The sequence below is a fragment of the Pseudomonas sp. D4002 genome (genome assembly GCF_013385665.1).
Taxonomy (GTDB): Bacteria; Pseudomonadota; Gammaproteobacteria; order Pseudomonadales; family Pseudomonadaceae; genus Aquipseudomonas.
Genome location: NZ_JACAPN010000042.1, coordinates 1 through 57,671 on the forward strand (window position 1 = coordinate 1; position 57,671 = coordinate 57,671).

The following is a 57,671-nucleotide window of genomic DNA, read 5'->3' on the forward strand; positions in this document are numbered from 1 at the left end:
GTAAACCGGCAGGACGCCGATTTAGCCGCGCCGGGCCATGGATGGCCCGTCGCGGCGGCCCGCGGAACCGGGCCGGAGTGCGGGCATGCCGAGCCTAGGCGAGGCACCGAGTGGTGGGGCAAAGCGTTTTTTGGTTACTTTTTTAGGCGTTTGTAAAAAAGTGACCCGCTGTAAGAGCGGAACCATAAGCAGCCGTTACCTAAATAACGGATATACACCCCCCCCAAAAAAATCGCAGTTAAACCTTTCCCCCACCCCAAAGGTCTCTGAATTACCCCCCCAGAGCCCCAAGCATGGTCAAATCCCCCAACTTCGCCAAAGACTGGTTCACCGCCAAGGGCTGGAAACCGTTCGCCTTCCAAAAAGACGTATGGCACGCAGTCAAGGAAGGCCAGTCGGGACTGCTCCACGCCAGCACCGGCGCCGGGAAAACCTACGCCCTGTGGTTCGCCGCCCTCAACCGCTTCGCCATCACCGAAACCACGCCCCGCAAACGCAAAGCCCCCGCGGAACCGCTCGCCGTCCTGTGGATCACCCCAATGCGCGCCCTGGCCGCCGACACCGCCCGCGCCCTTGAGGCCCCGCTCGAGTCACTGAAAATCCCCTGGACCGTCGGCCTGCGCACCGGCGACACCAGCAGCAGCGAACGCGCCCGCCAAACCCGCCGTCTGCCCACCACCTTGATCACCACCCCGGAAAGCCTCACGCTGATGCTCGCCCGCGCCGACAGCCAGCCCAGCCTGTCGCACCTGCGCATGGTGGTAGTGGACGAATGGCACGAACTGATCGGCAACAAACGCGGCGTGCAATTGCAACTGGCCCTCGCCCGCCTGCGGCAATGGCACCCCGAGCTGATTGTGTGGGGCATTTCTGCAACCCTGGGTAATCAGGCCCACGCGTTGGAGGTGTTGATCCCACAAGGCGGCGGGATCAACGTCCATGGCCAAACCACCAAACAGTTGCGAGTGGACACCCTGTTGCCACCGGTTATCGAGCGCTTTCCGTGGGCCGGCCATATCGGCCTGAAAATGCTCCCGCAAGTGGTGGCCGAAGTCGATGCCAGCAGCAGTTGCCTGGTGTTTACCAACACACGGGCACAATCGGAAATCTGGTACCAGGCCCTGCTCGACGCGCGCCCCGACTGGGCCGGAGTGATTGCCCTGCACCACGGCTCGCTGTCCCGGGAAACCCGGGACTGGGTGGAGCGAGCCCTGAAGGAGGGGCAACTGAAGGCCGTGGTGTGTACGTCGAGCCTGGACCTGGGGGTAGATTTCCTGCCGGTGGAACGGGTACTGCAGATTGGCTCCGCCAAGGGCGTAGCCCGGCTGATGCAGCGCGCAGGGCGCTCCGGCCACGCACCGGGCCGGCCGTCGCGGGTCACGCTGGTGCCAACCCACAGCCTGGAAATGGTGGAAGCCGCTGCCGCGCAGGACGCCATCGCTGAACGGCGCATAGAAGCGCGCCAGTCGCCTCACAAACCGTTGGATGTGCTGGTGCAGCATCTGGTGAGCATGGCGCTGGGCGGCGGCTTTGTGCCGGATGAGCTGCTGGCGGAGGTGCGCACCGCGTGGGCCTATCGTGACCTGAGCGCAGCAGATTGGGCCTGGGCCCTGGGTTTCGTGCGCCATGGTGGCCTGTCACTGACGGCCTACCCGGATTACCGCCGCGTCGAGCCGGACGAACACGGCATCTGGCGCGTCCCCGACGCACGCCTGGCGCGGCGCCATCGCATGAGCGTGGGTACGATCGTCAGCGACGCCAGCATCCAGCTGAAATTCTGGAGCAAAGGCGGCGGTGGCAAGACCCTGGGCAGTGTCGAGGAAGGCTTTATTGCACGACTGAAGCCAGGGGATGGTTTCCTGTTCGCCGGCCGCTTGCTGGAGTTGGTACGGGTGGAAAACATGACTGCTTATGTGAAGCGCAGCACCGCGAAAAAGGCTGCCGTGCCACGCTGGAACGGCGGGCGCATGCCTCTTTCCAACGAGCTGGCCCAGGCGGTGGTCGAGCGCTTTGATGCGGCTGCCCACGATCACTATCTCGGCCCGGAGATGCAAGCGGTGCAACCCTTGCTGGAAACCCAACTGCGCTGGTCCGGACTGCCGACCCGCGATCACTTGCTGGCCGAGGCCCTCAAGTCACGGGAAGGCTGGCATCTGTTCCTGTATCCGTTTGCCGGGCGCCAGGTGCATCTGGGGCTGGCGAGCCTGCTGGCCTGGCGCGTCAGCCGGCGGCAGGCGGTGACGTTCTCGATTGCGGTCAATGACTATGGGCTGGAACTGCTGAGTGCCACCGAAGTGGATTGGCCTGAGTTATTGGGCGGCGAACTGCTGAGCGCGGATCATCTGCTGGATGACGTGGTAGCCAGCCTGAATGCCGGTGAGCTGGCCCTGCGACGTTTTCGCGAGATCGCGCGGATCGCCGGGCTGGTGTTCGCAGGCTATCCGGGCGCGCCGAAAAGTACGCGTCAGGTCCAGGCTTCCAGCGGTTTGTTCTTTGAGGTATTCAAGCAATATGACCCGCAGAACCTGCTGCTGACCCAGGCCGGGGAAGAAGTCCTGCGGGATGAGCTGGATATTCATCGCCTGGAAGAGACCTTGCGCCACCTGTCTGGGTTGAAGCTGGACCTGCATCGCATCAAACGGCCTACGCCGTTGGCCTTTCCGCTGCTGGTGGAACGTTTTCGGGAAAGCCTGAGCTCGGAAAAACTCTCGGAGCGGATTGCGCGGATGGTCAAGGATCTGGAAAAAGTCGCCGATAACGGGAAGCCCTGATGCCCGCTCATTACCCGATACATCTGGCGGAAGAAGCGCTGTGGTTGCTGGCGGACAAGGCAGTGTACTGGCCTGCGAGAAAGTGCCTGCTGATCGCCGACGCGCATTTTGGCAAGGCGTCGGCCTATCGCAGCCTGGGCCAGCCAGTGCCACAGGGCACGACGACGGCCAACCTGCAGCGCCTGGACCGGTTGTTGGCGGCTTTCCCCGGCGCGCAGGTGATCTTTCTCGGCGACTTTCTCCACGGGCCCGGCTCTCACGCCAGCGGCACCCTGAACGCCCTGAGAGCCTGGCGTGAGCGTCATGCAGGCGTGGCGCTCACGCTGATTCGCGGCAACCACGACAAACGCGCTGGCGACCCGCCTGGCGATCTGAATATTGAGGTGGTGACCGAACCCTTGCTGATGGGCCCGTTTGCCTTGCAGCACGAGCCCGACGCCCATGCCAGCCACCATGTGCTGGCCGGGCACGTGCATCCGGTGTATCGCCTGCGGGGCAAGGGCCGGCAAAGCTTGCGCCTGCCGTGCTTCCTGATCGGCAACCAAGTCAGCCTGCTACCGGCGTTCGGCGCTTTTACCGGGGGTCATTCAGTGACGCAGGAAGAAGGCAGCCGGATCTTCGTGATCGGAGACCAGGAAGTATGGCCAGTGCGTTGAGCAACTGACCATTGGCGACACGTGCAGGAAATCAGGCCACAGGGGCGGGAGGCGGTTCGTCAGGGAGAGTGGGTTCGCCAGGCTCTTCAGGCTGGTTGGGCCAGGGATCATCGGGACCTGGCTGGCCGGGAATGCCGCCTGCGGCGGGATCGGCCATCAAGGACCAGGCCATCACACCAATCTGGTTGGGTTCAAGCCGGGCGAGTTCGGCGCTGATTCGCGGATCGAGCTTCATAGGGGACTCCTCAAGCGTGGCCCGGCGCGTTGTGCACGCGTCGGGGCAGTACACCCAATAGAGTGCATGCCCGCTGACAAATTCCCTTAGCCTGTAAGACGATTCGATCAAGTGCGTGGGAGAGTGACGCCGCGCTGGCCCTGATACTTGCCGCCACGGTCCTTATAGGACACTTCGCACTCTTCGTCGGATTCGAAGAACAGCATCTGCGCCACGCCTTCGTTGGCGTAGATTTTTGCCGGCAAGGTGGTGGTGTTGGAGAACTCCAGGGTGACGTGCCCTTCCCATTCCGGCTCCAGCGGCGTCACGTTGACGATGATGCCGCAGCGCGCGTAGGTGCTTTTGCCCAGGCAGATAGTCAGGACATTACGCGGGATACGGAAGAATTCGACGGTGCGCGCCAGGGCAAAGGAGTTTGGCGGGATGATGCAGACGTCGCTCTTGACGTCGACGAAGCTTTTTTCGTCGAAGTTTTTCGGATCGACGGTTGCCGAGTTGATGTTGGTGAACACCTTGAACTCATCGGCGCAGCGTACGTCGTAGCCGTAGCTGGAAACCCCGAACGAGATCAGCCGCTCAGCGCCTTCGCCACGCATCTGGCGCTCCACGAAGGGCTCGATCATGCCGTGCTCTTGCGCCATGCGGCGAATCCACTTGTCCGATTTGATGCTCATGGCGGGTGTCCTGAATAGCGAGGTGAAAAAATTCTGTTGGGCATCTTACCGGGGCTGGCCCCGTGGTTCAAAGGGGCGGCTGTTTTTCTTGGCGCCGCGCAGCCCCTGCTGGGCGGGGCGCACCTTCAATCGTGGGGTGTTGGTGCGGTATCAGGGTGCCGCCAGTCACGAAAATAGAGAAACCTTCGGAAATACCATTGGCACGTTCCGGAAAAAGGGTTAAGGTGGCGCCACTGTGCTGCTTGTGTCACTGAGAATCTCTACACGATATGTTGAATTTCGATCCAACCATCTCCAAGAATTTTTCCTGCTCTTTGCACTCAGTCTCGGCCAGGGCTTTTCCTGAGTCGCAGTTAACTTTGTCCAAGGAGATACACCATGTCTAATCGCCAAACTGGTACCGTTAAGTGGTTCAACGATGAAAAAGGCTTCGGCTTCATCACTCCACAATCCGGTGACGACCTGTTCGTTCACTTCAAAGCTATCCAATCCGACGGCTTCAAAAGCCTGAAAGAAGGCCAACAGGTTTCTTTCATCGCTACCCGCGGTCAGAAAGGCATGCAAGCTGAAGAAGTTCAAGTTATCTAACTTGTACTGATTTAGTCGAAAAGCCCCGCCCTCAAAAGCGGGGCTTTTTTGTGCCCGCTCGTTCCTACGCTCTGCGTGGGAATGCCTCTTGTGACGCTCTGCGTCACGCCTTGGGACGCGGAGCGTCCTGGGCTGCGTTCCCACGCAGAGCGTGGGAACGAGCAAAGCGGGGCTTTTTTTGCGCTCGGGATTTGCCAATCACACGATGTAATTCCATGCACAAAAAAATGTGGGAGCGGGCTTGCTCGCGAAAGCGGTGAATCAGTCGCCAGATAGGCTGACTGAAACACCGTATTCGCGAGCAAGCCCGCTCCCACATTTCATCCTGCGTCGCTTATTGAAACAACGACTCACTCGACAAGCCATTCTTCTCGAGGATCTCGCGCAAGCGCTTGAGGCCCTCGACCTGGATCTGCCGCACCCGCTCACGGGTCAAGCCAATCTCCAGGCCAACATCTTCCAGGGTGCTGCTTTCGTGGCCGCGCAGCCCGAAGCGGCGAATCACCACCTCACGCTGTTTGTCCGTCAGCTCCGAAAGCCACTGGTCGATGCTTTGCGACAGATCGTCGTCCTGCAGCAACTCACATGGGTCCGTAGGACGATCATCGGTCAGGGTGTCCAGCAGGGTTTTATCCGAATCCGGACCCAGCGAGACATCGACAGAAGACACCCGCTCATTGAGACCGAGCATGCGCTTGACCTCTCCCACCGGTTTTTCCAGCAGGTTGGCGATTTCTTCAGGCGAAGGTTCATGATCGAGTTTCTGTGTCAGCTCACGCGCCGCCCGCAGGTAGACGTTGAGCTCCTTGACCACATGGATCGGCAACCGGATCGTACGGGTCTGATTCATGATCGCCCGTTCGATGGTCTGACGAATCCACCAGGTGGCGTAGGTCGAAAAGCGGAAGCCCCGCTCAGGGTCGAACTTTTCCACCGCCCGGATCAGGCCGAGATTGCCCTCTTCGATCAAGTCCAACAGGGACAGCCCACGATTGACGTAGCGCCGGGCGATTTTCACCACCAGTCGCAGGTTGCTTTCAATCATGCGCTTGCGCCCAGCCGGATCGCCCTTTTGCGACAAGCGCGCAAAATGGACTTCTTCTTCGGGAGTGAGCAGAGGGGAAAAGCCGATTTCATTGAGGTACAACTGAGTCGCGTCGAGCGCCCGTGTGTAATCAATGTACTTGTGTTGCTTTAACGCGGTGGAGTTCTTGGATTTGGTGCGAACTGAAGGTACAGCAGGTCCCTCATTCGACATCGATTCCGTATCGATGACAGTCTCCATAAGGAGAACCTCATCGTCGATGTCAAACTCCGGCGCTTCTTTACTGAGAGCCATTGTTATAGTCCTTTGGTGAGTTCGACCTCAAGCTCAAGCGACGCCTTTATCCTTGGCAACGCTGGAGCCTGTTCCTACTACGTGAGGAACAGGCTGTGCAACACATCAACGACGGGGAAGGAATTGCAGCGGATCAACAGGCTTCCCTTGGCGGCGAATCTCAAAGTGCAGTTTCACCCGGTCTGTACCAGTTGACCCCATTTCGGCAATTGTCTGTCCGACTTTGACCTGCTGCCCCTCCCGAACCAACAGCCTGCGGTTGTGACCGTAGGCACTGACGTAGGTATCGCTGTGTTTGATGATGACCAGCTCGCCGTAGCCCCGTAAACCACTCCCGGCGTACACCACTGTCCCATCAGACGCAGCTAAAACAGGCTGTCCCAAATCCCCGGCGATATCAATGCCTTTATTCAAACTACCGTTTGAAGAGAATTTTCCAATAAGGATGCCATTTGAGGGCCATCCCCAGCCGGTCGGTGCGGGCCCCGCCGGCGGCATCGGCGCGGGTGCCGGCTTGCTCGCAACGCTAGGCGCGGCGGTGCCTGCAGGCCGGGTGATGATGGTGGTCTTGCTCGAAGACGACGGCGAAGAAGCCGTGTTTGTGACTACCGCGGTCGGTGTTGAACCGGTTCGTCCATCGAAACGAATGGTCTGACCTGGATGTATCGTGTATGGCACAGGGATGTTGTTACGGGCGGCGAGCGCCTTGTAATCCCAGCCATAACGAAAGGCGATCGAGAACATCGTATCGCCCTTGCGCACGACGTATTGGCCTGTGGTAACGGTAGGTTTCTGCGGTACCGCGTTATTGCGGTCGACCACCCGCGCACCACCGGATGGCGTGCTTGAACAAGCCGCCAGCAAGGAACTCAAGACAAGGCCAATCACCAGTCGCTGAAAGCTTGTTTGACTCATACGCTGTGCAATGACCGTGAGACTCACCCGCCGCTCCCTTTGTGGTGGCTGACTATGAACGCCTGTATCAGGCTTGAAATATGACGCAAGTATAACTGGCCGTTGGGTTTTTACTGGAAACACGACTCTAAAGAAAATTTCATCATGTTTAACTCCGACGGCTGATGATGTGGACTCAACAGACCCCGCTGTAAGACACATACCCGGCAATAGAATTCAGTACGCAGGAATAATTGATCAGGCCAGCGGACCGTTGAGCAGCGGGACAAAACGCACGGCGCCGAGCACATGCCGGGAAAAGCCCTCTTCCTCGCGAATGATCAACATTAATTGTTGCACTTCGCCGGAGCCCACCGGAATCACCAGGCGCCCGCCGGGAGCCAGTTGATCGAGCAAGGCCTGGGGCACGTCGGTCGCCACCGCGGTGACGATAATGCCGTTGTATGGCGCCAGTGCCGGCCAGCCTTCCCAGCCATCGCCCCAACGGAATACCACGTTGCGCAGGTTCAACTCCACCAGGCGTTCCTTGGCCCGGTCTTGCAACACCTTGATGCGCTCCACGGAAAACACCCGCTCCACCAGCTGCGACAACACGGCCGTTTGGTAGCCGGAGCCGGTGCCGATTTCCAGCACCTTGTCCAGCGGGCCCGCCGCCAGCAGCAACTCACTCATCCGCGCCACCATATAGGGCTGGGAGATGGTCTGGTTGTGGCCGATGGGCAAGGCTGTGTCTTCATAGGCGCGGTGCGCCAGGGCTTCATCGACAAACAGATGCCGCGGGGTACGCCGGATGACTTCCAGCACCTGGGCATTGGACAGCCCTTCTTCATACAGGCGCTGGATCAATCGCTCGCGGGTGCGCTGGGAGGTCATCCCGATGCCCCGGCGCAGCAGGTCGTCTTGTTCACGAGCCATCAGCGCAGCCCCTCCAGCCAGCCATCGAGGCTACTGAAGGCATCACTGAAGGTGCGATCGAGTTGCAACGGGGTAATCGAGACATAACCTTGCATCACCGCATGAAAGTCCGTGCCCTCGCCACCGTCCTCGGCATCGCCGGCAGCGGCAATCCAGTACCCTTCCCTGCCACGCGGGTCGACCACCTTCAGCGGCGCTGCCGCACGGGCACGGTGGCCGAGGCGGGTCAGCTGGATACCGCGAATGTGGTCCAGGGGCAGATTGGGAATATTGACGTTGAGCACCGTGCGCGGCGGCAGGACCAGGGTGTCATGGGCCTCCACCAGCTTGCGGGCGAAATACGCCGCAGTCGCCAGGTTGTCCAATTGACGGGACGCAAACGAAAAAGCGAACGAGGTCCGACCGAGGAAGCGCCCTTCAAGGGCTGCCGCCACCGTACCGGAATACAGCACGTCGTCACCCAGGTTGGCGCCCAGGTTGATCCCGGAAACCACCAGGTCCGGCTCGCGGTCCAGCAGGCTGTTGATCGCCAGGTGCACGCAGTCGGTCGGCGTGCCATTCACGCTGATAAAGCCGTTGGGCAACGTCTGTGTATGCAACGGACGGTCGAGCGTCAGCGAGCTGCTGGCGCCGCTTTTGTCCTGGTCCGGGGCAACCACCACGCACTCGGCGTAATCCGCCAGCGCAGCATGAAGCGCGGCAAGGCCGGGTGCAGTGACCCCGTCGTCGTTAGATATCAGAATACGCATGGGCTGTCCGTCTGCCCCACCGGCACCAGATCTACAAGCTCGCGCACCAAGACAGTGGCGAAGCATCCAGCCGGCAGGACGAATTCCAATTGCAGAATGTCAGGTTCGGGATAATGCCACGTCAACCCGCCAATGGGCAGTCGAAGAATGCGACGTTCCTGGCTCATGCCGGCATTCACCAGCCAATCCCGCAGTTCGGCTTCACCGTCGGCAATCGCCTGTTCCAGCGCAAAGGTTGCCCCCGCCGCCGGCGAATCACCTTCGCCCCACTGCGGGCCGGTGGGATGCAGGTCGAGGATTGCCAGGCGCGGGTCGCTGCATTCAGCCTCCCCCGCCGGGAAAAAGCTGCGGCTGTCGGTAAACGCCAGCAAGTCACCGACCTGGGCGCGCTGCCAGGAACCGTCGGCCACCCGCGCCGCCAGCACTTTATTGAACAGGAAGCTGCGGGCCGTCGAGAGCAGGCGCGAACGCACATTGCGCTGCTCCGGCAAGGCCTTGCGCGCCGCCCAGTCACGGGCATCGACGACGTTGCCGCCGTTATGGCCGAAACGCTGGGCGCCGAAATAGTTGGGAATGCCTTGCCGGGCGATCAGTTGCAGGCGGGCGTCGATGGCCGCCGCATCCCCGGCAAACTGGGTCAGGCGCAAGGTAAAGCCGTTGGCCGAATGCGCGCCGCGCTGCAGCTTGCGCTTGTGACGGCCGGTCTTGAGGATCTTCAGGGTGTCGTTTTCAGCCGCGCTCAGGTCCGGGTCCGCCTTGCCCGGCAACTGCACGCTGAACCACTGGCGTGTCAGCGCCTGGCGGTCCTTGAGCCCGGCGTAGCTGACGGTACGCAACGGCACGCCCGCCGCCTTGGCAATCCGCCGCGCCGCCTCTTCGGTATTCAGGCCGCGCTTTTCCACCCACAACCACAGGTGTTCACCCTCGCCGGTCAGCGGGATATCCAGCACTTCATCCACCTGGAAGTCTTCAGCGGTGGCCTTCAGAACAGCGCTGCCCAAGGCCTCGCCATAGGCACGCGGGCCCAGCAGTTGCAGATCATTCATGCGCGCAGCAACAAGGCAACGGAGTGCACGGCAATGCCCTCTTCGCGACCGGTAAACCCGAGCTTTTCGGTGGTGGTGGCTTTTACGTTCACTTGATCCAACTCAACTTGAAGATCCGCGGCAATCAGCGCGCGCATCGTTTCGATATGCGGGGCCATCTTGGGCGCCTGGGCGACGATGGTGTTGTCGACGTTGCCGACCTTCCAGCCCTTGGCATGGATCAAGCCGACCACGTGACGCAACAGCACACGACTGTCCGCGCCCTTGAAGGTCGGGTCGGTGTCCGGAAAGTGCTTGCCGATGTCGCCCAACGCGGCTGCGCCGAGCAAGGCATCGCTCAAGGCATGCAGCACCACGTCGCCGTCGGAATGAGCCAGCAACCCGTGGTGGTGCGCGATCCGCACGCCGCCCAGGGTGATGAAATCGCCTTCGGCGAAACGGTGCACATCATAGCCGTGGCCAATACGCATAAAAAAACGCCCCGATTTAATTCAGGGCGTGATTCTACCTACTTTTGCCTCACATTAACCGAGCAAAGCGCGCGCGTGATGGCGTAAATGGTCTTCGATGAAGCTGGCGATAAAGAAGTAGCTGTGGTCATAGCCCGGTTGCAGGCGCAGCTCCAGCGGATGGTTCGCCGCCCTGGCCGCCTGTTGCAACGCTTCAGGCTTGAGCTGCACCGCGAGGAAATCGTCGCGGTCGCCCTGGTCCACCAGCAATGGCAGCTTTTCCGAGGCTTCGCTGATCAACACGCAGGCATCCCATTCGCGCCATTTCGAGCGCTCTTCGCCGAGGTAGCGGGAGAATGCCTTCTGGCCCCACGGGCAATCCATCGGGTTGTTGATCGGCGAGAACGCCGACACCGACTGATAACGCCCCGGGTTGCGCAAGGCACACACCAGCGCGCCGTGGCCGCCCATGGAGTGGCCGCTGATCCCGCGTTTGGCCGACGCCGGGAAATGCGCCTCGACCAATTCCGGCAGTTCCTGCACCACGTAGTCATGCATCCGATAGTGCTGGGCCCAGGGCTCCTGGGTGGCGTTCAGGTAGAAACCGGCGCCCAGGCCAAAGTCCCAGGCGTTGTCCGGATCACCCGGCACACCGGGGCCGCGCGGGCTGGTGTCCGGCGCAACAATGATCAACCCCAGCTCGGCTGCCATGCGTTGCGCGCCGGCCTTCTGCATGAAGTTCTCATCGGTGCAGGTCAGCCCCGACAGCCAGTACAGCACCGGCAATTTGCCGCCCTGCTCCGCTTGCGGCGGCAGGTACACGGCGAAGGTCATGTCGCAACCCAGCACGTCGGAATGATGCTTGTAGCGTTTATGCCAGCCGCCGAAGCTTTTCTGGCACGACAGGTTTTCCAGACTCATGGCCAACCTCAGAAGTGAATGACGGTGCGGATGCTCTTGCCTTCATGCATCAGGTCAAACGCCTTGTTGATATCTTCCAGGCCCATGGTGTGGGTGATGAACGTATCCAGCGGGATTTCACCGGCCTGGGCCATTTCCACATAGCTTGGCAACTCGCTGCGACCGCGCACGCCGCCGAACGCCGAACCGCGCCAGACGCGGCCGGTGACCAGTTGGAACGGACGGGTAGCAATTTCCTGGCCGGCGCCGGCCACGCCGATGATCACCGACTCGCCCCAACCTTTGTGGCAGCACTCAAGGGCCGCACGCATCAGCTGGACATTGCCGATGCACTCGAAGGAAAAGTCGACGCCGCCGTCGGTCAAATCGACGATCACGTCCTGGATCGGGCGGTCGTAGTCTTTCGGGTTGATGCAGTCGGTGGCACCCAGCTGCCTGGCTATTTCAAACTTGGCCGGGTTGATGTCGATGGCAATGATGCGGCCGGCCTTGGCTTTCACCGCGCCGATCACCGCCGACAGGCCGATGCCGCCCAGGCCGAAGATGGCCACGGTGTCGCCCGGCTTGACCTTGGCGGTGTTGATCACTGCACCGATACCGGTGGTGACGCCACAGCCCAGCAGGCAGACTTTTTCCAGCGGCGCTTCTTTGGGAATCTTGGCCACGGAGATTTCCGGCAGCACGGTGTATTCGGAGAAGGTCGAAGTGCCCATGTAGTGGAAAATCGGCTGGCCCTTGTAGGAAAAGCGCGAAGTACCGTCGGGCATCAGGCCTTTGCCCTGGGTGGCGCGAATCGCCTGGCAGAGGTTGGTCTTGCCCGACAGGCAGAATTTGCACTTGCCGCATTCCGGGGTGTACAGCGGGATCACGTGGTCGCCCACCGCCACCGAGGTCACGCCTTCGCCGATGGCTTCAACCACGGCGCCGCCTTCGTGGCCGAGGATCGACGGGAAAATGCCTTCCGGGTCCGCGCCCGACAGGGTGTAGGCATCGGTATGGCACACACCGGACGCCACCACCCGCAACAGCACCTCGCCCGCCTTGGGCATGGCCACATCCACTTCAACGATCTCGAGGGGTTTCTTGGCTTCGAAGGCTACGGCCGCGCGGGACTTGATCATCCGGTTTCTCCATCGGGTTAAAAACGTAAGGCCGGCAGTGTAAAACATGCTCATCTGATTAATAATCCAGACAAAAGCAAAACATTATTGCCGTACAGGGACAATCAGCATGCTGGAAAACCGCTGGGAGGGCATCGACGAGTTCGTCGCCGTGGCCGAATGCAGCCAATTCACCGCGGCCGCCGAGCGCCTGGGCGTGTCGTCGTCCCATATCAGCCGCCAGGTCGCGCGACTGGAAGAGCGCCTGCAAACACGCTTGCTGTATCGCAGCACGCGCAAGGTGACACTGACCGAAGCCGGCCAGACCTTCCTGCAACATTGCCAGCGATTGCAGGACGGTCGCGAAGAAGCCTTGCGCGCCGTGGGCGACCTGGCCAGCGAGCCCAAGGGAATGTTGAGCATGACCTGCGCAGTGGCTTACGGCGAGCGTTTTATCGTGCCGCTGGTGACGCGGTTCATGGCGCTTTATCCGCAATTGCGCGTGGACGTGGAATTGACCAACCGCCAGCTGGACTTGGTGCACGAAGGCCTGGACCTGGCGATTCGCCTCGGGCGCCTGGCGGATTCGCGCATGGTTGCCAGCCGCCTCGCGCCGCGGCGTATGTACCTGTGCGCGTCACCGTCCTACCTGGCCAGGTACGGGCGGCCACATAGCTTGTCGGAGTTAAGCCGGCATAACTGCCTGATCGGCAGCTCGGATATTTGGCAACTGGCCCAGGACGGGCGCGAATTTTCCCAGCGTGTACAGGGAAACTGGCGCTGCAACAGCGGGCAAGCGGTGCTGGATGCGGCCCTGCAAGGTGTCGGTCTTTGCCAATTGCCGGACTATTACGTGCTGGAGCATTTGCACAGCGGCGCACTGGTGTCGTTACTCGAAGCCCATCAACCGCCCAACACCGCGGTTTGGGCGCTGTACCCGCAACAACGCCACCTTTCGCCCAAGGTGCGAAAACTGGTGGACTTTCTCAAGGAGGGCCTGGGCAACCATCCCGTCTACCTGAGATAGACTGCTACGGCCCGGCTGGCTGATTCGTCAGGAAGACTGGAAGGCCCGACGCTGGCGCAGCCATTCAAGGTCTTCCGGGCGCGTGACCTTGAGGTTGTCGGAACGGCCTTCGATCAGGCGAGGCGCATGCCCGGCCCATTCCATGGCCGAGGCTTCGTCGGTGATGACCACGTCCGAGACCAGGCTGTCGGCCAAGGCCCGGTGCAGCGCGCCAAGGTGGAACATCTGCGGGGTGTAGGCCTGCCAGATCGGCGTGCGATCAACCGTTTCCAACACGCGCCCGTGCTTGTCGGCGCGCTTGAGGGTGTCCCGCGCCGGCACGGCCAGCAGCCCACCCACGCTGTCGTCGGCCAGTTCAAAGAGCAACTTGTCCAGGTCATCGCGGCTGAGGTTCGGCCGGGCGGCGTCATGCACCAGCACCCAATCGTCATCGCTCGCGCCCTGGCCGTGCAGGTAAAGCAAGGCATTGAGGACCGAACCCGAGCGCTCTTCGCCGCCGTCAACGCGCACAATGCGTGGGTCGGTGGCGCAAGCCAGGGTCGGCCAGTAAGGGTCATCCATCGCAACGCTGACCACCAGCCCCTTGAGGCCCGGATGATCGAGGAAACAGCCAAGGCTGTGTTCGAGAATAGTGCGCCCACCCAATTGCAAGTACTGCTTGGGACGGTCCGCGGCCATACGGGCACCCACGCCCGCGGCAGGAATCACGGCCCAGAAGGCCGGTGACGAAATGCTCATTGGGCCAACTGGTAGAGGGTTTCGCCCTCCTTGACCATGCCCAACTCATGGCGAGCCCGCTCTTCAACGGTCTCCATGCCTTTCTTCAATTCAAGTACTTCGGCATCGAGCACGCGATTGCGCTCCAGCAACACCTCGTTTTCGGCGTGCTGTGCGGCAATTTGCTGGGTCAGTTCGGTGACCTGCGCCAAGCTGCCATTCCCCACCCAAAGGCGGTACTGCAGGCCAGCCAGCAGCAAGAGCAAGACGAGGAACAACCAATTGGGACTGCGCATCGAATATCGGGTATCCAGTGAAAAAAGACAGCCATGCAAAACTTTTGCAGCAACTGATAGCACGAAGCCTGGAAAAACCAGGCTTGTGCTTGTTAGTCATGAGATTAGCGCCGAAATTCACGCTGCCGTGATTTTTCCGACGTAATCCGCTGACCTTTTACCATTTAACAATCAGCCGCGAAACTCGCTGCGACCGTTGTACTTGGCTTTGCCGCCCAGTTGCTCTTCGATACGCAGCAATTGGTTGTACTTGGAAACGCGGTCGGAACGGCACAGGGAACCGGTCTTGATCTGCCCAGCCGAAGTGCCCACGGCCAGGTCGGCAATGGTCGAGTCTTCGGTTTCGCCGGAGCGGTGGGAGATCACGGCGGTGTAGCCCGCAGCCTTGGCCATCTGGATGGCTTCCAGGGTTTCGGTCAGGGTGCCGATCTGGTTGAACTTGATCAGGATCGAGTTGGCGATCTTTTTGTCGATGCCTTCTTTCAGGATCTTGGTGTTGGTCACGAACAGGTCGTCGCCCACCAGCTGGATCTTCTCGCCGATCTTGTCGGTCAACACTTTCCAGCCAGCCCAGTCGGACTCGTCCAGGCCGTCTTCGATCGAGATGATCGGGTAGCGCTCGGTCAGGCCCTTGAGGTAGTCAGCAAAACCTTCCGAGGTGAACACGTGGCCTTCGCCGGACAGGTTGTACTTGCCGTCTTCGTAGAATTCGCTGGCCGCGCAGTCCAGGGCCAGGGTCACGTCGGTGCCCAGCTTGTAGCCAGCGTTGGCCACGGCTTCGGAGATCACTTTCAGTGCGTCTTCGTTGGACGCCAGGTTCGGCGCGAAACCACCTTCGTCACCCACTGCAGTGCTCAGGCCACGGGCCTTCAGCACAGCCTTGAGGTGATGGAAAATCTCGGTGCCCATGCGCAGGCCTTCGGAGAAGGTCTTGGCGCCAACCGGCTGCACCATGAATTCCTGGATGTCGACGTTGTTATCAGCGTGCTCGCCACCGTTGATGATGTTCATCATCGGAACCGGCATCGAGTAGACACCCGGAGTGCCGTTCAGGTTGGCGATGTGGGCGTACAGCGGCAGGTCCTGGTCCTGTGCAGCGGCCTTGGCAGCGGCCAGGGACACGGCGAGGATGGCGTTGGCGCCCAGGCTGCCTTTGTTTTCGGTACCGTCGAGCTTGATCATCGCGTGATCGAGGGCTTTCTGGTCAAGTGGATCCTTGCCCAGCAGCAGGTCGCGGATCGGGCCATTGATGTTGGCCACCGCCTTGAGTACACCCTTGCCCAGGTAACGGCTCTTGTCGCCATCACGCAGTTCCAGTGCTTCGCGGGAACCTGTGGAAGCACCGGACGGCGCGCAGGCGCTGCCGATGATGCCGTTATCGAGAAGCACGTCGGCTTCGACGGTAGGGTTGCCACGGGAGTCGAGAACTTCACGACCTTTGATGTCGACGATTTTTGCCATTGTTGTAAACACTCCAAAGTTGACGAAAACGACGCAGCTGAAGGAAATCTTTTGACCGACCGCAAGGGTGGAACAACGGGCAGGCTTGCAGGCGACAAGGCTCAGGCCTGCGGGCCTGAGCGTAAAGCGAGGGAAAGTCTACCGGAGAAATGGCGCTTACGCGGTCTCTACCGTCGGAAAACTCTTGACCAGGTCGTCCAACTGCTTCAACTGGGCCAGGAATGGCTCCAGCTTGTCCAGGCGCAGGGCGCATGGGCCGTCGCACTTGGCGTTGTCCGGGTCCGGGTGGGCTTCCAGGAACAAACCTGCCAGGGACTGGCTGATGCCGGCCTTGGCCAGGTCCAGTACCTGGGCACGGCGCCCGCCAGCGGAATCGGCGCGACCACCGGGCATTTGCAGCGCGTGGGTCACGTCGAAGAACACTGGGTATTCGAACTGTTTCATGATGCCGAAACCGAGCATGTCCACCACGAGGTTGTTGTAGCCGAAGCTCGAACCACGCTCGCAGAGGATCAACTGGTCGTTACCCGCTTCCACGCACTTGTTCAGGATATGTTTCATTTCCTGAGGCGCGAGGAACTGGGCTTTCTTGATATTGATCACAGCGCCGGTCTTGGCCATCGCGACCACGAGGTCGGTCTGGCGCGACAGGAAGGCCGGCAACTGGATGATGTCGCACACCTCGGCAACCACGGCAGCCTGCTCAGGCTCGTGGACGTCGGTGATGATCGGCACGCCGAAGGCTTGCTTGATGTCCTGGAAGATCCGCATGCCTTCTTCAAGGCCCGGGCCGCGGTAGGAGGTCACGGACGAACGGTTGGCCTTGTCGAAGCTGGCCTTGAATACGTAGGGGATACCGAGTTTCTCGGTCACCTTCACGTACTCTTCACAGACCTGCATCGCCATGTCGCGGCTTTCCAGCACGTTCATGCCGCCGAACAGCACCATGGGCTTGTCGTTGGCAATCTCGATGTCGCCTACGCGAATGATCTTCTGGGCCATCAGGTTTACGCCTTCTTCTGATGTTGCGTCAGTGCTGCTTTAACGAAGCCGCTGAACAACGGGTGACCGTCGCGCGGGGTCGAGGTGAACTCCGGGTGGAACTGGCAAGCCACGAACCATGGATGATCCGGTGCTTCAACCACTTCAACCAGCGCGCCATCACCGGAACGACCGGAGATTTTCAGGCCGGCTTCCATGATTTTCGGCAGCAGGTTGTTGTTCACTTCGTAGCGGTGACGGTGACGCTCGACAATCACGTCCTTGCCGTAGCAATCGTGAACCAGGGACCCCGGCTCCAGCAGGCAATCCTGCGCGCCGAGGCGCATGGTGCCGCCCAGGTCGGAGGCCTCGGTACGGGTTTCGACGGCGCCGGTGGCATCTTCCCACTCGGTGATCAGGCCCACGACCGGATGGCCGCTGGTGCGATCGAACTCGGTGGAGTTGGCGTCTTTCCAGCCCATCACGTTACGAGCGAACTCGATGACCGCCACTTGCATGCCCAGGCAGATCCCCAGGTACGGCACCTTGTTCTCACGAGCGTACTGGACGGCAGTGATCTTGCCTTCCACGCCACGCAGACCGAAGCCGCCCGGAACCAGGATGGCATCAACGCCTTCCAGCAGCGCGGTGCCCTGGTTCTCGATGTCTTCGGAGTCGATGTAGCGCAGGTTGACCTTGGTACGGTTGCTGATGCCCGCGTGGCTCATCGCTTCGATCAGCGACTTGTAGGCGTCCAGCAGTTCCATGTACTTGCCGACCATGGCGATGGTGACTTCATGCTCAGGGTTGAGCTTGGCGTCGACCACGGCTTCCCACTCGGACAGATCGGCGCCGCCACACTGCAGGCCGAAGCGCTCGACGACAAAATCATCCAGGCCCTGGGAATGCAGGATGCCCGGGATCTTGTAGATGGTGTCGGCGTCTTCCAGGGCGATTACCGCACGTTCTTCAACGTTGGTGAACTGGGCGATCTTGCGACGGGACGCGATGTCGATCGCGTGGTCGGAGCGACACACCAGCACGTCCGGCTGCAGGCCGATGGAACGCAGTTCCTTGACCGAGTGCTGGGTAGGCTTGGTTTTGGTTTCGCCGGCGGTGGCGATGTACGGCACCAGCGTCAGGTGCATCAGCATCGCGCGCTTGGCGCCGACTTCGAAACGCAACTGGCGGATGGCTTCGAGGAACGGTTGGGATTCGATGTCACCCACGGTGCCACCGATCTCGACCATCGCCACGTCGGCATCGCCTGCACCCTTGATGATGCGGCGCTTGATTTCGTCGGTGATGTGCGGGATCACCTGGATGGTTGCACCCAGGTAGTCACCACGGCGCTCCTTGCGCAGCACGTGCTCGTAGACACGGCCGGTGGTGAAGTTGTTGTTCTGGGTCATGGTCGTGCGGATGAACCGCTCGTAGTGGCCCAGGTCCAGGTCGGTCTCGGCGCCGTCGTGGGTGACGAACACTTCACCGTGCTGGAACGGGCTCATGGTGCCCGGGTCAACGTTGATGTACGGGTCCAGCTTGAGCATGGTGACCTTAAGTCCCCGCGCCTCCAGGATGGCCGCCAATGAAGCGGAGGCAATGCCTTTCCCCAATGAAGAAACAACACCGCCCGTGACGAATATGTAGCGCGTCATGAAAAACCCTAGAAGTCTGCGTTAAAGCGGTCCGAGCCGCCGGGGAAAGCGAAGGAAGGCCGAAGCCCCCGATCACCTGCATTAATCACAGTGCACCTTTCAAAAAAACCGCCGCGTTGTGACAGACCAGCAATGAAACACCGGTACGTTGATCGCTACACATTTTTTGGAATCGCCCAGCAAAGACTGCTTGGTAATCGGCAACTGCTGCGATTCAGGCGAATCCACAGAAGTTGTATCAAGAAGGGAGCGTAGTCTACCGGAAAGGCTCTATCAGCTCAAACCTTGATCGCAGGTTGGTGGCATCCAATGTAATTGCCAGCCGGTACCGCCACCCGCCGCAAGCCCCGGCAGGTTGGCCACAGCCAGCAATTGCTGGCCCTGATACAGCAGCGGCAATCTGCCACGGATGAAGCCTGGCACCGCACTTTCGTTAAGCAAGCGCTTCAGGTCGCGCCGGCCCCGGCCTGGCAATTCCATGATTTCACCGCCCTGGCGATAACGGATGCTCAGGGGGCCTTCGGGTGCACTGCCGCTGAAGCGCACTTGGCCGTTACCGGGTAACTGTAGTGGGTTTTGCGGGTGCGGCCAGCTCACCGATGCGTCAGAAAATTCCGACCAACTGGCAGGTAACCACCAGATAAGCCCACCACAACGGTGCAATTGACCGTCGGCCAGGCGCCACAGTGGCTGTGCATCGTGTTTGGCGTCGCGCAAGGTCGCCCAGCCGGTCCAGTGGTCACTGTCGGGCAAGCGTGTCAGCGGTGTCAGCCAGTGCCTAAGTGCGTTGCGCTGGCGGGCCTCGGAGAGCGCGGCAAGCGGTTCAAGGGTCAGCGAAGGCAATGCCAGCCAGGGAAACACCGGGTGCTGGCTGGCGGCCAGCAGGTCCATCTGCGCCAGTTCGTCGAGCAAGCCCTGGGCTTCGCTCAAGTGTTCAGCGCTGCGGGCCATGGTGCTGACGGCTTGGGGCCAACGTTCAGTCAGGCGTGGGAAAACATGGTGGCGCAGGTAATTGCGGGAGAAACGCGGATCAGCGTTCGACGGGTCTTCGATCCAGGTCAATTGATGTTCACGGGCGTAGGCTTCAAGCTCGGCGCGAGATACATCCAGCAAGGGTCGCACCAGATAGCCATCTGCCAAAGGGCGCTGCGCGGGCATTGCCGCCAAGCCACGCACGCCAGCCCCACGCAACAGCCGAAACAGTAAGGTTTCTGCCTGATCGTCACGGTGCTGGCCCGTGACCAGCAACTCCCCTGCCCCGGTGACCTCGGCAAACGCCTGATACCGCGCGTCACGGGCCGCGCGCTCCAGGCTTGCACCTTGTTGCACTTGCACGCGGATCACCCGCAAAGGCACGCACAAGGCGTCGCACACGGACTGGCAATGGGCCGGCCACGCATCCGCCGCAGCTTGCAGCCCATGATGAACATGGATAGCGCTGAGTGGCGGGAGCTTGTCGATTTTGGCCAGCGTGGCCAGGAGGTGCAGCAGGACGGTGGAGTCGAGGCCGCCGGAGAAGGCGATATGCCAGGCCGGGGCGTTGCGCCAGGGCGCGACGGCTTGCAGGAGCTTGGCGGTTAACGTGGGCTTCATAGCAAAGTACGCCATCAATCTGGAATGCGATAACCAGCATACACAAGGCAAATGTGGGAGCGGGCTTGCTCGCGAATGCAGTGTGTCAGTCGCCAACTATATTGACTGAATCACCGCCTTCGCGAGCAAGCCCGCTCCCACACAAGCCCGCTCCCACATTTAGTAACGCGTCGGCTTAGAGACCGTAGCTCATCAGGCGCTCGTAACGACGGGCCAGCAGTGCCTCGTTGTCGAACTTCTTGAGCATCGCCAGCTGCGAGCTGAGTTCGGCACGAATGGTCGCGGCAGCGGCAGCCGGGTCACGGTGGGCGCCGCCCAATGGCTCGGCGATCACTTTATCCACGATACCCAGGCCTTTCAGGCGATCGGCAGTGATGCCCATGGCTTCCGCGGCATCCGGTGCCTTCTCGGCGGTTTTCCACAGGATCGAGGCGCAACCTTCCGGCGAGATCACCGCGTAGGTGGAATATTGCAGCATGTTCAGCTGGTCGCAGACGCCAATCGCCAATGCGCCGCCGGAACCGCCTTCGCCGATCACGGTAGCGATGATTGGCGTCTTCAGGCGCGCCATCACCCGCAGGTTCCAGGCGATCGCTTCGCTCTGGTTGCGCTCTTCAGCGTCGATACCCGGGTAGGCGCCCGGGGTGTCGATGAAGGTCAGGATCGGCATCTTGAAGCGCTCGGCCATTTCCATCAGGCGACAGGCCTTGCGGTAGCCTTCAGGGCGCGGCATGCCGAAGTTGCGGCGGACTTTCTCGCGCACTTCACGGCCTTTCTGGTGACCGATGACCATCACTGGCTGGTCGTCCAGGCGAGCGATACCGCCCACGATGGCGGCGTCGTCGGAGAAGTGACGGTCGCCGTGCAGCTCATCGAACTCGGTAAAGATATGGTCGATGTAGTCCAGGGTGTACGGACGGCGCGGGTGGCGGGCCAGGCGCGCGATCTGCCAGCTGGTCAGCTTGCCGAAGATGTCTTCGGTAAGCGTGCTGCTCTTGTCTTGCAGGCGAGCGATTTCATCGCCGATATTCAGCGAATTGTCATTGCCGACCAGGCGCAGCTCTTCGATCTTGGCTTGCAGGTCAGCGATCGGCTGTTCGAAATCAAGAAAATTCGGGTTCATAAGCGTCCGTCTTGGGTCGACGGCCAAGGAGTGCCTGGCCAGCCGGTTGTCTATTCGCGCCCTACCTTAAGGGAGAGGCGCGGTTAGGTCGAGATTAAATGTTCGGTCGAGATCAGGCGATCTTCGTACTGCCTGACCGTCAACGGTATTGGAGGAAGACGTTGTCACGCCCGAACTGGTCACGCAATGCTTGAATCAAGCCATCGGCGGGGTCAATTCGCCACGTCTCGCCAAACTGCAACATCGCCTTGGCGTCGTTGCCGGTGTACTCCATGGTCACCGGGCAGGCGCCACGGTGGCGTTTAAGCAAGTCACCCAACCAGCGTAGCTGATCACCTTTGAGCGCATCGGTCTTGACCTTCAGGCGCAGGCTTTCGGCCAGGTTGGTGCGAGCATCTTCCATGCTCATCACGCGCTTGATCCGCAGGCGCAGGCCGCCGGAGAAGTCGTCGTTGCTGACCTCCCCTTCCACCACCACCATCGCGTCGGTCTGCAACAGCGACTGGGCGGAATGGAAGGCATCGGCAAACAGCGAGGCTTCGATCCGGCCCGAGCGGTCGTCGAGGGTGATGAAACCCATCTTATCGCCCTTTTTATTCTTCATCACCCGCAGCGCGATGATCATGCCTGCGACGGTCTGGGTATCCCGCGCCGGCTTCAGGTCGATGATGCGCTGGCGGGCGAAACGCCGGATTTCACCTTCATATTCGTCAATCGGGTGACCCGTGAGGTACAGGCCCAGGGTGTCTTTCTCACCCTTGAGGCGTTCCTTGAGGGTCAGCTCCTTGGCCTTGCGATGGTTGGCGTAGACGTCGGCATCTTCTTCGACGAACAGCCCGCCAAACAGGTCGGCGTGGCCGCTGTCGTGGGTGCGTGCGGTCTGCTCGGCGGCCTTGATCGCTTCTTCCATGGCGGTCAGCAATACCGCGCGGTTGCGGTCGATATTGGCCTGGTACGCCTTCGGCTCGTCATGGAAGTACGGGCCCAGGCGATCCAGGGCGCCGCTGCGGATCAAGCCATCCAGAGTACGTTTGTTGATGCGCTTGAGGTCGACCCGGGCGCAGAAATCGAACAGGTCCTTGAACGGCCCGTCCTGACGCGCTTCGGTAATCGCCTCCACCGGGCCTTCGCCCACGCCCTTGATCGCGCCGAGGCCATAGATGATGCGGCCTTCGTCGTTCACCGTGAACTTGAACTCGGAAGTGTTCACGTCCGGCGCGTCGAGGCGCAGCTTCATGGTGCGCACTTCCTCGATCAAGGTCACGACCTTGTCGGTGTTGTGCATATCCGCAGACAGCACCGCCGCCATGAACGGCGCCGGGTAGTGAGCCTTCAGCCACGCAGTCTGGTAAGACACCAGGCCATAGGCGGCAGAGTGGGATTTGTTGAAGCCGTAACCGGCGAACTTTTCCACCAGGTCGAAGATGTTACCGGCCAGGTCGGCATCGATGTTGTTGGTGGCGCAACCTTCAATGAAGCCACCGCGCTGCTTGGCCATTTCCTCGGGCTTTTTCTTACCCATGGCTCGACGCAGCATGTCCGCGCCGCCGAGGGTATAGCCGGCCATGACCTGGGCAATCTGCATCACCTGTTCTTGATACAGGATGATGCCGTAGGTCGGTGCCAGTACCGGCTTGAGACCTTCGTACTGGTAGTCGGAGTGCGGGTAAGCCAGCTCGGCACGCCCGTGCTTACGGTTGATGAAGTCATCCACCATGCCCGATTGCAAGGGGCCCGGACGGAACAGGGCCACCAGTGCGATCAAGTCTTCCAGGCAGTCGGGCTTGAGCTTTTTGATCAGCTCTTTCATGCCGCGGGATTCAAGCTGGAACACGGCCGTGGTTTCGGCTTTTTGCAGCAGGCTGTAGGTCGGTTTGTCATCCAGCGGGATAAACGCGATATCCAGCGGTGGCTCATTGACCTTGGCGCGGTCGCGGTTGATGGTCTTCAGCGCCCAGTCGATGATCGTCAGGGTACGCAGGCCGAGGAAGTCGAACTTCACCAGGCCGGCCGCCTCCACGTCGTCCTTGTCGAACTGGGTTACCAGGCCGTCGCCTTCTTCGTCGCAATAGATCGGCGAAAAGTCGGTCAGCTTGGTAGGCGCGATTACTACACCACCGGCGTGTTTACCGACGTTACGCACCACGCCTTCGAGCTTGCGCGCCATGTCCCAGATTTCAGCCGCTTCTTCATCGACCTTGATGAAGTCCCGCAGGATTTCTTCCTGCTCGTAGGCTTTTTCCAGGGTCATGCCGACTTCAAACGGAATCATCTTCGACAGGCGGTCAGCCAGGCCGTAGGACTTGCCCTGTACCCGGGCCACGTCGCGAATTACCGCTTTCGCCGCCATGGAACCGAAGGTGATGATCTGGCTTACTGCGTTGCGCCCGTATTTCTCGGCCACGTACTCAATAACCCGGTCGCGACCATCCATGCAGAAGTCGACGTCGAAGTCGGGCATCGATACCCGTTCCGGGTTAAGGAAACGTTCGAACAGCAGGTCGTATTCCAGCGGGTCGAGGTCGGTGATCTTCTGCACATAGGCCACCAGCGACCCGGCACCCGATCCACGGCCAGGCCCCACCGGCACGCCGTTGCTTTTGGCCCACTGGATAAAGTCCATTACGATCAGGAAGTAACCGGGGAACCCCATCTGGATAATGATATCCAGCTCGAAATTCAGGCGGTCGACGTAGACCTGGCGCTTGGCTTCATAATCTTCAGTGGTGTCCTTGGGCAGCAGGACGCTCAGGCGTTCCTCCAAACCGTCGAACGAGACCTTGCGGAAATACTCGTCGATGGTCATGCCATCGGGAATCGGGAAGTTGGGCAGGAAGTGCTTGCCCAGCTTCACTTCAATATTGCAGCGCTTGGCAATTTCGACGGAGTTTTCCAGGGCCTCGGGCAGGTCACTGAACAGCTCGGCCATTTCATCGGCGCTTTTGAGGTACTGCTCTTCGCTGTAGTTTTTCGAGCGGCGCGGATCGTCCAGCGCCCGGCCTTCGCCGATGCATACGCGGGTTTCGTGGGCCTCGAAGTCTTCCTTCTTGATAAAGCGCACATCGTTGGTCGCCACCAGCGGCGCGCCAAGCTTTTCAGCCAGGGCCACAGCGGCGTGCAACTGCTCTTCATCGTTGGGGCGGTTGGTGCGCTGGATTTCCAGGTAGAAACGGTTGGGGAACACCTCCATCCACTCACGGGCGAGCACTTCAGCCTCATGAGGATTGCCGCCCAACAGCGCGATACCGATTTCACCCTCTTTGGCCGCCGAGAGCATGATCAGCCCTTCGCTGGCTTCGGCCACCCACTCGCGCTCGATGATGATCGAGCCATTGCGCTGGCCATCGATAAAGCCACGGGAAATCAGTTCGGTGAGGTTGCGATAACCCACGCCGTTCATCGCCAACAGGCTGATGCGGCTCAGTGGGTTATCCGGGTCCTTGTTCGACAGCCACAGGTCGGCACCGCAGATCGGCTTGATGCCGGCGCCCATGGCGGCCTTGTAGAACTTGACCAGGGAACACATGTTGTTCTGGTCGGTCACCGCCACGGCAGGCATGTTCATGCCCACCAGCGTTTTGACCAGGGGTTTGATCCGTACCAGGCCGTCGACCAGGGAGTATTCAGTGTGCAGGCGCAGGTGAACGAATGAAGCCGGCATAGTGATCCTGTACAAAACGTGGAGACAACAAGGCCCGGATTGTACCGGGCCTTGGCAAAAACATCAGCCTTGCTGCTAAACCTCGATCAGGCTTTCCCGAGCCTCGAAAGCCTGGCGAACCGGGGCAAACGAGCGGCGGTGGATCGGGGTCGGGCCCAGGCGAGCCAAAGCTTCCAGATGAACGGGCGTTGGATAGCCTTTGTGCCCGCCGATGCCGTAGCCGGGATAGATCAATTCGAAAGCCGCCATTTCACGGTCACGGCTGACCTTGGCCAGGATCGATGCAGCGGCAATCGCCGGCACCTTGCTATCACCCTTGACCACCGCTTCAGCCGGCATCGTCAGCTTCGGGCAGCGGTTGCCGTCGATCATCGCCATTTTGGGCGTGATGTGCAGGCCTTCAATAGCGCGCTGCATGGCCAGCATGGTGGCGTGCAGGATGTTCAGTTCGTCGATTTCTTCGACCTCAGCCCGGGCGATGTGCCAGCTCAGGGCTTTCTCACAGATCTCGTCATAGAGCTTTTCACGACGGGCCTCGGTAAGTTTCTTCGAATCGTTCAGGCCGAGGATCGGGCGGTTCGGGTCGAGAATCACTGCGGCGGTGACGACTGCGCCGCACAGCGGGCCGCGACCGACTTCGTCAACACCGGCAACCAGATCAAGGGCATCGGCGACCAGGCTGAAATCCAGGCCCATTTGCGTCTTCATAGGGTTTCCTGTTTATGGCCGATCAAGGTCAGCACAGCGTCCGCCGCCTGGTTCGACGCATCACGGCGCAAGGTGCGGTGGATTTCGTCGAAACCACGGGTCTGCTCTTCGCCGCCATCGATCAACGGGAAAAGGGTTTGCGCCAGGGCTTCAGGCGTCGCATCGTCCTGCAACAACTCGGGCACCAACAGACGCTGGGCCAGCAAATTCGGCAGGGAGATGTAGGGGCTTTTGACCATACGCTTGAGAATCCAGTAGGTCAGCGGCGCCAGGCGATAGGCCACGACCATCGGGCGCTTGTAGAGCAAGGCCTCCAGGGTCGCAGTGCCGGAGGCGATCAGCACCGCATCGCACGCCGCCAGTGCCAGGTGCGAGCCGCCGTCGAGCAGGGTCAACGGCAAGTTGCGCCCTACCAGCAATTCTTCAATTTGTGCACGGCGCTGAGGACTGGCGCATGGCAATACGAAGCGCACACCCGGCTTCAGCGCCTGCAGGCGTTCGGCTGCATCAAAAAACAGCGCGCCGAGACGACCGACTTCGCCGCCACGGCTCCCCGGCATCAAGGCCACCAGCGGACCTTCGGGCAAACCCAGTTCGGCACGCGCGGCAGCACGGTCGGCCTGCAGAGGAATGGTATCGGCCAGGGTGTGCCCGACAAACCGCACCGGGACGCCCTTCTCTTCGTAGAACCTGGCCTCGAAGGGCAGCAGGGTCAGCATCAGGTCGCAGCCTTCGCGAATCTTCAGCACGCGCTTTTGCCGCCACGCCCACACGGACGGGCTGACGTAATGCACGGTCTTGATCCCGGCCTGACGCAATTTGAGTTCGATATTGAGGGTGAAGTCCGGCGCGTCGATTCCGATAAAGACGTCGGGCTTTTCTTCGATCAGGGTCTGGATCAGCTTTTTGCGACGGGCCAGCAGCTCGCGCAAACGGCCCAGCACCTCCACCAGCCCCATGACCGACAAGCGTTCCATAGGGAAGTAGGACGTCAGGCCTTCAGCCTGCATCAACGGACCGCCGACACCGATGAATTCAACCGCCGGATGCTGGAGCTTGAGGGCCCGCATCAGGCCTGCACCGAGAATATCGCCGGAAGCTTCTCCGGCCACCAACGCTATACGCAGCCTGGCCATGATCAGCGGGTGATGCCGCGAGTCGACGACTGGATAGAGTCACGGAATATCGCGACTTCCGGAAACAATGCGGCTGGCTCCGTCAGTTCGATCAAGGCCTGGTCGACCGTCAGCCCCTGGCGGTAAACCACCTTGTAGGCGCGGCGCAGGGCGTGGATCGCGTCTTCGCTGAAGCCCCGACGGCGCATGCCTTCGAAGTTCATGCTGCGGGCCTCGGCCGGGTTGCCGAATACGGTGACGAACGCCGGAACGTCCTTGCCGATGGCGGTACCCATGCCGGAAAAGCTGTGGGCGCCGATATGGCAGTACTGATGCACCAGGGTAAAGCCGGACAGGATCGCCCAATCGTCAACGTGCACATGGCCGGCCAACGCAGTGTTGTTGACCAGGATGCAATGGTTGCCGATTACGCTGTCATGACCGATATGCGCATAAGCCATCACCAGGTTGTGGTCACCCAGGGTGGTCTCGGCACGGTCCTGGACAGTACCGCGGTGAATGGTCACGCCTTCACGGATGATGTTGTGATCACCGATTACCAGACGTGTTTCTTCACCCTTGTACTTCATGTCCGGGGTGTCTTCGCCTATCGATGAGAACTGATAGATACGATTGTGTTTGCCAATCCTCGTCGGGCCTTTGAGGATCACATGCGGCCCGATGACTGTCCCCTCGCCGATTTCCACACCTGCGCCGACGATCGACCAAGGGCCGACCTCAACGTCGGCGGCCAGTACGGCCGTCGGATCGATGATTGCGCGAGGGTCAATCAAACTCATAGTTTGCGTTCCGCACAGATGATTTCAGCCGAGCACACCGGCTTGCCGTCGACCGAGGCCTGGCATTCGAACTTCCATATCTGGCGCTTGCAGCTGATGAACTTGGCTTCAAGAATCAACTGGTCACCCGGAGTTACCGGGTTGCGGAAGCGCAGTTTGTCAGAGCCCACGAAATAGTAGAGCGTGCCATCGGCAGGCTTCAGGTCGAGCATTTTGAAACCAAGGATACCGGCAGCCTGGGCCATCGCTTCGATGATCAATACGCCTGGCATGATGGGATGCGCAGGGAAGTGACCGTTGAAGAACGGTTCGTTGATGCTGACATTCTTGTAGGCACGAATGCGCTTTTCCTCAACATTGAGGTCCGTGACCCGGTCCACCAGCAGGAACGGGTAACGGTGAGGCAGGTATTCGCGAATCTCGTTGATGTCCATCATTTCGGGGGGAAGCCTGTAATAAAGATTGGGAGCGTGCGGACTAAGGCACGCCCCTCTAGCAAATCAAGGAGGCAGTCTAGCGGCTGTGCACACTTGATATGGAAATGGTATCAGCCATCTGATGAAGCATTACCGCCAGGGGTCACGTCCCCAACACGCTTTTCCAGATGTTTCAGGCGCCGAGCGATATCGTCGAGCTGCCTCAGACGCGCCGCGCTCTTGCGCCATTCGGCCGCAGGCTGCATGGCCGTACCGGATGAATAGGACCCAGGCTCGGTAATCGAATGGGTCACCATGGTCATGCCGGTGATGAATACGTTGTCGCACACTTCGATATGGCCCACCAGGCCAACACCCCCGGCGAGCATGCAATGCTTGCCGATCCTGGTGCTGCCGGAGATCCCCACGCAGGCGGCCATGGCGGTGTGATCGCCAATCTGCACGTTGTGGGCGATCTGAATCTGGTTATCCAGTTTCACGCCGTTACCAATGACGGTATCGGCCAGGGCCCCGCGGTCAACGGCAGTGTTGACGCCAATTTCAACGTCATCGCCAATCAACACGCCGCCCACTTGGGCAATCTTGTGCCAGACACCCTTCGAGTTGGCGAAGCCGAAGCCCTCGCCGCCAATCACGGCACCGGACTGAATCACCACACGCTCACCGATACGCACGTCGTGGTACAGGGTTACACGCGGAGCCAGCCAGCCACCGGCACCAATCTCGCTGCGCGCGCCGATAAAACACTGGGCACCCAGCGTTACACCCGCCCCGATGCGTGCACCGCTTTCAATCACCACAAAAGCACCGATGCTCGCGGCAGGGTCAACCTGAGCGTCATCGGCGATCACCGCCGTCGGATGGATACCGGCGGGGGCCTTGGGTTTCGGATCGAACAGGTGCGACACCCGGGCATACGCCAGGTACGGATCGGCAACAACCAGCGCGTCCCCGGCAAAACCTTCGGCGTCAGCGGCCTTCAGCAGCACGGCTGCGGCGCGGCTTTCGCCCAGGTATTTACGGTATTGGGGGTTTGCCAGGAAGCTCAACTGAGCTGGGCCAGCCTCCTGCAAGGTGGCTAGCCCAGTGATTTCCTTCTCCGCGGAGCCACGCAAGGTGGCTCCCAGGAACTCGGCCAATTGGCCGAGCTTGATAGTCGCAGTCATGGCTTACTTCAGCTGATTCATGCGCTCGATCACCTGACGGGTGATGTCGTACTGAGGTTTAACGTCGATGACTGCACCGCGTTCGAATACCAGGTCAAAGGCACCTTTCTTGATGACTTCTTCCACAGCGCTGTCGAGTTTCGGCTTCAGCTGCTTGAGCATTTCGCGGTCGGCAACAGCCTTGGCTTCGTTCAGCTCCTTGGACTGGAACTGGTAGTCACGGGCCTTTTGCTTGAATTCAAGCTCCAGACGCTCGCGCTCGCCTTGCTGCATCTTGTCGCCACCGGCTACCAGACGATCCTGGATGCCCTTGGCGCTGCTTTCCAGCGTCTTGAGCTTGGTCAGTTGAGGACCGAATTTCTTCTCGGCATCTACGGCATATTTCTTGGCCGCATCGGATTCCAGCAGCGCCATCTGATAGTTCAGAACGGCAATTTTCATTTCGGCAAAGGCCGGGGTCGCTACCAGGACAGTCGCCAGGAGAACCAATTGAGTCAACTTACGCACGATGCACTCCTACAGAATCCGTTGTCGTTATCTTGGGTCAGACGCTTAGAACGTCTGGCCGAGGGAGAATTGGAAAATCTGGGTTTCAGCGTTATCCGGTTTCTTGACCGGCATGGCCAGAGCAAAGCTCAATGGGCCAAGCGCGGTAACCCAGGTCACACCGACACCGACAGAGCTTGCCAGGTTGCTGAAGCTCACATCGTTGCACTGCGTGTTGGACTTCGAGCCATTCGGGTTGGTGACCTGTTCGCACTTGGAGTCGAACACGTTACCCACATCCCAGAAGACCGAAGTACGCAGGGAACGTTGATCTTTAACGAATGGCAGCGGGAACAGAATCTCAGCACCACCCTGGATCAGCACGTTACCACCGAATGGCAGCGGGTCGTTGTCCGAGTCAGCCACAGTCCCCTGGTTACCGGTCACACCCACGCCACGGCTTGGGGTACCACGAGGACCCAAGGTGCTGTCCTTGAAACCACGTACCGAGTTGAAACCACCCGCATAGTAGTTCTCATAGAACGGCAAGCCGCTGGTCGAACCATAACCATCGCCATAACCCAATTCGGTGTGCAGGCGCATGGTGTAGTTTTCGCTCAATGGCTGGAACAACTGGCCACGGTAGTCGAGTTTGAAGAACGACAGGTCGCTGCCCGGCGTGGTGGCTTCCAGAGTCAGGCTCTGGGAATGGCCACGGGTCGCCAGTACACCTTTGTTCAGGGTCGATTCCGACCAACCGGCCGAAGCCTTGAAGTTCAGGAACTGGTCGCCTTCTTTACGCACGAAGTTGAAGATCTCATCCACGGTGTACACACCGGTCTTGATCTTGTCCTGCTGCGCGGTCAGGCCGAAGGTCAGACGCGAGGTCTCACTGATCGGGTAACCAATGTTGGCACCAACGCCGAAGCTGTCGATTGCATAGCTTGCAACGTCAACGTCGAGGTCTTTGTAGTCGGTTGTGCGATAGAAGGCGTTGTAGCCCAGGCTCACGCCGTCAGCAGTCCAGTAGGGGTCGACATAACCGAAGTTATAGCGGCTCTGGTATTCGCTTCGGGTCAGGCCGATGGAAACCTTGTTACCGGTACCGAGGAAGTTGTTCTGGGTGATCGAACCACCGAGGATCAGGCCGGCACTCTGGGCGAAACCGACACTGGCGGTAATCGAACCGGAGGCTTGCTCTTCTACGGCGTAGTTCACGTCAACCTGGTCATCCACACCCGGTACAGCCGGGGTTTCAACGTTGACTTCCTTAAAGAAGCCCAGGCGCTCAAGGCGAACCTTGGACTGGTCGATCAGGTAAGTCGACGCCCAGCCACCTTCCATCTGACGCATTTCGCGGCGCAGCACTTCGTCGGCAGACTTGGTGTTGCCACGGAAGTTGATGCGGTTCACGTAGGCACGCTTGCCCGGGTCTACAACGAAGGTGATGTCCACGGTGTGGTCTTCGTCGTGCGGGGTCGGTACGCCGTTGACGTTGGCGAAGGTATAGCCTTCGTTACCCAGGCGACGGGTGATCAGCTCGGAGGTGGTGGTCATCAGCTTGCGCGAGAACACCTGGTCCTTCTGCACCAGCAACAGGGACTTGACCTGGTCTTCAGGCACTTTCAAGTCGCCGCTGAGCTTGACGTCACGAACCTTGTACTTCTCGCCTTCGTTGACGTTGACAGTGATATAGACGTGCTTCTTGTCCGGGGTGATGGACACCTGGGTCGAAGCGATATCCATGTTGATATAGCCGCGGTCCAGGTAGTAGGAACGCAGGCGCTCCAGGTCACCGGAGAGTTTTTCACGGGCATACTTGTCATCGTTCTTGAAGAACGACAGCCAGTTGGTGGTCTTGAGTTCGAACAGGTCGATCAGGTCGTCATCAGCAAACTTGGTGTTACCCACCACGTTGATGTGCTGGATGGCCGCCACGGTGCCTTCGTTGATGTTGACCTTCAGGCCGACGCGGTTACGCGGTTGCGGCACCACTTCGGTCTCGACGGTAGCCGAGTAACGACCCTGGGCAACGTACTGGCGTTGCAGTTCGTTACGCACGCCTTCGAGGGTGGCACGCTGGAAGATCTCGCCTTCGGCAAGGCCGGATTGCTTGAGGCCTTTCATCAAGTCCTCAGTGGAGATCGCCTTGTTGCCTTCGATCTCGATACTGGCGACAGAAGGTCGCTCGACGACAGTGATGACGAGGACGTTACCTTCGCGACCCAGTTGGATATCTTGAAAGAACCCGGTTTTGAACAGCGCACGAGTGGATTCCACCAGGCGACGGTCATCAGCCTGTTCCCCGACGTTCAACGGCAAGGCACCAAAGACGCTACCCGCGGAAACCCGCTGGAGGCCGTTGACGCGAATATCGGAGATGGTGAAGGACTCGGCGTGAACTTCGGCGATCATCAATACGGTGAGAACCGCAGTTAGCAGCAGACGTTTCATGAAGTCCTTTCTTATTCCAACTGGCAATAAACAAACTGCCGCAAAATGCGGCAGATTCGCAATTCAGCGAAGCGTTACAGTCGTCCCAGATCGTTGACCAGGGCTAATAACATCACCCCGACCACCAAACTGATACCGATCTGTATCCCCCAACCCTGCACCCGATCCGACAAGGGGCGACCACGCGCCCACTCGACCAGATAAAACAACAGATGCCCCCCATCCAATACTGGAATGGGCAACAAATTCAGAACCCCAAGGCTAATACTCAGATAAGCCAGGAAATTCAGGAAATCTACAACGCCCGACTGGGCAGAAGCGCCCGCCACTTTAGCAATGGTTATCGGTCCACTCAAGTTTTTTACCGAGAGCTCGCCGAACAACATTTTCTTGAGGGAATCGAGGGTCAGCACACTCATGGTCCAGGTGCGTCTCGCACCCTCGCCAATCGCCGCCAACGGCCCGAAGCTGACCTCTCGAACCATCGAAGGTGGCCAATCGACACCTTTGACGCCGGCCCCCAGGTAACCCCCAGCTGCCTTGGCTTCCCCACGAACCGCCAGGGTCACAGGGACGTCGATTTGAGCACCATCGCGCTCAACTTTCAGCACAATTTTGGTATCAGGGCGTACACGCACCAGGTCGACCACCTGCTGCCAGTCACCCAGCGCCTGGCCATCGAGGGCCAGCAGGCGATCGCCGGTTTTCAGACCCGCGGCCTGGGCTGGCCCCTTCGGATCCAGCTCTGCCAGCACCGGCGGCAAGGCCGGACGCCATGGGCGAATGCCCAGGGATTTGATCGGGTCAGGCTCATCGGAGCCTTTCAGCCAGTGGTCCAGGGCCAGCTCGCGCGAGGTTTCGGTGGTGGAATCCTGATCGCGCACCACCAGTTTCACGATGCCGCTTTCACCCAGGCGACGCACTAACTGCAAATTGACGGCACCCCAGCCGGTGGTTGGTTCGCCATCAACTGCAACAATTTCTTGCCCGGCAGTCAGGCCGGCCTTCGCCGCCATGCTGTCGGCCTCGACGGCACCGATCACCGGACGCACCTGCTGGCTACCCAACATGGCCAGGACCCAGAAGAACACCATCGCCAACAGGAAATTCGCGATCGGGCCTGCCGCGACGATGGCGATGCGCTGACGAACGGTCTTGCGGTTGAAGGATTGATCCAACTGATCAGCCGGCACTTCGCCTTCGCGCTCGTCGAGCATCTTGACGTAGCCGCCCAATGGAATGGCCGCAATTACGAACTCGGTGCCACGACGGTCGTGCCAGCGCAGCAACGGCATGCCGAAGCCTACGGAAAAGCGCAGTACCTTGACGCCGCAACGACGCGCGACCCAGAAATGGCCGAACTCGTGGAAGGTAACCAGCACACCCAGAGCAACCAGGGTGCCGACAATCATGTAGAGCGCACTCATCTAATTTCTCCGCATTTCAATCCAGTGCCTGAAGGCTTGAACACACCCAGAGGCTAACGCGTATTGCGGCTCAACCACTGCTCGGTCAAGGCCCGGGCCTTTGCATCCGCTTCGAACACCGCGCCCAGATCATTCACCGGGACGACGGGCTCAAGACTCAAAACGTCCTCGATGATACCCGCGATCTGCGGAAAGCGGATGCGCCGGTCCAGAAACGCCGCCACAGCCACTTCATTGGCCGCATTCAGCATCGCCGGGGCACTGTTACCCGCCTCCGCAGCTTGCCGCGCAAGACGCAGGCAAGGGAAGCGTTGCTCGTCGGGCGCTTCGAAGTCCAGACGGGCAATGGCAAACAGATCCAACGGCGCAACACCCGAGTCAATCCGCTCAGGCCATGCCAGGGCATTGGCGATCGGCGTACGCATGTCCGGATTGCCCAGTTGGGCCAATACCGAGCCATCCACATAGTCCACCAGGGAATGAATCACACTTTGCGGGTGGATCACCACCTCGACCTGGTCCGGCCGGGCATCGAACAACCAGCAGGCCTCAATCAGCTCCAGGCCCTTGTTCATCATGCTCGCTGAATCCACCGAGATCTTGCGCCCCATGGACCAGTTCGGGTGAGCGCACGCCTGATCGGGAGAAACATGCTCCAGATCGGCCAGCGGCGTCTGCCGGAACGGACCACCGGAGGCTGTCAGCAAAATCCGGCGCACGCCGACCTGGCTCAACCCGCGGGCGAAATCACCAGGCATGCATTGGAAAATAGCGTTGTGCTCGCTGTCGAGCGGCAACAGCACGGCGCCGCTCTTGCGCACCGCCTGCATGAAGAGTGCCCCGGACATCACCAGGGCTTCTTTGTTGGCCAGCAGAATCTTCTTGCCCGCATCAACGGCCGCCAGGGTCGGGCGCAAGCCGGCAGCGCCGACAATCGCCGCAACCACGGTGTCGACCTCAGGGTCTGCCGAAACCTGGCACAACCCCTCCTCCCCCACCAATACCTGAGTCGCCAGGCCCGCAGCGCGCAAGTCATCCTGCAAACCACGTGCAACTGCCGCTTCGGGCACTACTGCGTATTGCGGCGCGTGCCGCACACACAGTGCCAGCAGCTCATTCAGGCGACTGAAACCGGTCAAGGCGAATACTTGATAACGCTCGGGATGACGAGCAATCACATCCAGGGTGCTTAGCCCCACCGAGCCGGTAGCGCCCAGCACGGTTACCTGTTGCAGGCGGCTCACGAGGCAGCCATCCACAGCAGTACGGCAAAGATCGGGATCGCGGCAGTCAGGCTGTCGATACGGTCCAGCACGCCACCGTGACCCGGCAGCAGGTTACTGCTGTCCTTGATCCCGGCCTGGCGCTTGAACATGCTTTCGGTCAGGTCACCGACCACCGAGATGAACACCACCACGGCTGCGCCCACCAGGCCCAGTAGCATTTCCTTGATGGTCCAGTCACGCACCACACCGACCACCACGGTAATCACCAGGGTCAACGCCAGGCCGCCATACACGCCTTCCCAGCTTTTGCCGGGGCTGACCGCCGGCGCCAGCTTGCGCTTGCCGAAGGCACGCCCGGAGAAATAGGCGCCGATATCGGCACCCCACACCAGAACCATCACCGCCATGATCAGCCAGTTACCCAGTTGCATGTGCTTGATGTAGACCAGGCCCTGCCAGGCAGGCAACAGAATCAAAAGGCCAATCACCAGCTTGCAGGCAACACTGGACCAGTGACTGCTGGTGCCCGGATAGGTCAGCACCAGATAGGTCGCCAACGCCCACCACAACACCGCCGCACCCAGCACCCAGGGCGCCACGTCCGGCAGGATGTACATCAGGAACATCAACAACGCCACGACAGCGGCATACACCACACGAGGCAACTGCGCGGCGAAACCCGCCAGGCGCGCCCATTCCCAGGCACCCAGGGTCACAACCAGGCCGATGAACAGCGCGAAGTTCGCACCTTCAAGCAGGAAAAACCCGCACAGGGCAATAGGCAGCAGGATCAGCGCCGTGATGATTCGTTGTTTAAGCATTAAACCCGGGCTCCAGCTTCGATCTGCTCGCTCGTTTTACCGAAGCGACGCTGACGGGAAGCGAAATCGGCCAGCGCATTGCGCATGGCATCGTGTTTGAAGTCCGGCCAGAACAGGTCGGAGAAGTACAGTTCGGTATAGGCCAACTGCCACAACAGGAAGTTGCTGATGCGATGGTCGCCACCGGTACGAATGCACAGGTCCGGCAACGGCAGGTCGCCGGTCACCAGGCAGGTTTGCAAGAGTTCGGGGGTGATATCTTCCGGGCGCAGATGGCCGGCCTGCACTTCCCGCGCCAGACGCTGCGCGGCCTGGGCAATATCCCACTGGCCGCCGTAGTTGGCTGCGATCTGCAGCACAAAACGGTTGCTGCCGGCAGTGATCGCCTCGGCTTCGCGCATGGCCGCCTGCAGCTCCGGATGAAACCGCGAACGGTCACCAATGATACGCAGGCTGATGTTGTTCTCGTTCAGGCGCTTGGCCTCGCGGCGCAGGGCCTTGAAGAACAGGTCCATCAAGGCACTGACCTCCTCGGCCGGGCGCTGCCAGTTTTCACTGGAGAACGCGAACAGGGTCAATACTTCGACCTTGGCCTCGGCGCACACCTCAATCACGGCTCGTACAGCGTCGACACCCGCCTTATGCCCGGCAACGCCCGGCATAAAGCGCTTCTTCGCCCAGCGATTATTCCCGTCCATGATGATCGCGACATGGCGCGGCACCACGGAGGGCACAGTCTGCTTGGTCTTTTCCATGAAGGCGTCCTGACCCCTTATACGGCCATCAGGTCCTTTTCTTTATCTTCCGTGGCCTTGGTGATCTGGGCCTCGGCATCTTTAGTCAGCTTGTCGATATCAGCAACGGCACGGCGCTCTTCGTCTTCGCTGATTTCCTTGTCCTTGACCAGCTTCTTCAGGTCACCCAAGGCATCACGACGGATGTTGCGCACGGCAACACGTGCGTCTTCTGCTGCACTGCGCGCCTGCTTGGTGAAGCCCTTGCGGGTTTCTTCGGTCAGGGCAGGCATGGAGATCAGCAGCAATTCGCCCAGGTTGGTCGGATTGAGGTTCAAACCGGCGCTCTGGATGGCCTTGTCGACGGCGCCGAGCATGTTGCGCTCGAAAGCAACGACTTGCAGGGTGCGCGAATCTTTTACAGTGATGTTGGCCACTTGGGTGATCGAGGTATCAGCGCCGTAGTAAGGCACCATCACGCTGCCCAGGATGCTTGGGTGGGCCTTGCCGGTACGAATCTGGCCAAACGCATGGTTCAGGGATTCCAGGGATTTTTGCATGCGCTCTTGAGCGTCTTTTTTGATTTCGTTGATCATTGTTCGATTTCCTCGATCAGAGTCCCTTCCGCGCCGCCGTGTACGATGTTCAGCAGGGCGCCGGGCTTGTTCATGTTAAATACGCGCAGCGGCATCTTGTGGTCGCGGCACAAGCAAATTGCCGTCAGGTCCATCACGCCCAGCTTGCGATCCAGTACTTCATCATAAGTCAGATGATCGAACTTCTCGGCATGCGGGTCTTTGAATGGGTCTGCAGTGTAGACACCGTCAACCTTGGTGGCCTTGAGCACCACGTCCGCGTTGATCTCGATACCACGCAGGCAAGCTGCCGAATCGGTGGTAAAGAATGGGTTGCCGGTACCGGCCGCAAAAATCACGACTTCCTTGGCATCCAGGTGACGCATGGCCTTGCGACGATCATAGTGATCCGTTACGCCAACCATGGAAATAGCCGACATCACGATCGCGGTGATATTGGCGCGCTCCAGCGCATCACGCATGGCCAGGGCGTTCATCACAGTGGCCAGCATGCCCATGTGGTCGCCTGTCACCCGATCCATGCCGGCAGCGCTGAGTGCCGCGCCACGGAACAGGTTGCCGCCGCCAATCACCAGACCGACCTGGACACCGATACCGACCAGTTGGCCGACTTCCAGCGCCATGCGATCGAGTACTTTGGGATCGATCCCAAACTCTTCCGAGCCCATCAGGGCCTCGCCGCTAAGCTTGAGTAGAATGCGTTTATAGCGAGCCTGATGACCACTGCCCTGCTGAGCCATTGCGAATCTCTCCTGCGGCGTATTTTTTGAAAATTCTTGGCAAGCCGTTTACGGCCTGCGTTCACTCTAGCTTGACGCTGTCACAGCGCCATCGGAACACGGCTTTGTAAGCCAGTTCCAAAGGGAAACCAATAAAAATCGATCACCCCATTTGAAAAGAGGCTGCGCGCGTAAGCGGGCAGCCTCTTTTGGGCGACAGTTAAAAACTGTCTTACTTCTTGGTGGCAGCCAGCTGGGCAGCAACTTCTTCAGCGAAGTTGTCGACCGGCTTCTCGATGCCGTCGCCTACTTTGTAGTAGGTGAAGGAAACGATTTCAGCACCGGCTTTCTTGGCCAGTTCGCCAACCTTGATTTCAGGGTTCTTGACGAACGCCTGCTCAACCAGGGAAGCCTCAGCCAGGAACTTGCTGATACGGCCCTTGACCATGTTTTCAACGATGTTTTCAGGCTTGCCTTTGATTTTCTCTTCGTTCAGCTGCAGGAACACGGCTTTCTCGCGTTCGATGGCTTCAGCAGAAACTTCCGATGGCAGCAGGAATTCAGGGTTGCTGGCCGCTACGTGCATAGCGATGTCTTTGGCCAGTTCAACGTTGCCGCCTTTCAGGGCAACCACAACACCGATCTTGTTGCCGTGCAGGTAAGCACCCACAACGTCACCTTCAACGCGGGTCAGGCGACGAATGTTAACGTTCTCGCCTACTTTACCCACCAGAACCAGACGATCAGCTTCTTGAGCTTCGATCAGCGGAGCGGCGTCGGTCAGCTTGTCAGCGAATGCTTTTTCAACGCTGGCAGCGACGAAGTTCTTGAAGTCGTCTTGCAGGGCCAGGAAGTCGGTCTGCGAGTTAACTTCCAGGATAACGGCCGATTTGCCGTCTTCCTTGATTGCGATGGCGCCTTCAGCAGCGACATTGCCTGCTTTCTTGGCAGCCTTGATGGCGCCCGAAGCACGCATGTCATCAATGGCTTTTTCGATGTCGCCGCCGGCCTTGGTCAAGGCCTTTTTGCAATCCATCATGCCTTCGCCGGTACGCTCACGCAGTTCTTTAACCAACGCTGCAGTAATCTCTGCCATTTTCAAAATCCTCTTGGATAGGTTTTCAACCATTCCACCCGATTGAACGGGCGATCAATTCTTCCCGAACCACCCTTGTAGGCCGCTGCACGTTACAAATGTTGTAGCTGCGCTGCCGACAAATGGTTTTCGAGGTGGCAAAAAGGGGGCCAAGCCCCCTTTTTGCTTACTGAGTCAACGCCAAGGCGTCAGTTACTCAGCTGCAGCTACCGGAGCTTCTTCAACGAACTGCTCGGTACCGCCAGCAACGTGGTTGCGACCACGGATTACAGCGTCAGCCATCGAACCCATGTACAGCTGGATAGCGCGGATTGCGTCATCGTTGCCTGGGATGATGTAGTCAACGCCTTCCGGGCTGCTGTTGGTATCGACTACGCCGATAACCGGGATGCCCAGCTTGTTGGCTTCGGTGATCGCGATGCGCTCGTGATCAACGTCGATAACGAACAGTGCGTCAGGCAGACCGCCCATGTCCTTGATACCACCCAGGGAACGATCGAGCTTTTCCAGGTCGCGAGTGCGCATCAGCGCCTCTTTCTTGGTCAGCTTGGCGAAAGTACCGTCTTCGGCTTGCACTTCAAGGTCACGCAGACGCTTGATGGAAGCACGGATGGTTTTGAAGTTGGTCAGCATGCCGCCCAACCAGCGGTGATCGACGTACGGCGAACCGCAACGTGCTGCTTCTTCAGCAACGATCTTGCCAGCGGAACGCTTGGTGCCGACGAACAGAATCTTGTTTTTGCCCTGGGCCAGGCGCTCTACGAAAGTCAGAGCTTCGTTGAACATTGGCAGGGTTTTTTCAAGGTTGATGATGTGGATCTTGTTACGCGCGCCGAAAATGTACTTACCCATTTTCGGGTTCCAGTAACGGGTCTGGTGACCGAAGTGCACACCGGCCTTCAGCATATCGCGCATGTTGACTTGGGACATGATAGTTCCTTAATAAGTCGGGTTTGGCCTCCACGTATCCCAATGACCAACCAGCGGCATTCGCCTCCGGCACCCAGGTCATCGTGTCGACACGTGTGTGGATTTAAGCTTTGCGGGGTATCCCCGGAAAGCGGCGCATTTTATACCACAGAGCTTGCAAAAACGAAACCCGCAATCACATTTGCCGTCAGTCGCTTTTGCCTAAGCCTTTGAATAGAGCCAGAATGCCCCCATCCTTATAGACAGAAGCGATCGCCAGACGCTCATGGTTTCACCCTTGCGTCTGCTAGAATCGCGTTTTTTGGGCTTGTGCGAATTCTGCAACCTTTTGTCGCACACCCGTAAACCGTATTGATTTCAGCGCGTCGCGCTAGAGAGAGCCTGTATGACCGTCACCCTCAAAACCGCCGAAGATATCGCTGGCATGCGTGTTGCCGGCAAACTGGCTGCCGACGTCCTGGAAATGATTGCCGAACACGTCAAGCCCGGCGTCACCACCGAAGCGCTGGACCGCATTTGCCACGACTATATCGTCGACGTGCAAAAGGCCATCCCTGCGCCGCTGAACTACAAGGGTTTCCCCAAGTCGATCTGCACCTCGATCAACCACGTGGTGTGCCACGGGATTCCCGGCGACAAGCCGCTGAAGGACGGCGACACCCTGAACATCGACGTCACCGTCATCAAGGACGGCTACCACGGCGACACCAGCCGCATGTTCCACGTCGGCACCGTGCCGGTCTGGGCCGAGCGCCTGTCGCAAGTCACCCAGGAATGCATGTACAAGGCCATCGAGATCGTCAAGCCTGGCTGCCGCCTGGGCGACATCGGTGAAATCATCCAGAAGCACGCTGAAAAGAACGGCTTCTCGGTGGTGCGCGAGTTCTGCGGCCACGGCATCGGCAAGGTGTTCCACGAAGAGCCACAGATCCTGCACTACGGCCGCGCCGGCACCGGCATGGAGCTCAAGGCAGGCATGACCTTCACCATCGAGCCGATGATCAACCAGGGCAAGGCCGACACCAAGGTGCTGGGCGACGGCTGGACCGCCATCACCAAGGACCGCAAGCTCTCGGCGCAGTGGGAACACACCCTGCTGGTGACCGACACCGGCTACGAGATCTTCACCCTGCGTGCCGACGACACGATTCCCCGCGTTTCGGCGTAATGTTTGCACCGGTTTTCTAATAGCGACGCTGTGACCCATAGATAGAAAGGAAAACCGATCGATGCCCCAGGTGGATCCCGAACTCTTCGACCGTGGCCAGTTCCAGGCGGAACTGGCACTGAAGGCCAGCCCCATCGCCGCCTTCAAGAAGGCCATTCGTCAGGCCCGCGAGGTGCTCGACGGGCGCTTTCGTACCGGCCGCGATATCCGCCGGCTGATCGAGGACCGCGCCTGGTTCGTCGACAACATCCTGCAAAAGGCCTGGGAACAGTTCAGCTGGAGTGAAGACGCCGATATCGCCCTGGTGGCGGTCGGCGGCTACGGCCGTGGCGAACTGCACCCCTACTCCGACATCGACCTGCTGATCTTGCTGGACAGCGCCGATCACGAGATCTTTCGCGACTCCATCGAGCGTTTTCTGACGCTGTTGTGGGACATCGGCCTGGAAGTCGGCCAAAGCGTACGCTCGGTGGACGAGTGTGCCCAGGAAGCCCGCGCCGACCTGACGGTGATCACCAACCTGATGGAAAGCCGCACCATCGCCGGCCCCGAGCGCCTGCGCCAGCGCATGCTGGAAGTCACCAGCACCGCGCACATGTGGCCGAGCAAGGACTTCTTCCTGGCCAAGCGTGCCGAGCAGAAAGCCCGGCACCACAAGTACAACGACACCGAATACAACTTGGAACCCAACGTCAAAGGCTCCCCGGGCGGGCTGCGGGACATCCAGACGATTTTGTGGGTCGCCCGTCGCCAGTACGGCACCCTGAACCTGCGCGCCCTGGCCGGGGAAGGCTTCCTGGTGGAGAGCGAAAACGCCCTGCTGGCCTCCTCCCAGGAATTCCTCTGGAAAGTGCGCTACGCGCTGCACATGCTGGCCGGGCGCTCCGAAGACCGCCTGCTGTTCGACCACCAGCGCTCCATCGCCACCCTGCTGGGGTTTGAAGGCGAAGACGCGAAGACCAGCATCGAAAGTTTCATGCAGCAGTACTACCGCGTGGTGATGAGCATTGCCCAGCTCAGCGACCTGATCATCCAGCACTTCGAAGAAGTGATCCTGGCCCCGGAAGACGAAGCACCGCCGCAGCCGATCAACGCGCGCTTCCAGCTCCACGATGGCTATATCGAGGCACGCAACGACAACGTGTTCAAACGCACGCCGTTCGCCATGCTGGAAATCTTCGTGTTGATGGCCCAGCAGCCGGAAATCAAGGGCGTACGCGCCGACACCATTCGCCTGCTGCGGGAAAACCGTCACCTGATCGACGACGATTTCCGCCACGACATCCGCAATACCAGTCTGTTTATCGAGCTGTTCAAGTGCAAGATCGGCATCCACCGCAACCTGCGGCGCATGAACCGCTACGGGATCCTGGGGCGCTACCTGCCGGAGTTCGGCTTTATCGTCGGGCAGATGCAGCACGACCTGTTCCACATCTACACGGTGGACGCCCACACCCTGAACCTGATCAAGCACCTGCGTAAGTTGCAGTACACCCAGGTGTCAGAGAAATTCCCGCTGGCCAGCAAGCTCATGGCGCGTCTGCCCAAGCCGGAATTGATCTACCTCGCCGGCCTGTACCACGACATCGGCAAGGGCCGGCATGGTGATCACTCGGAAATTGGCGCAGTGGACGCCGAAGCGTTCTGCCAGCGTCACCAGTTGCCGCTGTGGGACAGCCGCCTGATCGTGTGGCTGGTGCAGAACCACCTGGTGATGTCCACCACCGCCCAGCGCAAGGACTTGTCCGACCCGCAGGTGATCCACGATTTTGCCCAGGCCGTCGGCGATGAAACCCGCCTCGACTACCTGTACGTGCTCACCGTGTCCGACATCAACGCCACCAACCCGACGCTGTGGAACTCCTGGCGCGCCAGCCTGTTGCGCCAGCTCTACACCGAGACCAAGCGCGCGCTGCGTCGCGGGCTGGAGAACCCGGTGGACCGCGAAGAACAGATCCGCCGCACCCAAAGCGCGGCCCTGGATATTCTGGTGCGTGGCGGCAATGACCCGGACGACGTCGAGCAACTCTGGTCGCAACTCGGGGACGACTACTTCCTGCGCCACACCGCCGGCGACGTGGCCTGGCACAGCGACGCGATCCTGCAGCAGCCAGCCGATGGCGGCCCGCTGGTGCTGATCAAGGAAACCACCCAGCGCGAGTTCGAGGGTGGCACCCAGATCTTCATCTACGCACCCGACCAGCACGACTTCTTCGCCGTGACCGTGGCGGCGATGGACCAGCTCAACCTGAACATTCACGACGCCCGGGTCATCACCTCCAGCAGCCAGTTCACCCTCGACACCTACATCGTGCTCGACACAGAAGGCGAGTCCATCGGCGACAACCCGGAGCGGGTGAAAAAGATCCGCAAAGGCCTGACCGACGCGCTGCGCAATCCTGACGACTACCCGACCATCATCCAGCGTCGGGTGCCGCGCCAGCTCAAGCACTTTGCGTTTGCCCCCGAGGTGACTATCCACAACGACGCCCAGCGCCCGGTGACGGTGCTGGAACTCAGCGCGCCGGACCGCCCGGGCCTGCTGGCACGGATCGGCACGATCTTCCTGGAGTTCGACCTGTCGTTGCAGAACGCCAAGATTGCGACCCTGGGCGAGCGGGTGGAAGACGTGTTCTTCATTACCGATGCCGACAACCAGCCGCTTTCCGACCCTGAACTGTGCCGACGCTTGCAGGAAGCCATCGTCCAGCAGCTGAGCGTCAATCAGGAGACCGGCGTCGAGATGTCACGCTTGAGCATCTGACCGACCGCCCATTTTCAGCTTCCAATGAATTGAACGAGATTTATCGATGAACAACGCCCTGAACCAGCTGCAGCCCTACCCGTTCGAGAAATTGCGCGTCCTGCTGGGCAGCGTCACGCCGAACCCGGACAAACGCCCCATCGCCCTGTCCATCGGTGAGCCGAAGCACAAATCCCCGCAGTTTGTCGCCGAGGCGCTGGCCAACAACCTGGACCAGATGGCGGTGTATCCCACCACCCTGGGCATTCCCGCCCTGCGCGAAGCCATTGGCGCCTGGTGTGAACGCCGTTTCAGCGTGCCCAAGGGCTGGCTTGACCCGGCGCGCAACATCCTGCCGGTGAACGGCACCCGTGAAGCGCTGTTCGCCTTCACCCAGACCGTGGTCAACCGCGGCGACGACGCGCTGGTGGTCAGCCCGAACCCGTTCTACCAGATCTACGAAGGGGCTGCGTTCCTCGCCGGGGCCAAGCCGCATTACCTGCCGTGCCTGGATGAAAACGGCTTCAACCCGGATTTCGACGCCGTATCGCCGGACATCTGGAAACGCTGCCAGATCCTGTTCCTGTGCTCGCCAGGCAACCCCACCGGTGCACTGATTCCCGTCGCCACCCTGAAAAAGCTGATCGCCCTGGCTGACGAATACGACTTCGTGATCGCCGCCGACGAGTGCTACAGCGAGCTGTACTTCGACGAACAAACCCCGCCGCCAGGCCTGCTCAGCGCCTGCGTGGAACTGGGCCGCCAGGACTTCAAGCGTTGCGTGGTGTTCCACAGCCTGTCCAAGCGCTCCAACCTGCCGGGCCTGCGTTCGGGCTTTGTGGCCGGCGACGCCGATATCCTCAAGGGCTTCCTGCTGTACCGCACCTACCACGGTTGCGCGATGCCGGTGCAAACCCAACTGGCGAGCATTGCTGCCTGGCAGGACGAAGCCCACGTGCAGGCCAACCGTGATCTGTACCGGGAAAAGTTCGATGCGGTGCTGACGATCCTGAAGCCGGTGCTGGACGTGCAAAACCCGGACGGCGGCTTCTACCTGTGGCCGAACGTGAAGGGCGACGATGCGGCGTTCTGCCGGGACTTGTTCGTGGAAGAACACGTGACCGTGGTACCGGGCTCGTACCTGTCGCGGGAAGTGGACGGGGTCAACCCGGGCGCCGGGCGTGTGCGCCTGGCGCTGGTCGCGCCGCTGGCGGAGTGCGTGGAAGCGGCGACGCGGATTCGCGACTTTATTACCCGCAATAAATAACTGCGCTGAATGTGGCGAGGGAGCTTGCTCCCGCTGGAGTGCGCAGCGCTCCCGCTTTTTTGGGGCCGCTACGCAGCCCAGCGGGAGCAAGCTCCCTCGCCACAAGCAAGCACCGCGGTGTTATTTGATATGACCCAGATTCGCCTCGCTCATATCCAGATCCGCCAACACCTCCCGTAGCACATCATCACCAATCTGATGGTGACGGCTCAGGCTATACAGTTCCAGACGCTGCGCCCGCAGGGCCTTGAGCCGCAACTTGCGCTCCAGTTGATCCATCTGCAACGCCAGCGCCTGGGCTTCGGTCGAATCGTTGAACACTTCCAGTTGATGACGATACTCCGACATCAACCGCGCCTTGAGCTCGGTGGCCAAGGCTGCCTGGGCGGCATCCTGGGGTGCAGCTTCAGCGGGTTCTTCGGCTTCCAGGGCATGGATAGCAGCCACGGCGGTCTTCTTCCAGGCCTCGCGCACTTCATTGTGGCGTTTCTCATCCGGGCTCTTCTCGATGCCGCGTAACAGCAGCGGCAAAGCGATGCAGGCCGCGACGAGCGAAAGCAGGATCACACCGGCGGCGATGAAGATCAGCAGGTCGCGCTCGGGAAAATCCTGCCCCGGCGCAAGCAGTAACGGTACCGACATCACACCCGCCAGGGTCACGGCACCGCGTACGCCACCGACGGTCAGCAACCAGCAGGACCGCGCGGTGGGCACCAGCGTCAGCTCACTTTTCCCACGAATCCGGCGCAATAAACCCGACAGTCGCCAGATGCTTTGCACCCAGATAAACCGCAACACCACCAGCACCAGGAAAATCGCGATCACGTCCAGGCAGCGATACAACAAGGTCGGCCACAGCGTCGGCTCGTGACTGACCACCGCCTTGATGATGTCAGGCAGTTGCAGGCCCAGCAGCAGGAAGATCAAGCCGTTGAACGCAAACTCCAGCAGCGACCAGACGCTGCGGTTGAGCAACCGGGTGCTGGTCTGGCGCGGCAGCAGGTCGAGCCAGCTTTGCATCATGCCCGCAGCCACCGCCGACAGGATGCCCGAGGCGCCAAGGCGTTCCGCCAGCACGTAGGCGGCGAATGGCAGCAACAACATGAACACCACGTGCGTCGCCGGGTCGTCCCAGCCCCGGGCGATCATCCAGGCACGCAGGCGGCCCACCAGCCAGCTCAACGCCACACCGACCGCCAGGCCACCCACGGCCACCAGCACAAAGGTGAGGCTCGCATCCGCCAGCGAGAACACGCCGGTCAGCGCCGCCGCCAGGGCGAACTTGAAGGTCACCAGGCCCGAGGCATCATTCATCAACGCTACTCACCATATGTGGACACATTTGAACAACTCGCCATATGTACAAACGGACAGACACATTCTGAGGCCTAGCCATCTCCAACAAAATGACAGCCAGTCATCTCCCCGCCTGTCAGAGAGATGAATGGCGTCAATAATCACCAAATAGAAGCGTGAGCCCGACCAGGTGTGATCAAGTGAGTGTCGGCGAGCCGACACCAAGGCCTCTTGGCCGGTACCTTCCGGCCATCTGGCGCCATGATGGCAAGCGCAACGGGCTCCTCCTGCGTGAGCCATCGGAAAGGTTACGGTAAGCGAGGGCTTTCATGGCTGAGCAATTTCACTACCCGGCAGACCTCCTTGAACTGCTGATCAAGACCATCCCTCGACTGGTCAAATCCAAGAAGTCCGTCATCCTGTTTCTTCAAGGTGCCGGGGTCGATATAGAAGATTTGGCGGGCGTCAACGCGACCCTGCTTACCTCTCCTGGTTCGATCACCAAGTACGAGATCGTGCGCACGGTGCTGACACGCTTGAACATGCGTGGAGATAGCGGATTAGGCCCACGTCGCGGAGTGATCCGTAGGGTCGTCGAATTTGAGGATTTTGAGTCCTGCTGGGAAGACGATCGCCTCGAAGCGAAGGGGCTAGTGGCAAGCGTCCGTGAAGCGGTGAACAAGAAAGATGCGTTCACCCGCATGCAGCAAGAGCGAGAAGCTGAACGTGACCAAGCGCAGGCGGCTCACCGTGAAGCACAGCAGAGGGCTGCACGAAAGCGCAGAAAGGCCGACGACGTCAAGAACCGCCTGTTCGCCCTCTTCGGCATGGACGACCAGCCTCAGGAACGGGGTCGACTTCTGGAAGGTGTGCTCAATGATCTATTTCGAGCCTACGACATTCATGTGAGGGAGAACTTCGTACGCAGAACCGCGGACAGCACGATCGTGTTGGAGCAGATCGACGGAGTCATCGAGCTCTCGGGCACGATCCACCTGGTCGAAATGAAGTGGCTCAAAGACCCCGTGGGAGTGGGTGATTTCGGGTCGCACCTGGTCAGGGTGATGAACCGGGCCAACGCGTCGGGCATTTTCATCTCCAATAGCAGGTTCACCCAGTCGGTGATCTCCCAGTGTGCGGAGTTCCTCAATCACAGAACCAACTTCCTTTGCTCTTTGGAGGAAGTAGTGAGCGTGCTACAGCGTCAGGGTGATCTGGTCGAGCTACTGAGAATCAAGTCTCAAGCAGCGATCGTCGACAAAAAACCGTTCTTGGAGATTCTGAGCTAGGAAGATGCAGTTTGGCCACGACCCGAACATCATCAAGGCCAGGCAGCAACTGATACAATCGCCCTTGCCTTCCATCACGAGCACATGAGACATAATGAAAGTCACGCCGGGAAAAAAGTTCACGCTGTGCTCGCCTGATGAACTGGGAAGTCTTGACTACACCACGAGCGTCATCCTTCTAAATGCCTATTCCGCTCAAGATAGGAAACTGATCCGATCCGCACTCAAGCCTGGCCTCAGAAAAAACAAACTCACGCCATCCGAAAAGGATGCCTACAACCTGTGCATCCATGAGTACACGCACTACCTTGACTTGACAACTACGGTATGGGGCACAGAATTTCTCTATCGCCGGACTGCCGCGCTACCGAAGCTTTCGGCTCAGGGAAAATCGGCGGCCTCAGTCGTCATGCTAAACATCACCGAGATCATGATGCATGAGGTATTCAACCAAGTTCATCACCAAGCCAAGCTGGAAAATTTGGTAACAAAACACCGCCTGCACCATTGCGAAACCTATGGCTCGCTAGTCATCGTATTGTTGTACAAAGGTGGGGAATTGATTGCGGAAACGGCCTTCAGCATGCTTTCAGTGCTCGAAGCCAATGCCATTGCGAGTGAATACGAGGGAGAGTACAAATGGGTGGCCTGCAGGTTGGGTGGTCTCGACCGTTTCCAAGAAAGCAGAATCGATGCCAAGTTCAAGAACTTGCTTGAAGACAGCGGCAGACTTGAATACAACATCGCCCACATCCTCATCGCCATTCACTTCCCGAACCTCACAGTTCGCCACAGACTCAAGCTCGCTGCCACGCTTTGCCACCTAGCGCTGGACATGTCGAGTCTCAACCTTGCAATGCTGGCCAACGTAATCAATGACTTCGTCATTAACAAATGGTTGGGGGACGCACTCTGCAACGATTTGTGCAGAGGTATGTCACGCCACGTAGTGGTGTTCTACTTCATACTCATGCTTTATGGATACACCAACGAAATCGGCTTGCCTGCCGAACAGCTTAGCGAGCGCATTGAGACCTCAGGCCGCCAACTGATTGATGACATGCTGCTGCACTGGGGAGTGGAGTACCCGCTCTCTGAGGGTTTGAGCGACCGCGAATTCCAATTCTGCATCAAATCCATTAGAAAAGAGTGCGGGAAAGAGCGCGGAAAATTCATGCTTCCAGGATCACTGCGGGCCGCGACCTACAACAGGAAGATCCGCAAGACTAGCCTCTCGACAAGCCAGGCATTTCGGCGTTTTAAACTGCCAGACCTTCTCTTGGATGATACCACCAGGGTACGCGCACTTTCTCGAATACGCGCCAACGTGCTGCGTCACTGGGACGTTATGTACGATGAGTGCAACGCACTTGATCATCTCGTGACCGACTCAGAAGCCATGAGAAAGTTTCATATGAAACCAGGGGCATATGGCCCCATGCAACTGCGGCGTGAGAATGGGTGACCTGCTTTAACGTAGTTGGGCCGACATACTCAGGATTGGTGGAGAGGTTTGATCGCCGGCAAGACTTGGGCTGAAGTCATACCGCAGCTCCTTGGGTGCTGAAAACAGCGTGGTGCGATAGCCCAGCCAAGACCAAGTGTGTTTTGTTGGCGCCTAACGCAAGCATTTACGGACTTGGATCAGCACCGATTCACACAGCGCATCTACTGGCGGCTGCAATTGCACGCCGGTTCAACTCGACCTATTCGTAACAAACCTTCGCTCTTCAATGGCACAGCATTCTGCTTAGCGGCAATCCTTCGAAGGCGGAATGGACGGGCAACCTTCCGTGAATTTAGGGCAATCCGATCATGACGGGGAATTTGAGTAGATTAGACGCGGTTTTTTTCTGAGTTCTAATTGCTGCTCAAGCTTACTTATATAGTCTATCAACAATATCTCTCTATTCAGCGCTGACTCATATTTCTTCTTCCACTCTTTGATTTCTTCATTTTTCTTACGGCTTACTTCCCTTAATGAATATTGGGTTGCTTTTTTTGGCTTCGCTGCGCACACCGCCATGTTTTCACTTATGCGAGCCCGAATCTCCTCATGTTGCTTCCTATTTGCCTTCAGGTATCCTCGTTTGAAACCAGCCTCCAAACAGACAAGGTCATATGAAAGATAATCATCCCGACTGACGGTTAAAGGTTCACCAGCTAAAATACGCCACAGTGCTGCCCACAACTTTACCAAACCCGCCTCTGCCATCACGCCACCCTCAACTTATCAGCGAACTCTTTGAGTTCATTTAACGTATTGTTTTCGAATTGAAACTCGGCCCGGCTCTCCAGACGCTGAACAACCTTTTCCTGAATTGCAATCAATCTAATTAGCTTAGTTTGAATGACTGCCGAATTCGAACAACCATCACATCCAATAAAACTCACCGAAATCCGTTTCTCGCATACGCCGTTCAGCGTGCAGCCTCCGACAGGCGTAGGACGATAGAAGATTTGTCCCTTCTTCATTTTTGATAAAGTATCTTCCAAACTTTCCGCATAACCAATCGACTTGAGAAGAGGCTTTGAATTACGCTCAATCCATGTACCAGCCGGCCCTTTAAGCACCTCGTCAGGAATGATTAACTCCTTTACATATTGAAATGAGCGGACGAACAGCTCGCTCTCTTGATACCGCCTAATCCAAGCATCCTTATCGCCATCGTTTCTTTTAAGAATATTGAATGCGTAAATAGAACCTTTAGCGTAATAACGCGACATAGCCAAAGTCAGATGCTTAAGCATTTCCTTCAAGGCGGCCAAACTAACCAGACCACTAGCCATGGCATATACGGCAGTTGAGCGTCTAAGCTGATGAATTTTAAGTGGCCACTGGCTGCCCAATTGAAAATCATCTTCTGACTCCCAGACTCTGAAAGGATTCAGGGTTCTGAGCTCATCTATATGATCTTCTCGAATTGCAACGGGTGAAAAATGCATTTGATACTTGGACGGCTCATAGTTACCACATATTGGTGAATTTGAGGTTAGAGTAGATAATTTCGCACGTGAACTCGAGAATGGAAAGTAGCTAGTTGAAACAAAAAGATATTGTCGTTCCACGTCGACATTATTACATTTCATTATATTTTTGCAGATATATGAAGCAGCCTCAAAAGGAGCCTCAACATCAACTGACGTATACCAAATTACGCGCTTCCTGACCCCGCGAAATTTAGTAGTAAACCCATAAAGCCCTCGAGCGACAACTACGCCACCGTTCATTTTGTGCTTGAGGGATGTCAATGTAAGACTATAGGCTTCGGATTTCCTCATACCTGTGAAAGCATAGATAAGCATGATGGAGGCGTAATACACAGATCCAAAATGACGCTGGAGTTCAATCACCGAGGTAACGGAATACTTCTTGGCATACTCCACCAAACCAACCGCCTCAAGCGCCTCTTCGAAGGTTACCGACTTACCACGATGCCTTTTACCATCGCGAGCATAGTGCTCATTTGCGCAAATACTTAAAGTGAGTTGTAGAAGCTTCTCTTTGGCGGCCAAGTAGTCTTTAACAACTTCCTTATACTTGAGCAGCAAATCCAAGTAAATTGCCGTAGGAATAATCTCTGTCTGATGAAATTCACGAGCAGCATCGCCGCTCGGGGAGCGCTCCATCACAAATGGAATTAACCCGGGCCGGAACCCGACATAACGAATAGGCATTGAGCTCAACTTAACCACCAAATCGTACAACCCAGATGAGCTTGCCGGAGCGTTTTTATAATATAACTCATACGCCTCCGCCAGCTTATCGGAATCAGAGAGCACTTCAAACAAGCTAGATCGACTCTCAAGACAAGCACGTCTAACGTGCTGAAGCGCAAGGTTGTAGCGGTTCATTGAGGCAATTCCGAGTGGCTCACCCGGTGATTTGTAAGCGTGGCGATCCAAAGCCAGTAAGATGCTTTTAGATTGCTTAAGATTGCTCATTGCTAGTGGGCTATCGGGCTCATTTTTGTAGGCCAAAGCGATATGATTACTTTTGTTTGCTGCAACTCCGCGACTGAAAAAACACCATTTATTATCACTGAATATGACTTTTTCCCCGCCAGGGCTTATCGCGACTACATAATCATCATCTGGCATATACCAACTAGCACTATCGGCTCGCCAAGGTGAAGCTGTAATATCTAAATACTCAACCAAGCTGAGTCTCGCCATTAAAGAGCCCCTATTTCAACCAAAACATTAAGTTTCGCCTGCCAATAATGTGTCAATGCTTCATCTCGATAAACAGCATTGCGTAACTTGGGAACCTCGAGCATTAGCACATCGTTAGATCTCTGAAGCATGCCAAGCAGCCACGTGATCCTTGCCAACGTCGGGCCATAGATCATCTCAAACTCAAAGGAATCTTGTTGAATTGCTTCAAGTTGGGCAATCAGATATTCCATACTGATCAGCTTTGCAGCATCGATTAAATCAAGATGCAAAATGTAATGCTCACAAAACAGACAGCCTATAAAATTCTTACAGTCCGGAATGACTCCGGCCCGACTATTGATCTGCGCTGCATTGATCAAGTCACCCGTGCAACCTCCTGCTTGAGTGTCCAAATGCTCTTCGACGGCTTTACCGAGACCCGAGAAGTACATCACCCCCTCGGAAATGACCACATCCTCGTTACCTGCGGTATAACTCTGTATTGCAGTGGCTTCCGTATGCTGCGCTGAGTAAGCAGCGATAGATAAGCCATGCTCAGCACTTTTGGAATGGTGGTGATAAACACGAAGCTCACGATAACCGACACCTTGCAAGGTGGGATTTACCACCCTTCGCAGTGTCTTCAATAGCTTCCCCGCAGGGTTATCCCCCACCTGCAAAGGAGTGCCGTTTGGGTCAAATGTTCCAAAAAGGTACTTAAATCCTTCAACGCAGGGCAAAAATTGCCTAAGTTCAAAGTAATCACGCAATCGTTTTAGAAATCGAACACCGAAGACTACATCGACTGCCTTATTTTTAGCACGTCGCTTGATAGATCTCAGTCTTTGTACTTCAACTTCAACACTTAAAGCGTCGTCCCATAATATGTTCGCTGCTACTGATAAGTTTGCATTGGTATTTAAAACAAAAATAAATAGGAAACAATCATGCGCAAGGATCGCCAAGCGATGCAAGTCGAGATCAGCAAACGTTAGTGGTAATCCTAGAAATTCTGACCTGTTTGTGACATCCTCATTTCTTAGAGACTCGCCAGATAGCAGGCGCTCAACGACAATTGCTATTGCCTCGGATCTGTTCATCCGACCAGCGCTGTCTTCTATAAGCTTTAATGCATGAGTTCTAATCACGGTGAGAATAACCCCCCGAGAGTTCTTTTTTTGATTCTCAAAAATCGCCGTTTCAGAGATCAGAGGGTAGTAAGTTGGTATGAACCAATAACGCTCTTGGTGCTTCTCTACAACCTTTGGTTCTTTTCTGGAACCTGTCAAGAAATTTAGAACCTCCTTGAATATCGCATCAACAACGCGATATAAAGGAAATAATTTTTCCTCGTCTGGGACACGCGTATTTTCCTGCTCATCTTTACTATAGCCAGGAAATTTCACTCCAATTCTGAAATTTAACGACGCATCAGGAAAAATTTCGTAGCCAACAGACATAACAACTACAAGTTTCCGATTAGCCCTATTACCTCGACCAGTCGCGGCAACTTCAAAGTCTAACTTGTATGAATATTTCACTAACGCTCTATGATAGTTTTCAGGGCTATCAAGGACATTTTCGCACTCATTAATATCGCAGAACTGAATAAAGCCTGCAAACATCGAATAAATTTCAATAATACCGGACGCCGCTAATTCATAGGCACTTTTATAAGAAAGCGAGCACGCGAGTAATCTCAAAGGCTCAAGTCTGGAAATTCGGAGTGATAAAGGTGCGATCCAGCGCCTCGTGAACGGACGCTTACTCGCTCGACATGAATACGCTAAATAGCCTATGGGCATTTTCCGAAGTCGAGCATAGTCAAGGATGTGCAATTCAAGTTGATGGGTAAACTTATAGTCTTCATCAAAATAAATTCCAAAATTTTCTTTGAGCTTTAGATCATAGATTCGTGGGTGAAATAGCTGCATTGTCTGAGTTGTCATTTAAGATATCACCAAGTGCGCTGTTCTCAAGTACAGCCTGTAATCTAGCCTCTATCCTTTCCTGAGCCACATAGGCAAGCTCTTCCATTTGTATGTCACCAATATACTTTTCCGCATCCTTGTGCGAGGACTGTCCAAGCCTTTCCATTACAAGAGTTACTAATGAACTCATCAACATATCACCCGCATTTACGCGCGCCAAATTGCCTCGAACTAAGTTATTGGCGTACGTTGATCGTAAATTGTGGAAGCGTACGCGCACTTGATACCCCATATCGCGTAGACGAGGATTCAATTGCTGCCGAATGAAAGCATCAACGGCCTTTCCGACCGGAACTGCTTGATAGCTATTACGGTGAGGATCATTTTTTCTGGCGTAATAAGGCTGGCCGTCTTTTGTAATGAACACGTAGTCTTGGTCGCTTGAAGGAGCCATGCGATTTAGACGAGTCAGATAACGCGCCGATTTCATATATACGACAATTTGTTTAGAAAGCCAGCCTGGTATGTAAATATCGAATCGCTTTTGTTTTTTCGTATCGGCAGTAGATCTTAAGCCAACACGCACCACGAAGGGATCTTGGCTCGTATAAGAGTCAAAGGCAGATCGCTTCATAGTCAACACGGTTTGTTTTCGAGCTGAAGTAGTAAGCGACATAAAGAACGCTAAACTCATTTCAGTATTGTCAATTGCCTCTAATGCTTGCTCAATTGCGATCTGGCTGCTCTCATCATACGGTTGCAATTTACGGCGAGAACTCGCAGCCGAACTTTTCACAGCAAGGTCTGTTTTGCGAACTATTTTTATGCCCTCACGGCCATAACTGTTCGTAAATACAATTCGCGCCTCAGAAGCAATCCACATGGGACGTTCTGGCTTGAAATATTCTTCGCGCTCCGCCCATTCATAGAAACTCGTTATTTTTGAGATCTTTTCATTTGCACCACCCTCTGCGTCTGGATCCTCATCGACAACTCGCTTCCAATGATTTCTGTAAGCATACGTAGATCTCTTCGCTGTGCGCGTCGGAAAATCGAACATTCCTATCCCTTCCGCCCTCAGTACTTCCCAGAGGTCTTTGAGTGCCTGAGCGGTTTTATAAAGTGTGTTGTCATGAGGCTGTGGATATTTCTTAGCTAGGCTCATAATGTATAAATTTCCCAATACCCATGGAGAACCGTCCTCATGCACTAAGGCAGGAAAATGATTACAGTCACTGTTGTGGCATTCATGCAACGGTTCAAACGCTTGATTCACCTGATATTCCTCAAGCGTAATATGACCGCTGAATATTTCCTCACTGTCTTGTGCTGCGGACTGCGACCCGCTGCCTTTGCGCACTGGTTGCATCAAAGGAAAGAAGGGTATTTTCTTGACAAGCAAATCACCGACAGGACATTCATATTCCAGCACAAACTTCTCCCGCTGATGAATTTTTAATTTCTTAAATTTCGGAACCATCATTCAACAAGCGAAAATCCTAGCGAATAAAAAAATCTTTCTCAACACTTTTTATTTGGGCGTGAGCACACCTTAAGATTACGCAGCCGAGCCCAGCGCGACATTACCGCTAAATTGACATACACTAAAAAAGACAAATTTAAACCAATTTACGGCTAGCATTCAAACTAACCCCGCAGTAAGAGTTACAACTAGCACCAAAACTAGCAGAACAATCAAAATCAAAACTAACATGTCGAACTAACTAACACTAGAAACCAAACTAGAGAGACGATATTAGAGGTTAGCTTTTCTTCCTCAATAGTGAGTAAAAAAGCAAAATCATGATCTGTAGCATACTGACGTAACGTAGGATCGGGAGGCCCAAAACGATGGCAAGAGGTCGAATTTTTTGGGACGCAATCCTTCGATTAATTCAGCCCCTAACGTGGATACCCTCGGTGTGCATCGGCTGCTTGTTGGCCCCGGATGCAGCGGCAGATGCAGCACTATCGATGCAATCGTTTTTTGCGTGGGGCGCGCGGCGAAAATGATCTGCTCATTTGGACATCCTATGAACATTCAGAAACGTATATTCGCCTTCTATTTATCCAAAAGACCTCGTGCCATACGGCTGGCTCTATTTGATCCGTTGATCTTGAGGCGACCTGCGCCGAGGTGACATCTAAGACCGCTTTCAGTCTTATCCGATCAGATGAAAACGATCGAAATTGGCCTAGTGGTGATAGATCTGGGAACCCTCGAGATCGTGGATGAGTGCCAGCGTTTCGTCCGACCTCAAACCAATCCTGTCCTCACCGATTTCTGCAGACAACTCACATCCATGCAACATGCGGACGTGGATATCCAAGAACCACGATCGGATAGTGGTGCTTCCGTACATCAAAGAAAACGGAGAGCGTGTTCAAGGTCACACCAAGAACTCCGCACACGACGGGAAGGCACTACCACGGCATCCTGACCATTACGTCACCCTCCCTTTTGAGATCCTGGACGGTGATCTCATGATCGGACTATTTGGTGAGCTCCAATATGAGTAATGCACCGAGTAGTCGGACATAGGCATACAGCGCATCCTAAAAAAACAACGCTTCAAGGCTTTTATCGAATAGCCAAGTGCTATCGTAACAATCTCAATCTGCCGTCTCGCTGGGAGCATGACGTCGGCCAGTGGCAGTGCAGCACGCACAGATATGTTCCGCATGTCGACGCTCGCTGAACGCCGGGGCCCTCAACTCGCTATGCATTTAGCATCACGGCGAAGCCGTTTTTCACAGCATGCAAGGAGTGCAAGATGCAATACGTGGCTTGTTTACGAGTTGGTCAGAACGATGTTAAGGCTTTGATAAATCTGGAAGACTTCAGGCGGGACGTGGTTGCGCCATTGCTGGACATGCGAGGTGACGAGGACAGACACCTACAAACATTCCTGACGAACTGGACTGAACATCCTTTCTTCTTGGACGTTTCAAGAGTAACGAAGGACGTTACTGAAGCCTTTATTACTACCAATGCCCTGCACAATCCTCATGGCGCGTTTGAGAACAAACGTCGCTTCTTCTCCGATGTGGCCGGCATCAACCAGAACGTTATACCAGTGGTTTCCTGGGTTGATGACGACCCCCAACGAGCAGTCATCCAAAGTGCTCTCGCTCTTCAGGGCGATTTCCCCCATATAGCCATCAGGGTCACCTGCCCAGAGAACCCCACTGCGACTTCATGGAGCAGATTGCTATCGATCCTGGATGCTCTTGAAAGCCCGGACACCGCGACGGTGATTTTGGACTTCGGCGCCACAGCTCCGGCCAATACTGCCTCAGGGTCGGATTTCAATGTATCCCTGCGTCAACTCAACAGCTATCAGATACGGAATTTGGTTCTAATGAGCACCTCCTTCCCTATCGATAAGCCTGCCTCAAATACCTCCCGTTCCTCCGCCTGTTACGACGTTGCGTGGCAAGCAAGGGTCGATACTAGTGGCATAGCTTCGGATATTGTCTACGGGGATTACGCCGCCACCAATCCAACCGCCTCGATGGAATACATACGAGGGATGCCTGTGCTTCCTTTTGCCTGCTACTACACGCCAACGGAATGGTGGCAACGACGCAAAGGTTCGGATAAGGAATTTGTGCGATACATTGAAATCGCCCAAGAAATCAGAGGGCTGCCGGGTTACCACGGTGATGATTTTTGCTGGGCCACTCGTGAGTACAGCAGAATTGTCGCCACATCCACCGGCTACGGAAACAACGGTACATGGAATGGGTACAGAATTAATCAGCATATCTGCGCCATGATCGAGTCCATCGTAGCTACGGATAACAGCTTCGATGATTTTGATGCCGACGACTTACTCTAGCGAGCGATAGCGTTGTTTCAAGCTTGCTAGTACATGTGATCTGATCACGCTCATGGGGAGGGCGTCGCATAGCTGGCGACGCACCTCTTTTATGAGGTCACGACTTTTCGTTGGCACCCCATTCTGGCTCGCGAGTGCGTCCAACTCGCTACGCCACAAGAATCCCGTAAGGTGAAATTTATCCTGGAGCTTGTTGGGCTTGGCCTTTCGAATCATCGCCATGCCGGAATAGTCATCGACGACGAGTACGCCAACATGCGGAAGACACGACTCAAGAGCCTTCACCAAGTGCTTGGAATGGCAACATAGCCAGACTTCGTCAAAGCACGCCATATAGGCCTGCTGCTGGCCTTCCCAGCGTGCCAAGGTGTCAGCATGAGATTTGAT

Annotated in this window: 48 protein-coding genes and 2 pseudogenes (1 of these 50 running past the window's edge); 11 read left to right on the forward strand and 39 right to left on the reverse strand. The window is 57.7% G+C overall.

Annotated elements, in window-relative coordinates:
• The first annotated feature begins 293 nt into the window (after positions 1–293).
• Complete coding sequence (locus HX824_RS25760) at positions 294–2,771, forward strand: ligase-associated DNA damage response DEXH box helicase (RefSeq protein ID WP_177055360.1); 2,478 nt, start codon at positions 294–296, stop codon at positions 2,769–2,771.
• Positions 2,771–3,427, forward strand: a complete 657-nt coding sequence (pdeM, locus tag HX824_RS25765; RefSeq protein ID WP_177055362.1) for a ligase-associated DNA damage response endonuclease PdeM — start codon at positions 2,771–2,773, stop codon at positions 3,425–3,427. The genes HX824_RS25760 and pdeM overlap by 1 nt, the downstream gene beginning before the upstream one ends.
• A gap of 31 nt (positions 3,428–3,458) precedes the next feature.
• Here the strand turns inward: pdeM and HX824_RS25770 are convergent, their stop codons facing one another.
• On the reverse strand, positions 3,459–3,662 hold the full coding sequence (locus tag HX824_RS25770; RefSeq protein WP_003219272.1) for a hypothetical protein: 204 nt from the start codon (positions 3,660–3,662) through the stop codon (positions 3,459–3,461).
• A 107-nt stretch (positions 3,663–3,769) separates the two neighbouring features.
• Positions 3,770–4,336, reverse strand: coding sequence for a dCTP deaminase (dcd, locus tag HX824_RS25775; RefSeq protein WP_003219273.1), 567 nt, complete (start codon positions 4,334–4,336; stop codon positions 3,770–3,772).
• A gap of 378 nt (positions 4,337–4,714) precedes the next feature.
• Between dcd and HX824_RS25780 the strand changes: the two genes are divergently transcribed.
• A complete protein-coding gene (locus tag HX824_RS25780) occupies positions 4,715–4,924 on the forward strand; it encodes a cold-shock protein (protein ID WP_002554837.1) in 210 nt (69 codons plus the stop codon).
• A gap of 334 nt (positions 4,925–5,258) precedes the next feature.
• On the opposite strand, the gene rpoS is transcribed toward HX824_RS25780, so the two are convergent.
• From rpoS to HX824_RS25820, 8 genes are all read right to left on the reverse strand, one after another.
• The gene (gene rpoS, locus HX824_RS25785) at positions 5,259–6,263 is read right to left on the reverse strand and encodes an RNA polymerase sigma factor RpoS (protein ID WP_003219274.1); all 1,005 of its coding nucleotides are present in this window, start codon (positions 6,261–6,263) and stop codon (positions 5,259–5,261) included.
• 105 nt (positions 6,264–6,368) lie between these two features.
• Entirely contained in the window at positions 6,369–7,205 is an 837-nt protein-coding gene (locus HX824_RS25790; RefSeq protein ID WP_032898924.1) for a peptidoglycan DD-metalloendopeptidase family protein, read from the reverse strand.
• 210 nt (positions 7,206–7,415) lie between these two features.
• Positions 7,416–8,051 (reverse strand): protein-L-isoaspartate(D-aspartate) O-methyltransferase, encoded by a 636-nt coding sequence (locus HX824_RS25795; protein ID WP_010176736.1) that lies wholly within the window; start codon positions 8,049–8,051, stop codon positions 7,416–7,418.
• A 41-nt stretch (positions 8,052–8,092) separates the two neighbouring features.
• Entirely contained in the window at positions 8,093–8,842 is a 750-nt protein-coding gene (surE, locus tag HX824_RS25800; RefSeq protein WP_003219278.1) for a 5'/3'-nucleotidase SurE, read from the reverse strand.
• On the reverse strand, positions 8,830–9,888 hold the full coding sequence (gene truD, locus HX824_RS25805) for a tRNA pseudouridine(13) synthase TruD (protein WP_003219280.1): 1,059 nt from the start codon (positions 9,886–9,888) through the stop codon (positions 8,830–8,832). The genes surE and truD overlap by 13 nt, the downstream gene beginning before the upstream one ends.
• The gene (gene ispF / locus HX824_RS25810) at positions 9,885–10,358 is read right to left on the reverse strand and encodes a 2-C-methyl-D-erythritol 2,4-cyclodiphosphate synthase (RefSeq protein WP_003219282.1); all 474 of its coding nucleotides are present in this window, start codon (positions 10,356–10,358) and stop codon (positions 9,885–9,887) included. Before ispF ends, truD begins: the two co-directional genes overlap by 4 nt.
• A 54-nt stretch (positions 10,359–10,412) precedes the next feature.
• Entirely contained in the window at positions 10,413–11,264 is an 852-nt protein-coding gene (gene fghA, locus HX824_RS25815) for an S-formylglutathione hydrolase (protein ID WP_177055364.1), read from the reverse strand.
• Positions 11,265–11,266: 2 nt separating this feature from the next.
• Positions 11,267–12,379, reverse strand: a complete 1,113-nt coding sequence (locus tag HX824_RS25820) for an S-(hydroxymethyl)glutathione dehydrogenase/class III alcohol dehydrogenase (RefSeq protein WP_008432216.1) — start codon at positions 12,377–12,379, stop codon at positions 11,267–11,269.
• 109 nt (positions 12,380–12,488) lie between these two features.
• On the opposite strand from HX824_RS25820, the gene HX824_RS25825 reads away from it, so the two are divergent.
• Positions 12,489–13,385 carry a LysR substrate-binding domain-containing protein gene (locus tag HX824_RS25825; RefSeq protein WP_177055366.1) on the forward strand — a complete coding sequence of 299 codons (897 nt, stop codon included), beginning with the start codon at positions 12,489–12,491 and terminating at the stop codon, positions 13,383–13,385.
• A gap of 27 nt (positions 13,386–13,412) precedes the next feature.
• Here HX824_RS25825 and ispD read toward each other — a convergent pair whose 3' ends face one another.
• From ispD to rpsB, 23 genes are all read right to left on the reverse strand, one after another.
• The gene (gene ispD, locus HX824_RS25830) at positions 13,413–14,123 is read right to left on the reverse strand and encodes a 2-C-methyl-D-erythritol 4-phosphate cytidylyltransferase (RefSeq protein WP_008432218.1); all 711 of its coding nucleotides are present in this window, start codon (positions 14,121–14,123) and stop codon (positions 13,413–13,415) included.
• Positions 14,120–14,398 (reverse strand): cell division protein FtsB, encoded by a 279-nt coding sequence (gene ftsB, locus HX824_RS25835; RefSeq protein WP_003219292.1) that lies wholly within the window; start codon positions 14,396–14,398, stop codon positions 14,120–14,122. The genes ispD and ftsB overlap by 4 nt, the downstream gene beginning before the upstream one ends.
• 171 nt (positions 14,399–14,569) lie before the next feature.
• Positions 14,570–15,859, reverse strand: a complete 1,290-nt coding sequence (eno, locus tag HX824_RS25840; RefSeq protein WP_003219294.1) for a phosphopyruvate hydratase — start codon at positions 15,857–15,859, stop codon at positions 14,570–14,572.
• Positions 15,860–16,015: 156 nt separating this feature from the next.
• Complete coding sequence (gene kdsA, locus HX824_RS25845) at positions 16,016–16,861, reverse strand: 3-deoxy-8-phosphooctulonate synthase (RefSeq protein ID WP_003219295.1); 846 nt, start codon at positions 16,859–16,861, stop codon at positions 16,016–16,018.
• Positions 16,862–16,866: 5 nt separating this feature from the next.
• On the reverse strand, positions 16,867–18,498 hold the full coding sequence (locus HX824_RS25850) for a CTP synthase (protein ID WP_003219298.1): 1,632 nt from the start codon (positions 18,496–18,498) through the stop codon (positions 16,867–16,869).
• 273 nt (positions 18,499–18,771) lie between these two features.
• Positions 18,772–20,091: a tRNA lysidine(34) synthetase TilS gene (gene tilS, locus HX824_RS25855; protein ID WP_177055368.1), complete on the reverse strand. Its 1,320-nt coding sequence runs from the start codon at positions 20,089–20,091 to the stop codon at positions 18,772–18,774.
• A 175-nt stretch (positions 20,092–20,266) separates the two neighbouring features.
• Complete coding sequence (locus tag HX824_RS25860) at positions 20,267–21,214, reverse strand: acetyl-CoA carboxylase carboxyltransferase subunit alpha (RefSeq protein ID WP_003219302.1); 948 nt, start codon at positions 21,212–21,214, stop codon at positions 20,267–20,269.
• A 139-nt stretch (positions 21,215–21,353) separates the two neighbouring features.
• A complete protein-coding gene (dnaE, locus tag HX824_RS25865; RefSeq protein ID WP_008432221.1) occupies positions 21,354–24,875 on the reverse strand; it encodes a DNA polymerase III subunit alpha in 3,522 nt (1,173 codons plus the stop codon).
• Between the two features lie 75 nt (positions 24,876–24,950).
• Positions 24,951–25,583, reverse strand: a complete 633-nt coding sequence (rnhB, locus tag HX824_RS25870; protein ID WP_177008895.1) for a ribonuclease HII — start codon at positions 25,581–25,583, stop codon at positions 24,951–24,953.
• Complete coding sequence (gene lpxB / locus HX824_RS25875; protein ID WP_218167462.1) at positions 25,580–26,719, reverse strand: lipid-A-disaccharide synthase; 1,140 nt, start codon at positions 26,717–26,719, stop codon at positions 25,580–25,582. The genes rnhB and lpxB overlap by 4 nt, the downstream gene beginning before the upstream one ends.
• A 2-nt stretch (positions 26,720–26,721) precedes the next feature.
• Positions 26,722–27,498: an acyl-ACP--UDP-N-acetylglucosamine O-acyltransferase gene (gene lpxA, locus HX824_RS25880; protein WP_003219308.1), complete on the reverse strand. Its 777-nt coding sequence runs from the start codon at positions 27,496–27,498 to the stop codon at positions 26,722–26,724.
• Positions 27,495–27,935: a 3-hydroxyacyl-ACP dehydratase FabZ gene (gene fabZ, locus HX824_RS25885; protein ID WP_003219309.1), complete on the reverse strand. Its 441-nt coding sequence runs from the start codon at positions 27,933–27,935 to the stop codon at positions 27,495–27,497. The genes lpxA and fabZ overlap by 4 nt, the downstream gene beginning before the upstream one ends.
• Before the next feature lie 110 nt (positions 27,936–28,045).
• A complete protein-coding gene (lpxD, locus tag HX824_RS25890) occupies positions 28,046–29,101 on the reverse strand; it encodes a UDP-3-O-(3-hydroxymyristoyl)glucosamine N-acyltransferase (protein WP_102368229.1) in 1,056 nt (351 codons plus the stop codon).
• Between the two features lie 3 nt (positions 29,102–29,104).
• On the reverse strand, positions 29,105–29,608 hold the full coding sequence (locus HX824_RS25895; protein WP_003219314.1) for an OmpH family outer membrane protein: 504 nt from the start codon (positions 29,606–29,608) through the stop codon (positions 29,105–29,107).
• 45 nt (positions 29,609–29,653) lie between these two features.
• On the reverse strand, positions 29,654–32,041 hold the full coding sequence (gene bamA / locus HX824_RS25900) for an outer membrane protein assembly factor BamA (protein ID WP_008432225.1): 2,388 nt from the start codon (positions 32,039–32,041) through the stop codon (positions 29,654–29,656).
• Between the two features lie 74 nt (positions 32,042–32,115).
• Complete coding sequence (gene rseP / locus HX824_RS25905) at positions 32,116–33,468, reverse strand: sigma E protease regulator RseP (protein WP_177008894.1); 1,353 nt, start codon at positions 33,466–33,468, stop codon at positions 32,116–32,118.
• A 53-nt stretch (positions 33,469–33,521) separates the two neighbouring features.
• Positions 33,522–34,712, reverse strand: coding sequence for a 1-deoxy-D-xylulose-5-phosphate reductoisomerase (ispC, locus tag HX824_RS25910; protein ID WP_177055370.1), 1,191 nt, complete (start codon positions 34,710–34,712; stop codon positions 33,522–33,524).
• Positions 34,709–35,515 (reverse strand): phosphatidate cytidylyltransferase, encoded by an 807-nt coding sequence (locus HX824_RS25915; RefSeq protein WP_177055372.1) that lies wholly within the window; start codon positions 35,513–35,515, stop codon positions 34,709–34,711. Before HX824_RS25915 ends, ispC begins: the two co-directional genes overlap by 4 nt.
• Positions 35,515–36,270 carry a polyprenyl diphosphate synthase gene (gene uppS / locus HX824_RS25920; protein WP_003219323.1) on the reverse strand — a complete coding sequence of 252 codons (756 nt, stop codon included), beginning with the start codon at positions 36,268–36,270 and terminating at the stop codon, positions 35,515–35,517. The genes HX824_RS25915 and uppS overlap by 1 nt, the downstream gene beginning before the upstream one ends.
• A gap of 17 nt (positions 36,271–36,287) precedes the next feature.
• Entirely contained in the window at positions 36,288–36,845 is a 558-nt protein-coding gene (frr, locus tag HX824_RS25925) for a ribosome recycling factor (RefSeq protein ID WP_003219325.1), read from the reverse strand.
• Positions 36,842–37,585, reverse strand: a complete 744-nt coding sequence (gene pyrH, locus HX824_RS25930) for a UMP kinase (RefSeq protein ID WP_003219327.1) — start codon at positions 37,583–37,585, stop codon at positions 36,842–36,844. The genes frr and pyrH overlap by 4 nt, the downstream gene beginning before the upstream one ends.
• 211 nt (positions 37,586–37,796) lie before the next feature.
• On the reverse strand, positions 37,797–38,660 hold the full coding sequence (gene tsf / locus HX824_RS25935; RefSeq protein ID WP_008432237.1) for a translation elongation factor Ts: 864 nt from the start codon (positions 38,658–38,660) through the stop codon (positions 37,797–37,799).
• 192 nt (positions 38,661–38,852) lie between these two features.
• Positions 38,853–39,590, reverse strand: a complete 738-nt coding sequence (gene rpsB, locus HX824_RS25940) for a 30S ribosomal protein S2 (protein ID WP_003219330.1) — start codon at positions 39,588–39,590, stop codon at positions 38,853–38,855.
• A 385-nt stretch (positions 39,591–39,975) separates the two neighbouring features.
• On the opposite strand from rpsB, the gene map reads away from it, so the two are divergent.
• The 3 genes from map to dapC all read left to right on the forward strand — a co-directional run bounded on the left by map (position 39,976) and on the right by dapC (position 44,768).
• A complete protein-coding gene (map, locus tag HX824_RS25945) occupies positions 39,976–40,758 on the forward strand; it encodes a type I methionyl aminopeptidase (protein WP_003219332.1) in 783 nt (260 codons plus the stop codon).
• A gap of 61 nt (positions 40,759–40,819) precedes the next feature.
• On the forward strand, positions 40,820–43,522 hold the full coding sequence (locus HX824_RS25950) for a [protein-PII] uridylyltransferase (protein ID WP_003219334.1): 2,703 nt from the start codon (positions 40,820–40,822) through the stop codon (positions 43,520–43,522).
• A 46-nt stretch (positions 43,523–43,568) separates the two neighbouring features.
• Positions 43,569–44,768 carry a succinyldiaminopimelate transaminase gene (dapC, locus tag HX824_RS25955; RefSeq protein WP_177055374.1) on the forward strand — a complete coding sequence of 400 codons (1,200 nt, stop codon included), beginning with the start codon at positions 43,569–43,571 and terminating at the stop codon, positions 44,766–44,768.
• Between the two features lie 120 nt (positions 44,769–44,888).
• On the opposite strand, the pseudogene HX824_RS25960 reads toward dapC, so the two are convergent.
• Positions 44,889–46,088, reverse strand: a pseudogene (locus HX824_RS25960) (cation:proton antiporter); the annotation flags it as partial.
• 305 nt (positions 46,089–46,393) lie between these two features.
• Between HX824_RS25960 and HX824_RS25965 the strand changes: the two are divergent.
• Both HX824_RS25965 and HX824_RS25970 read left to right on the forward strand, forming a co-directional pair.
• The gene (locus HX824_RS25965; RefSeq protein WP_177055376.1) at positions 46,394–47,353 is read left to right on the forward strand and encodes a restriction endonuclease; all 960 of its coding nucleotides are present in this window, start codon (positions 46,394–46,396) and stop codon (positions 47,351–47,353) included.
• A gap of 94 nt (positions 47,354–47,447) precedes the next feature.
• Positions 47,448–48,818 carry a hypothetical protein gene (locus tag HX824_RS25970; RefSeq protein WP_177055378.1) on the forward strand — a complete coding sequence of 457 codons (1,371 nt, stop codon included), beginning with the start codon at positions 47,448–47,450 and terminating at the stop codon, positions 48,816–48,818.
• Positions 48,819–49,166: 348 nt separating this feature from the next.
• On the opposite strand, the gene HX824_RS25975 is transcribed toward HX824_RS25970, so the two are convergent.
• From HX824_RS25975 to HX824_RS25990, 4 genes are read right to left on the reverse strand one after another with little or no spacing between them, the layout of a single operon-like run.
• The gene (locus HX824_RS25975; protein ID WP_177055379.1) at positions 49,167–49,568 is read right to left on the reverse strand and encodes a hypothetical protein; all 402 of its coding nucleotides are present in this window, start codon (positions 49,566–49,568) and stop codon (positions 49,167–49,169) included.
• Positions 49,568–51,529 (reverse strand): hypothetical protein, encoded by a 1,962-nt coding sequence (locus HX824_RS25980; RefSeq protein ID WP_177055382.1) that lies wholly within the window; start codon positions 51,527–51,529, stop codon positions 49,568–49,570. The genes HX824_RS25975 and HX824_RS25980 overlap by 1 nt, the downstream gene beginning before the upstream one ends.
• On the reverse strand, positions 51,529–53,460 hold the full coding sequence (locus tag HX824_RS25985; protein WP_177055384.1) for a hypothetical protein: 1,932 nt from the start codon (positions 53,458–53,460) through the stop codon (positions 51,529–51,531). The genes HX824_RS25980 and HX824_RS25985 overlap by 1 nt, the downstream gene beginning before the upstream one ends.
• Positions 53,417–54,925 (reverse strand): site-specific integrase, encoded by a 1,509-nt coding sequence (locus tag HX824_RS25990; RefSeq protein WP_177055386.1) that lies wholly within the window; start codon positions 54,923–54,925, stop codon positions 53,417–53,419. Before HX824_RS25990 ends, HX824_RS25985 begins: the two co-directional genes overlap by 44 nt.
• Before the next feature lie 833 nt (positions 54,926–55,758).
• Here HX824_RS25990 and HX824_RS32695 point away from each other — a divergent pair.
• Positions 55,759–55,962: pseudogene (locus HX824_RS32695) on the forward strand (hypothetical protein); the annotation flags it as partial.
• Between the two features lie 254 nt (positions 55,963–56,216).
• Positions 56,217–57,284: a hypothetical protein gene (locus HX824_RS26000; RefSeq protein WP_177055390.1), complete on the forward strand. Its 1,068-nt coding sequence runs from the start codon at positions 56,217–56,219 to the stop codon at positions 57,282–57,284.
• Here HX824_RS26000 and HX824_RS26005 read toward each other — a convergent pair.
• A protein-coding gene (locus HX824_RS26005) for a sce7726 family protein (RefSeq protein WP_177055392.1) crosses the window boundary here: on the reverse strand, positions 57,276–57,671 show its 3' portion. Its footprint extends 180 nt past the window's final position; only the last 396 of its 576 coding nucleotides appear in the window; its start codon lies off the right edge, out of view; it ends in the stop codon at positions 57,276–57,278. The two genes, HX824_RS26000 and HX824_RS26005, sit on opposite strands and share 9 nt — an antisense overlap.

Bases quoted from the DNA above. Each gene is read 5' to 3' on its own strand.
- HX824_RS25760 (WP_177055360.1), top strand. From the start codon at position 294: ATGGTCAAATCCCCCAACTTCGCCAAAGACTGGTTCACCGCCAAGGGC.
- pdeM (WP_177055362.1), top strand. From the start codon at position 2,771: ATGCCCGCTCATTACCCGATACATCTGGCGGAAGAAGCGCTGTGGTTG.
- HX824_RS25770 (WP_003219272.1), bottom strand. From the start codon at position 3,662: ATGAAGCTCGATCCGCGAATCAGCGCCGAACTCGCCCGGCTTGAACCC.
- dcd (WP_003219273.1), bottom strand. From the start codon at position 4,336: ATGAGCATCAAATCGGACAAGTGGATTCGCCGCATGGCGCAAGAGCAC.
- HX824_RS25780 (WP_002554837.1), top strand. From the start codon at position 4,715: ATGTCTAATCGCCAAACTGGTACCGTTAAGTGGTTCAACGATGAAAAA.
- rpoS (WP_003219274.1), bottom strand. From the start codon at position 6,263: ATGGCTCTCAGTAAAGAAGCGCCGGAGTTTGACATCGACGATGAGGTT.
- HX824_RS25795 (WP_010176736.1), bottom strand. From the start codon at position 8,051: ATGACCTCCCAGCGCACCCGCGAGCGATTGATCCAGCGCCTGTATGAA.
- surE (WP_003219278.1), bottom strand. From the start codon at position 8,842: ATGCGTATTCTGATATCTAACGACGACGGGGTCACTGCACCCGGCCTT.
- truD (WP_003219280.1), bottom strand. From the start codon at position 9,888: ATGAATGATCTGCAACTGCTGGGCCCGCGTGCCTATGGCGAGGCCTTG.
- ispF (WP_003219282.1), bottom strand. From the start codon at position 10,358: ATGCGTATTGGCCACGGCTATGATGTGCACCGTTTCGCCGAAGGCGAT.
- HX824_RS25820 (WP_008432216.1), bottom strand. From the start codon at position 12,379: ATGATCAAGTCCCGCGCGGCCGTAGCCTTCGAAGCCAAGAAACCCCTC.
- HX824_RS25825 (WP_177055366.1), top strand. From the start codon at position 12,489: ATGCTGGAAAACCGCTGGGAGGGCATCGACGAGTTCGTCGCCGTGGCC.
- ispD (WP_008432218.1), bottom strand. From the start codon at position 14,123: ATGAGCATTTCGTCACCGGCCTTCTGGGCCGTGATTCCTGCCGCGGGC.
- ftsB (WP_003219292.1), bottom strand. From the start codon at position 14,398: ATGCGCAGTCCCAATTGGTTGTTCCTCGTCTTGCTCTTGCTGCTGGCT.
- eno (WP_003219294.1), bottom strand. From the start codon at position 15,859: ATGGCAAAAATCGTCGACATCAAAGGTCGTGAAGTTCTCGACTCCCGT.
- kdsA (WP_003219295.1), bottom strand. From the start codon at position 16,861: ATGGCCCAGAAGATCATTCGCGTAGGCGACATCGAGATTGCCAACGAC.
- HX824_RS25850 (WP_003219298.1), bottom strand. From the start codon at position 18,498: ATGACGCGCTACATATTCGTCACGGGCGGTGTTGTTTCTTCATTGGGG.
- tilS (WP_177055368.1), bottom strand. From the start codon at position 20,091: ATGAAGCCCACGTTAACCGCCAAGCTCCTGCAAGCCGTCGCGCCCTGG.
- HX824_RS25860 (WP_003219302.1), bottom strand. From the start codon at position 21,214: ATGAACCCGAATTTTCTTGATTTCGAACAGCCGATCGCTGACCTGCAA.
- dnaE (WP_008432221.1), bottom strand. From the start codon at position 24,875: ATGCCGGCTTCATTCGTTCACCTGCGCCTGCACACTGAATACTCCCTG.
- rnhB (WP_177008895.1), bottom strand. From the start codon at position 25,583: ATGAAGACGCAAATGGGCCTGGATTTCAGCCTGGTCGCCGATGCCCTT.
- lpxB (WP_218167462.1), bottom strand. From the start codon at position 26,719: ATGGCCAGGCTGCGTATAGCGTTGGTGGCCGGAGAAGCTTCCGGCGAT.
- lpxA (WP_003219308.1), bottom strand. From the start codon at position 27,498: ATGAGTTTGATTGACCCTCGCGCAATCATCGATCCGACGGCCGTACTG.
- fabZ (WP_003219309.1), bottom strand. From the start codon at position 27,935: ATGATGGACATCAACGAGATTCGCGAATACCTGCCTCACCGTTACCCG.
- lpxD (WP_102368229.1), bottom strand. From the start codon at position 29,101: ATGACTGCGACTATCAAGCTCGGCCAATTGGCCGAGTTCCTGGGAGCC.
- bamA (WP_008432225.1), bottom strand. From the start codon at position 32,041: ATGAAACGTCTGCTGCTAACTGCGGTTCTCACCGTATTGATGATCGCC.
- rseP (WP_177008894.1), bottom strand. From the start codon at position 33,468: ATGAGTGCGCTCTACATGATTGTCGGCACCCTGGTTGCTCTGGGTGTG.
- HX824_RS25915 (WP_177055372.1), bottom strand. From the start codon at position 35,515: ATGCTTAAACAACGAATCATCACGGCGCTGATCCTGCTGCCTATTGCC.
- uppS (WP_003219323.1), bottom strand. From the start codon at position 36,270: ATGGAAAAGACCAAGCAGACTGTGCCCTCCGTGGTGCCGCGCCATGTC.
- frr (WP_003219325.1), bottom strand. From the start codon at position 36,845: ATGATCAACGAAATCAAAAAAGACGCTCAAGAGCGCATGCAAAAATCC.
- pyrH (WP_003219327.1), bottom strand. From the start codon at position 37,585: ATGGCTCAGCAGGGCAGTGGTCATCAGGCTCGCTATAAACGCATTCTA.
- tsf (WP_008432237.1), bottom strand. From the start codon at position 38,660: ATGGCAGAGATTACTGCAGCGTTGGTTAAAGAACTGCGTGAGCGTACC.
- rpsB (WP_003219330.1), bottom strand. From the start codon at position 39,590: ATGTCCCAAGTCAACATGCGCGATATGCTGAAGGCCGGTGTGCACTTC.
- map (WP_003219332.1), top strand. From the start codon at position 39,976: ATGACCGTCACCCTCAAAACCGCCGAAGATATCGCTGGCATGCGTGTT.
- HX824_RS25950 (WP_003219334.1), top strand. From the start codon at position 40,820: ATGCCCCAGGTGGATCCCGAACTCTTCGACCGTGGCCAGTTCCAGGCG.
- dapC (WP_177055374.1), top strand. From the start codon at position 43,569: ATGAACAACGCCCTGAACCAGCTGCAGCCCTACCCGTTCGAGAAATTG.
- HX824_RS25965 (WP_177055376.1), top strand. From the start codon at position 46,394: ATGGCTGAGCAATTTCACTACCCGGCAGACCTCCTTGAACTGCTGATC.
- HX824_RS25970 (WP_177055378.1), top strand. From the start codon at position 47,448: ATGAAAGTCACGCCGGGAAAAAAGTTCACGCTGTGCTCGCCTGATGAA.
- HX824_RS25975 (WP_177055379.1), bottom strand. From the start codon at position 49,568: ATGGCAGAGGCGGGTTTGGTAAAGTTGTGGGCAGCACTGTGGCGTATT.
- HX824_RS25980 (WP_177055382.1), bottom strand. From the start codon at position 51,529: ATGGCGAGACTCAGCTTGGTTGAGTATTTAGATATTACAGCTTCACCT.
- HX824_RS25985 (WP_177055384.1), bottom strand. From the start codon at position 53,460: ATGACAACTCAGACAATGCAGCTATTTCACCCACGAATCTATGATCTA.
- HX824_RS25990 (WP_177055386.1), bottom strand. From the start codon at position 54,925: ATGATGGTTCCGAAATTTAAGAAATTAAAAATTCATCAGCGGGAGAAG.
- HX824_RS26000 (WP_177055390.1), top strand. From the start codon at position 56,217: ATGCAATACGTGGCTTGTTTACGAGTTGGTCAGAACGATGTTAAGGCT.